This window comes from Christensenella tenuis (genome assembly GCF_014287795.1).
Lineage (GTDB): Bacteria > Bacillota > Clostridia > Christensenellales > Christensenellaceae > Christensenella > Christensenella tenuis.
Genome location: NZ_JACOON010000003.1, coordinates 230687 through 288357 on the forward strand (window position 1 = coordinate 230687; position 57671 = coordinate 288357).

52 protein-coding genes and 1 CRISPR repeat array (1 of these 53 cut by a window edge) are annotated in these 57671 nt (G+C 47.0%); of the genes, 10 read left to right on the forward strand and 42 right to left on the reverse strand.

The annotated features are described in order from the left end of the window. Positions 1-454: 454 nt before the first annotated feature. Entirely contained in the window at positions 455-1186 is a 732-nt protein-coding gene (locus H8S18_RS07020) for a YebC/PmpR family DNA-binding transcriptional regulator (RefSeq protein WP_186857604.1), read from the reverse strand. Between the two features lie 227 nt (positions 1187-1413). Here H8S18_RS07020 and H8S18_RS07025 point away from each other — a divergent pair, with 227 nt between their 5' ends. Then, positions 1414-4584 carry a transglycosylase domain-containing protein gene (locus H8S18_RS07025; protein WP_186857605.1) on the forward strand — a complete coding sequence of 1057 codons (3171 nt, stop codon included), beginning with the start codon at positions 1414-1416 and terminating at the stop codon, positions 4582-4584. A 549-nt stretch (positions 4585-5133) separates the two neighbouring features. Here the strand turns inward: H8S18_RS07025 and H8S18_RS07030 are convergent. The 11 genes from H8S18_RS07030 to H8S18_RS07080 form a co-directional block, all read right to left on the reverse strand. Next, entirely contained in the window at positions 5134-5670 is a 537-nt protein-coding gene (locus H8S18_RS07030) for a 2-oxoacid:acceptor oxidoreductase family protein (protein WP_186857606.1), read from the reverse strand. Between the two features lie 2 nt (positions 5671-5672). Continuing rightward, positions 5673-6410: a thiamine pyrophosphate-dependent enzyme gene (locus tag H8S18_RS07035; RefSeq protein WP_186857607.1), complete on the reverse strand. Its 738-nt coding sequence runs from the start codon at positions 6408-6410 to the stop codon at positions 5673-5675. Between the two features lies 1 nt (position 6411). Continuing rightward, entirely contained in the window at positions 6412-7473 is a 1062-nt protein-coding gene (locus H8S18_RS07040) for a 3-methyl-2-oxobutanoate dehydrogenase subunit VorB (RefSeq protein ID WP_186857608.1), read from the reverse strand. 35 nt (positions 7474-7508) lie between these two features. After that, a complete protein-coding gene (locus H8S18_RS07045) occupies positions 7509-7715 on the reverse strand; it encodes a 4Fe-4S dicluster domain-containing protein (RefSeq protein ID WP_186857609.1) in 207 nt (68 codons plus the stop codon). A 76-nt stretch (positions 7716-7791) separates the two neighbouring features. Next, positions 7792-8475, reverse strand: coding sequence for a hypothetical protein (locus tag H8S18_RS07050; protein WP_186857610.1), 684 nt, complete (start codon positions 8473-8475; stop codon positions 7792-7794). A 66-nt stretch (positions 8476-8541) separates the two neighbouring features. Further along, positions 8542-9795: a CdaR family protein gene (locus H8S18_RS07055; RefSeq protein ID WP_186857611.1), complete on the reverse strand. Its 1254-nt coding sequence runs from the start codon at positions 9793-9795 to the stop codon at positions 8542-8544. Further along, on the reverse strand, positions 9792-10649 hold the full coding sequence (cdaA, locus tag H8S18_RS07060) for a diadenylate cyclase CdaA (RefSeq protein ID WP_207721684.1): 858 nt from the start codon (positions 10647-10649) through the stop codon (positions 9792-9794). The genes H8S18_RS07055 and cdaA overlap by 4 nt, the downstream gene beginning before the upstream one ends. Before the next feature lie 17 nt (positions 10650-10666). Next, the gene (locus H8S18_RS07065; protein WP_207721686.1) at positions 10667-11197 is read right to left on the reverse strand and encodes a PP2C family protein-serine/threonine phosphatase; all 531 of its coding nucleotides are present in this window, start codon (positions 11195-11197) and stop codon (positions 10667-10669) included. Next, a complete protein-coding gene (locus tag H8S18_RS07070; protein WP_186857613.1) occupies positions 11122-11817 on the reverse strand; it encodes a PAS domain-containing protein in 696 nt (231 codons plus the stop codon). The genes H8S18_RS07065 and H8S18_RS07070 overlap by 76 nt, the downstream gene beginning before the upstream one ends. A 3-nt stretch (positions 11818-11820) precedes the next feature. Continuing rightward, positions 11821-12051, reverse strand: a complete 231-nt coding sequence (locus H8S18_RS07075; protein ID WP_186857614.1) for a hypothetical protein — start codon at positions 12049-12051, stop codon at positions 11821-11823. Positions 12052-12061: 10 nt separating this feature from the next. Beyond that, positions 12062-12271, reverse strand: coding sequence for a hypothetical protein (locus tag H8S18_RS07080; RefSeq protein WP_186857615.1), 210 nt, complete (start codon positions 12269-12271; stop codon positions 12062-12064). A gap of 172 nt (positions 12272-12443) precedes the next feature. Here H8S18_RS07080 and H8S18_RS07085 point away from each other — a divergent pair, with 172 nt between their 5' ends. The 5 genes from H8S18_RS07085 to trxA all read left to right on the forward strand — a co-directional run bounded on the left by H8S18_RS07085 (position 12444) and on the right by trxA (position 17065). Next, positions 12444-12704: a hypothetical protein gene (locus H8S18_RS07085; protein ID WP_186857616.1), complete on the forward strand. Its 261-nt coding sequence runs from the start codon at positions 12444-12446 to the stop codon at positions 12702-12704. Then, on the forward strand, positions 12701-12910 hold the full coding sequence (locus H8S18_RS07090; protein ID WP_186857617.1) for a hypothetical protein: 210 nt from the start codon (positions 12701-12703) through the stop codon (positions 12908-12910). Before H8S18_RS07085 ends, H8S18_RS07090 begins: the two co-directional genes overlap by 4 nt. A gap of 109 nt (positions 12911-13019) precedes the next feature. Then, on the forward strand, positions 13020-15275 hold the full coding sequence (locus tag H8S18_RS07095; RefSeq protein ID WP_186857618.1) for a glycosyltransferase family 2 protein: 2256 nt from the start codon (positions 13020-13022) through the stop codon (positions 15273-15275). A 457-nt stretch (positions 15276-15732) separates the two neighbouring features. After that, a complete protein-coding gene (locus H8S18_RS07100) occupies positions 15733-16662 on the forward strand; it encodes a GtrA family protein (protein WP_186857619.1) in 930 nt (309 codons plus the stop codon). A gap of 85 nt (positions 16663-16747) precedes the next feature. Next, positions 16748-17065 (forward strand): thioredoxin, encoded by a 318-nt coding sequence (gene trxA, locus H8S18_RS07105; RefSeq protein ID WP_186857620.1) that lies wholly within the window; start codon positions 16748-16750, stop codon positions 17063-17065. Between the two features lie 54 nt (positions 17066-17119). On the opposite strand, the gene H8S18_RS07110 is transcribed toward trxA, so the two are convergent. Together H8S18_RS07110 and H8S18_RS07115 are read right to left on the reverse strand one after the other, a co-directional pair. Next, positions 17120-17332 carry a cold-shock protein gene (locus tag H8S18_RS07110; protein WP_066520166.1) on the reverse strand — a complete coding sequence of 71 codons (213 nt, stop codon included), beginning with the start codon at positions 17330-17332 and terminating at the stop codon, positions 17120-17122. A gap of 636 nt (positions 17333-17968) precedes the next feature. Beyond that, the gene (locus H8S18_RS07115) at positions 17969-18124 is read right to left on the reverse strand and encodes a hypothetical protein (RefSeq protein ID WP_186857621.1); all 156 of its coding nucleotides are present in this window, start codon (positions 18122-18124) and stop codon (positions 17969-17971) included. Between the two features lie 244 nt (positions 18125-18368). Here H8S18_RS07115 and H8S18_RS07120 point away from each other — a divergent pair, with 244 nt between their 5' ends. Both H8S18_RS07120 and H8S18_RS07125 read left to right on the forward strand, forming a co-directional pair. Then, positions 18369-18869, forward strand: coding sequence for a DUF308 domain-containing protein (locus tag H8S18_RS07120; RefSeq protein WP_186857622.1), 501 nt, complete (start codon positions 18369-18371; stop codon positions 18867-18869). A 308-nt stretch (positions 18870-19177) separates the two neighbouring features. After that, the gene (locus H8S18_RS07125) at positions 19178-21319 is read left to right on the forward strand and encodes a PTS sugar transporter subunit IIC/EAL domain-containing protein (RefSeq protein WP_186857623.1); all 2142 of its coding nucleotides are present in this window, start codon (positions 19178-19180) and stop codon (positions 21317-21319) included. Between the two features lie 266 nt (positions 21320-21585). Beyond that, positions 21586-22941: direct repeats of the CRISPR family, unit length 32 nt; unit sequence ATTTCAATCCACGCTCCCACGAAGGGAGCGAC. A 153-nt stretch (positions 22942-23094) separates the two neighbouring features. Here the strand turns inward: H8S18_RS07125 and cas2 are convergent. The 12 genes from cas2 to H8S18_RS07185 form a co-directional block, all read right to left on the reverse strand. After that, positions 23095-23385, reverse strand: coding sequence for a CRISPR-associated endonuclease Cas2 (gene cas2, locus H8S18_RS07130; protein ID WP_186857624.1), 291 nt, complete (start codon positions 23383-23385; stop codon positions 23095-23097). 12 nt (positions 23386-23397) lie between these two features. Then, positions 23398-24426: a type I-C CRISPR-associated endonuclease Cas1c gene (gene cas1c, locus H8S18_RS07135; RefSeq protein WP_186857625.1), complete on the reverse strand. Its 1029-nt coding sequence runs from the start codon at positions 24424-24426 to the stop codon at positions 23398-23400. Beyond that, positions 24423-25082: a CRISPR-associated protein Cas4 gene (gene cas4, locus H8S18_RS07140; RefSeq protein WP_186857626.1), complete on the reverse strand. Its 660-nt coding sequence runs from the start codon at positions 25080-25082 to the stop codon at positions 24423-24425. The genes cas1c and cas4 overlap by 4 nt, the downstream gene beginning before the upstream one ends. Continuing rightward, entirely contained in the window at positions 25079-25912 is an 834-nt protein-coding gene (gene cas7c, locus H8S18_RS07145; RefSeq protein WP_186857627.1) for a type I-C CRISPR-associated protein Cas7/Csd2, read from the reverse strand. The genes cas4 and cas7c overlap by 4 nt, the downstream gene beginning before the upstream one ends. After that, the gene (gene cas8c / locus H8S18_RS07150) at positions 25893-27863 is read right to left on the reverse strand and encodes a type I-C CRISPR-associated protein Cas8c/Csd1 (RefSeq protein WP_186857628.1); all 1971 of its coding nucleotides are present in this window, start codon (positions 27861-27863) and stop codon (positions 25893-25895) included. Before cas8c ends, cas7c begins: the two co-directional genes overlap by 20 nt. Then, on the reverse strand, positions 27863-28630 hold the full coding sequence (gene cas5c / locus H8S18_RS07155; RefSeq protein WP_186857629.1) for a type I-C CRISPR-associated protein Cas5c: 768 nt from the start codon (positions 28628-28630) through the stop codon (positions 27863-27865). The genes cas8c and cas5c overlap by 1 nt, the downstream gene beginning before the upstream one ends. 14 nt (positions 28631-28644) lie before the next feature. Further along, positions 28645-30996 (reverse strand): CRISPR-associated helicase Cas3', encoded by a 2352-nt coding sequence (cas3, locus tag H8S18_RS07160; protein ID WP_186857630.1) that lies wholly within the window; start codon positions 30994-30996, stop codon positions 28645-28647. A gap of 298 nt (positions 30997-31294) precedes the next feature. Then, positions 31295-31519 (reverse strand): hypothetical protein, encoded by a 225-nt coding sequence (locus tag H8S18_RS07165; protein ID WP_186857631.1) that lies wholly within the window; start codon positions 31517-31519, stop codon positions 31295-31297. A gap of 387 nt (positions 31520-31906) precedes the next feature. Beyond that, a complete protein-coding gene (locus H8S18_RS07170) occupies positions 31907-32521 on the reverse strand; it encodes a cytidylate kinase-like family protein (RefSeq protein ID WP_186857632.1) in 615 nt (204 codons plus the stop codon). Then, positions 32493-33254 (reverse strand): GTP pyrophosphokinase, encoded by a 762-nt coding sequence (locus H8S18_RS07175; RefSeq protein WP_186857633.1) that lies wholly within the window; start codon positions 33252-33254, stop codon positions 32493-32495. The genes H8S18_RS07170 and H8S18_RS07175 overlap by 29 nt, the downstream gene beginning before the upstream one ends. A gap of 17 nt (positions 33255-33271) precedes the next feature. Beyond that, positions 33272-35104, reverse strand: a complete 1833-nt coding sequence (locus tag H8S18_RS07180) for an ABC transporter ATP-binding protein (protein ID WP_186857634.1) — start codon at positions 35102-35104, stop codon at positions 33272-33274. Beyond that, complete coding sequence (locus tag H8S18_RS07185) at positions 35104-36858, reverse strand: ABC transporter ATP-binding protein (RefSeq protein WP_186857635.1); 1755 nt, start codon at positions 36856-36858, stop codon at positions 35104-35106. Before H8S18_RS07185 ends, H8S18_RS07180 begins: the two co-directional genes overlap by 1 nt. A 135-nt stretch (positions 36859-36993) precedes the next feature. On the opposite strand from H8S18_RS07185, the gene H8S18_RS07190 reads away from it, so the two are divergent. Both H8S18_RS07190 and H8S18_RS07195 read left to right on the forward strand, forming a co-directional pair. Beyond that, positions 36994-37668 carry a response regulator transcription factor gene (locus H8S18_RS07190; RefSeq protein ID WP_186857636.1) on the forward strand — a complete coding sequence of 225 codons (675 nt, stop codon included), beginning with the start codon at positions 36994-36996 and terminating at the stop codon, positions 37666-37668. Further along, a complete protein-coding gene (locus H8S18_RS07195) occupies positions 37665-38732 on the forward strand; it encodes a HAMP domain-containing sensor histidine kinase (protein WP_186857637.1) in 1068 nt (355 codons plus the stop codon). The genes H8S18_RS07190 and H8S18_RS07195 overlap by 4 nt, the downstream gene beginning before the upstream one ends. Positions 38733-39155: 423 nt before the next feature. On the opposite strand, the gene H8S18_RS07200 is transcribed toward H8S18_RS07195, so the two are convergent. The 16 genes from H8S18_RS07200 to H8S18_RS07275 form a co-directional block, all read right to left on the reverse strand. Next, positions 39156-40673 (reverse strand): tyrosine-type recombinase/integrase, encoded by a 1518-nt coding sequence (locus H8S18_RS07200; RefSeq protein ID WP_186857638.1) that lies wholly within the window; start codon positions 40671-40673, stop codon positions 39156-39158. 79 nt (positions 40674-40752) lie between these two features. Continuing rightward, complete coding sequence (locus H8S18_RS07205; RefSeq protein WP_186857639.1) at positions 40753-40959, reverse strand: helix-turn-helix domain-containing protein; 207 nt, start codon at positions 40957-40959, stop codon at positions 40753-40755. Between the two features lie 460 nt (positions 40960-41419). Then, positions 41420-41830, reverse strand: coding sequence for a sigma-70 family RNA polymerase sigma factor (locus H8S18_RS07210; protein ID WP_186857640.1), 411 nt, complete (start codon positions 41828-41830; stop codon positions 41420-41422). A 240-nt stretch (positions 41831-42070) separates the two neighbouring features. Continuing rightward, positions 42071-42715 (reverse strand): hypothetical protein, encoded by a 645-nt coding sequence (locus tag H8S18_RS07215; protein ID WP_186857641.1) that lies wholly within the window; start codon positions 42713-42715, stop codon positions 42071-42073. 33 nt (positions 42716-42748) lie between these two features. Next, positions 42749-43429, reverse strand: coding sequence for a hypothetical protein (locus H8S18_RS07220; RefSeq protein ID WP_186857642.1), 681 nt, complete (start codon positions 43427-43429; stop codon positions 42749-42751). 11 nt (positions 43430-43440) lie between these two features. Beyond that, positions 43441-44334: an energy-coupling factor transporter transmembrane component T gene (locus tag H8S18_RS07225; protein ID WP_186857643.1), complete on the reverse strand. Its 894-nt coding sequence runs from the start codon at positions 44332-44334 to the stop codon at positions 43441-43443. 2 nt (positions 44335-44336) lie between these two features. Beyond that, positions 44337-45092: an ECF transporter S component gene (locus H8S18_RS07230; RefSeq protein ID WP_186857644.1), complete on the reverse strand. Its 756-nt coding sequence runs from the start codon at positions 45090-45092 to the stop codon at positions 44337-44339. A 1-nt stretch (position 45093) separates the two neighbouring features. Next, positions 45094-45951 (reverse strand): sugar phosphate isomerase/epimerase family protein, encoded by an 858-nt coding sequence (locus H8S18_RS07235; RefSeq protein WP_186857645.1) that lies wholly within the window; start codon positions 45949-45951, stop codon positions 45094-45096. Then, the gene (locus H8S18_RS07240) at positions 45927-47612 is read right to left on the reverse strand and encodes an ABC transporter ATP-binding protein (protein ID WP_186857646.1); all 1686 of its coding nucleotides are present in this window, start codon (positions 47610-47612) and stop codon (positions 45927-45929) included. Before H8S18_RS07240 ends, H8S18_RS07235 begins: the two co-directional genes overlap by 25 nt. Beyond that, on the reverse strand, positions 47585-48469 hold the full coding sequence (locus H8S18_RS07245) for an energy-coupling factor transporter transmembrane component T (protein WP_186857647.1): 885 nt from the start codon (positions 48467-48469) through the stop codon (positions 47585-47587). Before H8S18_RS07245 ends, H8S18_RS07240 begins: the two co-directional genes overlap by 28 nt. A gap of 71 nt (positions 48470-48540) precedes the next feature. After that, entirely contained in the window at positions 48541-49659 is a 1119-nt protein-coding gene (locus tag H8S18_RS07250) for a DUF4430 domain-containing protein (protein ID WP_186857648.1), read from the reverse strand. After that, positions 49619-49987, reverse strand: coding sequence for a homing endonuclease associated repeat-containing protein (locus H8S18_RS07255; protein WP_186857649.1), 369 nt, complete (start codon positions 49985-49987; stop codon positions 49619-49621). The genes H8S18_RS07250 and H8S18_RS07255 overlap by 41 nt, the downstream gene beginning before the upstream one ends. 60 nt (positions 49988-50047) lie before the next feature. Then, a complete protein-coding gene (locus H8S18_RS07260; RefSeq protein WP_186857650.1) occupies positions 50048-52441 on the reverse strand; it encodes a transglutaminase family protein in 2394 nt (797 codons plus the stop codon). Between the two features lie 13 nt (positions 52442-52454). Next, on the reverse strand, positions 52455-53630 hold the full coding sequence (locus H8S18_RS07265; protein ID WP_186857651.1) for a DUF58 domain-containing protein: 1176 nt from the start codon (positions 53628-53630) through the stop codon (positions 52455-52457). 33 nt (positions 53631-53663) lie between these two features. Beyond that, a complete protein-coding gene (locus H8S18_RS07270; protein WP_186857652.1) occupies positions 53664-55709 on the reverse strand; it encodes a hypothetical protein in 2046 nt (681 codons plus the stop codon). Between the two features lie 128 nt (positions 55710-55837). Continuing rightward, positions 55838-57671 carry the 3' portion of a cadherin-like beta sandwich domain-containing protein gene (locus H8S18_RS07275; protein WP_186857653.1) on the reverse strand. Its footprint extends 4013 nt past the window's final position, so only the last 1834 of its 5847 coding nucleotides appear in the window; its start codon lies off the right edge, out of view; the stop codon is at positions 55838-55840.

Below are 57671 nucleotides of genomic sequence, written 5' to 3' on the forward strand. Positions count from 1 at the left end.
CCTGCCACAAAGCACTTTTGCTGCGCTCCGCCGCCTCCTTTCATACTGCTTTTAGAAGTCCAGGTTGTTTTCTCATGGTTATAATCATTTATTCCAGATATACCATGCTATTCTAAAGTCGTTCTTTCAGTATTCGGACTGCGGCATACTTTCCCGGAATTTTTCGCTAATCCCGCAGAGGGATGGAAAGTAGGCTCTTAATGCCCCTTGACTGTCTTTTTAGATAATTCCCGCATTTCATAATTCAAAATAAATTCTTTCAATACCGCTTACGCTTTCATAAACAAAAACCTCCTAATATCCTGCCTTTATACAAGATATTAAGAGGTTCGGGCTGTACGTCATAACTCACCTGCCGCATAACGCATACCAAACGCCGCCTGCCGCGTGTACATCGCTATCTGCACTGTACTATGTGGAGTGATACAGTTGAAACCGCTCTACAACCGCTTTTTTACTCCCCGTCGGGCATATCTGCGTTGTGGTACACATTCTGCACGTCGTCGTTGTCCTCAAGCATATCCAGCATCTTTTCAAACTGCTTTTGCTGCTCTTCCGAAAGAGACGTCATGGTCTGCGGAACCATATCGATTTCTGCCGACAGGAATTCATAGCCCTGCCCTTCGAGCGCTTCACGTACCGCTGAAAAATCTTCAGGTGCCGTAGTGATTTCATAGGCGCCGTCTTCGGCCGAAAAATCTTCTGCTCCCGCTTCGAGCGCCGCTTCCATTATGCTGTCTTCGTCACCCGCTTCCGTATCGATAACAATAACGCCCTTTTTATCAAACATAAACGCTACGCTTCCATTGGTACCAAGCGAGCCGCCAAACTTATCGAACGCATGCCGCACTTCACCAACCGTCCTGTTTTTGTTATCCGTCATTGTTTCCACAATAACCGCGACGCCTCCAATACCATACCCTTCGTAAGTCAACTCCTCATAGTTGATACTCCCGAGTTCACCTGAAGCCTTTTTAATGGAACGGTTGATATTATCATTCGGCATATTATTTGCTTTTGCTTTCGCAATAACATCCCGCAACCGCGAATTACTCGCAGGATCCGGTCCGCCGAGCTTCACCGCCACCGCAAGCTCTCTGCCTATTTTTGTAAAAATTTTGCCGCGTGCTGCATCGGCCTTACCTTTCTTGTTTTTGATTGTTGACCATTTGGAATGCCCGGACATAAAATTCACCTCAAATATATTCTTATATATATGGGGAAGTCTCCCCTTTCGTTACCCTAATGATAGTACCATAACTTAGGTTTCTTGTAAATGTCACGCCGCCGCCAACTATGAATAATTTGTGAAAATCATTTCTTTAACCGCTGTTTTATGCTAAAATATCTCTATATATACGCAATATACGCATGGTCGGCATGCCTTGCCGTGCGATGGAGGTAACGAATCTTATGGCTCCCAAAAAAGAGTTTCAGGATAAAACAAAAGAATTGGGCGGCAAAGCCAAAAACGCAGTAAAATCCATTGGGAAGAAACTGGGGGAATTTGGCTCTAAAATAAAGAATGCCTTTGCGGTTGACGAAGAAAATGCAAAAGGCAAAACATCTGCCGCCAAAAAAGGTGTCCCTGAAAAAACTGTGGCAAAGGTGAAGCCTGCCCGTCCTGTTCGCCCTGGTTTCCCATCAGAACAAACTCCCGACGCAGAAAAAACGCAGTCGATCGAGATCCTGTCTGTTCCCAAAAAGCAAAAAACAAAAAACGCGGGGCCCGTGCGGCCAAGCCAGCAGACAGGAAAACCGGTACGGCCAAAGCAGGACAATAAAAAAGTACCGCAGGCAAAGCAGCAAGCTCCCAGAAAAACACCGGAATCCCCGACTGAAGAAACCGTTATTTTCACAGACGATATGACGAGGCAGTTTTCCCCCGACATGGTGAAAAGACCGCTGCATCCTCAAGGTAACAAGCCGGCTCCTGAAAAAGAACTAACACAGCCTGTTCCCGCTATGGGAAAACGGTCTATTTTTAAGCCGCGCGATAAAAAACCAAATTTTGCGCTTGGCGTAATCCTCACCACAATCAAGATGTCTTTTGTTGCCATTATTGTGGCCATAGCGATTGTATTCGGTTCCGTGATGGGCGTTGCAAACGCTTATCTTGGAACAACGCCTGAACTTGACGTTTCCAAAATAGAAAACCAAAGCCAAAATACAAAAATTTATGATTCCGAAGGAGTGGAACTTGCAACCTATACCGGTCTTGAAAACCGGGAATGGGCCAACCTTGAAGAAATCCCGAAGGATTTGCAAAACGCTGTAATTGCGGTAGAAGATATTCGGTTTTACCAACATAACGGCGTAGATTTCCGCCGTCTTTTGGGCGCGTTTGTATCCAATCTTTCCTCCAGCAAAACAGAAGGCGGAAGCACGATTACCCAACAGCTTGTGAAAAACGAACTTCTGACCAATGAACGGTCTTACAAGCGCAAGCTGCAGGAAGCATATCTTGCAACGGAGCTTGAAAAAACATACAGCAAGGATGAAATCCTGGAGGCCTATTTGAATGCAATTCCTCTCGGCGGCACTGTGTACGGCGTCAAGGCCGCAGCCAAGGATTATTTTGGCAAGGAGCTCTCCGATCTCAATCTCCGGGAAATGGTTTGTATCGCTGCCATTACGCAAAATCCTACAAAATATAGTCCGCGGCGCGCCACCTATACCAAAACCGATAATTTGCCCGGACTGATAAACCGTATGAATATTATTGCGGAACGCATGTATTGGAACGGCGATATTACCAAGGAACAATATGACGAAATTGTCACCCCGGCAGAAGAATACCTTGCCGCCAGTTGTCTTGAACAAAATGAGGACGGCACGTGGAGTCTTAAGGAAGATGCGGATATGGTCCTGAAGGACGGATATCTCGATATCTGGAAAGCGGAGATGAATATTCTTTCGGAATCACCTGTGAATTCCCTCTACCCTTATCCCCATTTTATTGAGTACATGATTTACGACGTCCAGAACTTTATGATGGACAAGGAAGGCCTGGAACATACGGCGGCGAACCGCCAAAAGGTTGACAAGGAACTGCGCACAGGCGGCTACCAGATTTACGCCACCATTGATACGAACATGCAGCAAACCGTACAGGATACCCTTGCCAATTGGGATAATTATCCCGACATGGACCCTATCGTTAAAACGGATACGGATGGGAATACTTATGAAGTCATCCAGCCGCAGGCAACTGCCGTCGTGGTGGAAAACTCAACCGGGAATTTGAAGGCGATCATCGGTTCGCGTACGACACCGGATAAAATGAAAACATTCAACCGTGCTTACGACGGAAACAAGCAGGTCGGTTCGTCCGCAAAACCGATTGCCGTGTACGGCCCCGCGTTCGAACTTGGTTATGGGTTGACTTCGTACGTACCCTATATCAAACAGGATATCAATGGATGGCTGGGCGATGATGGCCAGCCTACTTATCCGAAATGGCAGGGTGAATTATCCGAAGGTCCTATTACGATTGAAGATGCCATCGTTCATTCGCTCAATATTGCGGCGGCTCAGACGATCATGAACTACGTTACCGTTCCTACGTCTGTGGAATATCTCTATAAGCTGGGCGTATCCGAAGCCAGTCTGGAAGGAACGGCAACGGGTTCCGGCCTCGCAATGGGCGGCTCCAATATTACCCCCATCGAAATGGCAGGCGCATATGCTACAATTGCTTACGGCGGTGAATACAGGCAGCCCGTCTCCTTCACGAAGGTGCTCGATTCAAATAAAAATGTTGTAATCGATACTGAAACCGACCGTGAAGTGCATGAGGCCTTCAAGCCTTCCACTTGTTTCATGCTGACCGAAGCGCTTGAAGAAGCCGTTAAATCCGGCACGGGATATGAAGCACGTCTCGACAATATGACAACAGCCGGAAAAACGGGAACCAACGCAGACAATATGGGAGTGTATTTTGCAGGTTATACCCCTTACTATACTTCTACCTTATGGATCGGAAATGATGAAAATCTACAGGGCATGGGCGGTTCTTCCGTGCATACGAGCGCTCCTCTATGGAAAGCCTATATGCAGAAAATCCACGAAAATCTGGAAGATAAAGAGATCATGTCCGGCACCTATGAGGATTACGGCCTCATCGAAACCACCGTATGCAAATATTCGAACAAGAAGCCGGGCAGCAGTGCTTGTTCACCAGTCACTGCATTGATGCCGGCAGATAGTCCGCTTCTTAATGAAGAATGTGATGTTTGCGTATCTGTCTCAAGCGATCCAATCAAGATGTGCGGTGAATCTAATATGCGTTTTGTTGAGGGTAAATGTCCCGAAGATAAAGCGTGGAGTTATCCCGTTAGCTACCGCACCTTTGCGGAAGGTTCGCCTTATTATGGTTGGCGTTCCGGCGGCGGCCTTTCGGTAACGACAAACGAGGACGGCTCCCTTGCCGCCGATCCTACGCAGGATTGCAACCTCGAGCATATCCAGCTCCCAACCGCATCGCCCACTCCTGCGGTACCGGCTCCTTCGGTTCCCGTGGCCCCGGATCCCGACCCAGTGGAACCGGAACCCTCACCTACGCCCGTTCCTGAAGGCGAATAATTGATTTGTCATTGGAAATTGGAATGTGATAAAAAACCTTCTGCCATCAATAGAAAACGGCAGAAGGTTTTTTAGTATGCTTTTTCCATTCCCGGTTTTTAAATAAACGCGAGCTTCCCGCCAAATTTCCGGTATAACGTTGACCGGCCTTTCCCTTTCCGATACTCCATAGAATTCGGTATTCCCCATATGGCCTGGATATATCTCAATTCTCACTCCGTTCATTTACATAACCGCCTGAATTCTTTTTTTACCTGTCCCTGCCTCTTCTTCCTTATAATCCTACTGGCAAAAGTAAGGAAGAGCTTGCTATTTTTTTTCAGAACAGCAATCTCTGTCTCTTCTTCGTTCATAACTTGATTATTTCAATCCACAGGCGTTAACCCGCCAATTATTTACTTTTTGGCTGGTATACTCTACAACAGTTTAGCATATTATATTTTTTAAAAATAATGGTTTCTGTTCCTCGCTTAATCCTTTTGCAGCCATGCGGCTACTTCAGTATGCAAAAAAGAACCGCATCGCGGTTCCTTTTGCTCTTCCATATCTTTATTTTGCAGCTTGTGCTCCAAGCTCAAGCGCCTGTTCGTTCATTGGGATCAAATGTGCTTTCTTTTCCCCCATGATTTTTTCAAGGCATTCAATGATGGTCTTGTTTTGCACAACGTGAGCGCATGCATTGTATGCGCCCAACATCACCATGTTCGCCGCCTTAATACTTCCTGCCTGCTCAGCAAGTGAATTTGCCGGAACTTTGATTACTTTAATATCACTGCGCGTAGGCTCTATCTCTATCAGGTCGGAATCCAGCAGCAAAAGTCCGCCCGGCTTCAAATCTTTCTCATATTTCTCAAGCGACGGCCTGTTCATCACAATCAGGCAATCCGCCTCGACCACAACGGGCGAGCCTACTTCTTCGTCCGACACAACTACATTGCAGTTCGCCGTGCCGCCGCGCATTTCCGGCCCATAAGAGGGAAGCCACGATACGTTTTTCCCTTCGTTCATGCCCGCATATGCGATGATCTGTCCGGCGAGCAATACGCCCTGTCCGCCGAATCCCGCCAAAATAATCTGTTCTGTCATGATTATCTGCCCTCCTTTGTTACGCCCAGAGGATATTGCGGAATCATGTTATCTTCCAGCCATTTCAGCGCTTCCACCGGACTCAATCCCCAGTTTGTCGGGCAGGTGGACAGGATTTCCACAATGGAGAAGCCTTTCCCTTCCATCTGGTATTGAAATGCTTTCTTGATCGCCTTTTTTGTTTTTACAATATTCGGCACATTATGCACGGAAGTCCGCTCGATGTAATATGCTCCGTCGAGCGTGGCGAGCATTTCCGCCATCTTTACCGGCATCCCCTGCGTTTCCGCATTCCTTCCATAAGGTGAAGTTGTCGTAACCTGGCCGACAAGTGTCGTCGGCGCCATCTGTCCGCCCGTCATACCATAGATTGCATTATTAACAAAAATTGTCGTGATCTTTTCTCCGCGTGCGGCGGCGTGCACAATCTCCGCCGTGCCGATCGATGCAAGATCCCCGTCCCCCTGATAAGTAAATACGAGGTCGTCCGGGCAGGCGCGCTTAATCCCCGTCGCCACAGCCGGCGCGCGTCCATGGGCGGCCTCCATCATATCACAGTCAAAATAATTATACGCAAATACTGCGCAGCCGACCGGTGCAACGCCCACCGCTTTATCCTGCATTCCAAGTTCCTCAATGCATTCGGCAACCAACCGGTGTATAATGCCGTGCGTACATCCCGGGCAATAATGGAAGGGCACGTCTGTCAGCATTTTCGTCTTTTCAAATACCTTAGCCATCTTATTTGCCCTCCTTCAATTTTTCCAATGCGTCGACAACAGCCGCCGGAGTCGGCACAAAACCGCCTGTCGTGCCATAAAATTCTACCGGAACCTTTCCGTTCACCGAAAGCTTCACATCTTCGACCATCTGTCCCGTATTCATTTCTACGCACAGAATCCCTTTCACATGCTCCGCTGCCTGTGCAAACGCTTCCGCCGGGAAAGGCCAAAGGGTAATCGGCCGGATCACGCCAACCTTGATTCCCATCTCCCGTGCCTTTAGGGCAGCGTTTTTCGCAATACGTGCCGTCGTACCGAATGCCGCGATGATGTAATCTGCATCCTCCGTCATAAACTCCTGTACGCGCGTTTCCTTCTTTGTAATTTCCGCATATTTCTCCTGCAGCTGACGGTTTACCTCTTCCATCGCCTCCGCCTCGATATACAGAGAATTGACGACGCGGCGCGCATGGTTCTTATTCTTCCAGCCGTTTGCCGCCCACGTCTTTTCGGGCAGCTCGCGTCCTTCATGTTTTTTAAACTCTACCGGTTCCATCATCTGTCCGATCATACCGTCCCCAAGGATCATAACCGGAATCCGGTACTCATCTGCAATGTCAAAGGCCTCCGCTACAAGGTCAGCCGCTTCCTGTACGCCTGACGGCGCGAGTACTACCAGGTGGTAATCTCCGTGTCCGCCGCCCTTCGTCGCCTGGAAATAGTCTCCCTGCGAAGGAAGGATCCCGCCGAGGCCGGGGCCGGAGCGAATCATGTTTACAACGACACAAGGAAGCTGCGCACACGCAATGTAGCTGAGTCCTTCCTGCTTCAAGCTGATTCCCGGGGAAGAAGACGACGTCATTGCCCGGGCGCCTGCGCCCGCGGCTCCATACACCATGTTGATCGCCGATACTTCGCTTTCCGCCTGGATGAACGTTCCACCCACCTGAGGCATACGTTTGGACATATACTCAGGAATCTGATTCTGAGGCGTAATCGGATAACCGAAATAATGCGTGCATCCTGCTTTGATGGCCGCTTCGGCTATCGCCTCGTTTCCTTTCATTAATACCTTTGCCATATAAATCCACCTTATCCTAAAAATAAAATAATTTCTTATCTGTCTACTTCGAGCGCACAGTCCGGGCACATTCTCGCACATGACGCGCAGCCGATGCATTCCTCCATATGCTCGATGCCGATTGGGTGATACCCCTTCGCATTGAGGTGCGACTTATCGATCGCCAAAAGTTCCTTTGGGCACGCCCCGATGCACAGGCCGCATCCCTTGCACGTATCCTCATAAATTGTTAATTTTGCCATTGTTTCTCACCTTTTTTATGGTTATTTTTTCGTTTATGCTGCAAAAAAACGCTCAAAAACGCTTCCTTTTAGGATATCACTTTTCATGTATATCGTCAACAAGCCAGTCGGGAAAAGTATATATGGTAAGCGGTATCTCCGGGATATTCCCGCCCTGCGGCCGAAACCCGGCAAGTATTTCCGGTTTGCCCGCAATGTATAAAACCGGCACGCCTGTTTGGCGGCTTACCTCTTCGCAAATCTCCTGTCCGTATGCAAGATCCGCCGTCGTGGTTTCGCGGCCAAGATTGGTATTGTTAATCAGGCCGTCCACCTGAAGCCGGATGCGCCCGCTGATTTGCTCCATCATTTCAATGATTTCCGGAGCCGTCTGCTGCAAGGGCCTGCGCGCGTTGACGACATAATACAGCATCGTTTCATTCCTATGTGTGTTGAATTGTGCCAAAAGTCCGCCGAGTGCAGCCGCCCCAACCGGGTCGCCGCCCGCGTCAAATACTGCTGTTTCACTCTCAAACGCGGCCATCACCTCTGCGGACAGTACCGGAACATCTACGTTTGTATTGGCATACGGCGGCGCAATCAGGCGTATACCGTGGTCCGCAAGGAGCGTCTCACTCTCCGCGCTTCGGAAATACGGGTTTACAACATCCATATCCACCAAGGTAGTATTCCCGCGCTCTGCCAGCGCCAAAGCCGTATTAAGCGAGATTTCCGTTTTTCCACTGCCATAATTTCCAGCAAAAATATTAAATCTTTTCATTCTTTCCTCCTGCATGGCAAGGGCACCGTTACGGTGCCCTTGCTTGCCTTCAATTGAGTTTTATGTTCAGCTGATTGTTACCGTCACCGTCGCACTGGACGATACGGGCCTTACGCCAAGATCCGGTTCGTTTTCGAACTTCACCGGCACATTCTGATGAATTCCTTTCCCCAGCCCCGTAAGGTCCACGAAAGGATTCAGCATTGACGCTGAAAAAGAATCAAGCGCCCCCTGCGTACCATATACCGTAACATCAACGGCAGAAGGCGTAATCGCCACTTCCAGGTTATCATCCTCGAGGTTTTTTGCCTCAATCCGCATCGCCGAATATGTCTGGCTGAGTTCCGGCTGCGTAATCGTAAACTGCACCTGTACTTTAGCCGGTACAGTCGCAATCACGCCTTCGGGCAGTTTTACGTTTGCTTCGACAATCGTATCCCCTGCCGCATTGTCGAGAACGATCGGCTCAAGCGTGGCCGATTCCAGCAATTCAATATCCTCCAGCTTACCCGCAATATTCACATTCTGCGGCTCTACCGTCACATTGGTAATTTCATATCCTTCCGCAAGGCCAGACGTGGTATTCCGCACCGTTTCAAGGTCAATAGGCACCTCTTTTTGCGGATAGACGGGCAATTCCACAATAATAGAGCTGCTGCCCGTAAAATTATTGCTGGCGATCGGGTCGCCATTGTTTGCCACATATTCCACATTATAACTTGCCGTGGTCGGCTCCGTCATCTGTTCGACGTCAATCTTGCAAATTGCTTTGGCAACGCTGTCAACGTTGGAACGTGCTCCTATCACGTCAATTGTGGACGATTCGAGAACGGGCTCTCCGTAATAGAATCCTTCCTGCTCACCTGTAAGCTGCACATCAATGGGGACGCTCCGCGTTACGATTTCCTCCACATCGATCGTAACGGTTGACGGTTCTATACTCACAATCCTGCTTTGGCTGAGTGTAGTCGTCCTTTTTAGCTGCAGCGTATATGTGCCTGCCGAATCGATTTTCGATAGATCCACGGAAACCTGAATCATATTTTCATTCAGGTATTCTAAAGCGTTTGCAGGCGCTTCTGCCGTCACTGTCACCGCGCTCAAAATCTCTGTCAACGGCTTTGAGGAAGTGAGGCCTTTTTGCTTCAACTCGTCGGCTGCCGTATACGTCACCGGGATATCCCGGAAAATTTTTGTCTTGGTCGGATTTTCTTCGGCAATGACAAAACTCCACAAGACAAAAGCAAAAATAAGCGCAATCAGTTTCATCTTCCAATTTTGGACAAAAAGACGTTTTACGACCGCAACAAATTTGTTCATTTGTCATCACCCACCTTCCGTTTAAATTTAAAGGAAGGAATTTTGCCCTGATCTTTGTTTTCCGGCTGGGGCATATAAAGTTCCCCTAGAATTTCTTTCAGGGCTTTGGCATCAATATATCGTTTCAAAACGCCGTCATATGCAAAAGAAATAATTCCTTTTTCTTCCGAAACCACGATCACATATGCATCCGACACCTCTGAAATTCCAAGCGACGCCCGGTGGCGCGTGCCCAGTTCCTGCGCAACTTGCTTATTATCTGAAAGGGGCAGGAAACATCCCGCCGCAACGATACGGTCATCCCGCAGAATCATGGCTCCGTCGTGCAGGGGCGTATTGGGATAAAAAATATTTTCAATCAGTTCGCTTGAAATATCCGCATCCAGCATTGTCCCGGAATCGAGTACGTCCGCAAGTCCTGTTTTTCGCTCAAACACAAGAATCGCGCCTACCTTCTGCTTGGACATATTCAGGACTGCGCGGGAAATTTCCTCAATGATATGTTCGGCGTTCTGCACTTCAATTCGCGATTTAGTCGCAAAACTAAAGATCTTGCCGCGCCCGAGCGCTTCGAGCGCACGGCGTATTTCAGGTTGGAACAGGATCACGATCGCAACGGCGCCGGCGGAGATAACCGCATTCATCAGCCATGTGGTCGTTTGCAGGCCCAGCGCTACAAAAACACGTGCTAAAATGAGAATGACCCCAAGGCCAATCAGCACACGAATCGCCCGTGTTTTGGAAAACAGTTTAATCAGCCAATATAATATCAGCGCAACGATGATAATGTCTACCGCATCTACCCAGTTGAACGCCATCAGGCTATTTTTGAGCGGGCTCCAAAAATCCGTCAAACCAGAATCCCCCGTTGTTATTTCTTCACGCACAGCAGCATCGTGAGGTCATCCTCCGGCTTGCTGTGCAGTTCTTCCCGGACTTCACTGATGAACTGCCTGCTGCTGAAGTCCTCTTTTGCCAAAAGTTCAAACAGCCTGTCTTTCACTTTGGGATCGCTATGGATATTATCTACCCCGTCTGTATAGATCAGCATTCGCATCCCTTTTTTGAATTCAAAAAAACCATCCTTGAATTCTTCCTCCCCAAACCAGTCGCAAAGCGGATGGGAAGGCATGTATAATTCCTCAAAATTGCCTTCGTGGTAAACAACGGGCATCACTGAAAAACCGGCGTTGGAATAGGCTGCCCGGTTTGTTTTCAGGTCAATCACCGTAATAAAGGCCGTAATATAAATTGAATCGGAAAGGTTAAGGTCCAGATATTCCTTTTCCGCATATCCCAGGATTTCCGACGGCAGGAAGTTACCCGTCAGGCATGCAGCGCGCACGACGCGCGAGAAAAAGACCACCAGTACTGCGGCAGGAGTATTGCTGAATGAGGGCATGCAGCGCGCACGACGCGCGAGAAAAAGACCGCGAGCATTGCCGGCATCACGCCATGCCCGGATACGTCCGCCACATACATTACGAGTTTATCGTCATAGACAGTGCAATCATAAATATCCCCACCCACAGCCTCGCAGGGAAAAAAGCCCGCGGTAAGTTCATAGTCGCCGCCAACTTTTGGCAGCGCGCCTTCCACAAGCGCTTCCTGCAATTTCCGTGCAAGCTGCAGGTCCTTTTGCATTTTCGCATTTTGCATCAGGAGGTTCTGCTTGATATTATAATCGAGCGTGATATCCCGGAAGACCTCCACTGCCGCTATTGTTTTTCCTTCCTTATCTTTCAGGGGTGATACCGTCACCGAATACACCCTCCCGGACATCTTACGCGTGAGCCTTTGGGTTTCTCCGGACAGCATCACTTCGCGCGATAGGCAGCGTTCGCACCTCGTATCCTGTTGGAACGGCGTATAACACTCCATTCCCTCTTCGTATCCGAAACGCTCATCAAAAGCACTGTTTGTCATCAGAACCCGCCCATCCCTGCCGATGACGCGCACCATGTCGCTCATCGCATTGATGATTGAAGACATATATTCTGTGCTGTAACTTACATGGTTCAAAAATCAGTCTCCTTCAATTTCGTCCAGGAATTCCTGCAACTGCGTAATTGTAACGCCAATTTCATCGCAGGTCCTGTTTTGCCTTAAGAGTTCTCCGTCTGTCAGAGGTTTACCCAGCGCAATCCGTTCGGAGCTCATTTGGTTCAGCTTCTGGCGCTCCTTTGCAAACTCCCGCATCTTTTCGTCCAGTTCGTTCAGCGTTTCACGTTTTTTTTCTTCACTTTTTTCTTTCATCGTTCAATCCCTACTCATCCGCAAGTACCGCGGACAGAACCCCCGTCCTGTCAAATACACGAATCGCCTTTTTTTGCGTGCAATATACCGTTATTTTTTCTCCTGCAACGCTGCGTATATAAACCCGTCGTTGGGTAATTCCTTTTTTGCCTTGATAAACGACGATCACAGGTTTATCCTCACGCTGGGCAAACGCCAGCGTATGGTCGATAATATCCATTGTTTCCGCCTTTTGCCATCTGTCTCCAGATACCCATGTTTATTATAATAGTAACATAAACCCCCTGCTTTGTTAACAAAATTTCCGTAAATTTTTTGTGTCCATGCTTTATTGAACCTCCCCGCCATGCTATAATGGATTCAAGGTATTTGCAATGGATATGATACTATGGATGAATTATCAGACAATCGGCACAATCGCTTTTTTTGCAGGCGTCGTGCTTCTTTTGATTGAACTGCTGCGGCATGGTCTTTCAAAGCTGAGCGTTTTTTCATATGCCTGTTTTGTTCTAAGCAGTGTTTTCTTATCGAGCAGTATTCTCATGGGCGCCATTGCGATAGCCGGATTGTCCGTTTTATTTGGGATCCTGCTTAAATACTACCGCCGGGAGCGCCGGCGTCTTAACGATAATGATGATGGAGATCAATCATGAAAATATGTCCCCTTTGCCATACAAAATTTGAAGATTCGGCCGAATATTGCCCCAAATGCAAAGCGCAGCTCGAAGACTTTGAGGAAGCCGAAAAAGAAGAACAAAAAAAAGTCCCGAAGTCGTTCTGGATTGCCCTGTTCGGAACATTCGCCTTTATCGGCGGAATGATCCTGCTTTATAAATTAGTTTACAGTGCATTTATATAAACTGTTCCTCCTTCCCGGCGTTTTGCCCGAGTGCATGCCGTGGCACAGGAGGTTCTGTTTTCCAGTTGCAGCATTGAGAAATATTTTAAATCTACTCCGGAGGAACTACATGTCAAAACTTTCTAATTTACGCAGTGTTACCAAGCGGTTAAGCAAACAAAAATGGAACCGCGCCTTTGCCATCATCAGGGATTATGGCTTAGGTTATTTTTTTTATAAGGTTCGTGAAAAGATGACCTATGGCAACGCCGCCGCGATGCAAAGTAAAGACGTCATCATTAACGAATCGTTTGTAAAGGATCCCGGGCACGCAAAGGGATTTTGTGCAGAGCAAACTGTCACATTCATGACGCAGCCACGGTTCCAGAACTTTTGGCGCATTGATGTCCTGACGCAAAACCCGCATGGCAACGCTTCCCTTGCGTTAACTGTCACAAAGGCGGACGGCACCGTATTGCTTGAAACAAAAACAGACCGCGTGGCCCACAATGGATATACTTCTTTTCGTTTCCTGCCGGTGGTTAACGTCCTTCAGGTTCCCTGTTATTTTAAATTCACTTCCGATATGCAGTCAAGCGGTGTGCTCGTAAACCGCAAAAAAAGCAAGCACGGCTTTACGGTTGAGGGCGGCGGCTGCGTCGGGTGCAGGATTTATATGAATCACGACGCGGTATACCTGCATTGGATGAAGAATAACGATCCCACCGGGGCGGAACTGGCCAAACAACGGGCACACGTATTTCCTTACATGCCCAAAATCAGCATCCTCGTTCCGCTTTATAATACCCCGGAAATTTTTTTGCGGCAGATGCTTGACTCCGTAACTGCCCAAACCTATTCGAATTGGGAGCTTTGCCTCGCGGATGGCAGCACCACTGCTCAAAATCTCGGGGAAATCGCCGCTTCCTATGAAGACAGCCGTATCGTATACCGCAAGCTGGAAAAAAACGAAGGGATTTCCGGCAATTCCAATGAGGCGATCAAAATGGCTACCGGCGAATATATCGCTCTGCTTGACCATGACGATACGCTGGCGCCGCACGCCCTTTATTCCAATGTCCTTATGCTGAATAAAAACCGTGACTACGACTTTATTTATTCTGATGAAGATAAACTCACAGAAGACGGCGAAGAACGTTTCGCGCCTTTTTTCAAACCGGATTTTTCACCCGATATGTTCAATGCATTCAATTATATTACGCACTTTGTGGTCATCAAAAAATCCCTTTTGGATCAAGTCGGTTCTTTCCGGGCCGAATTTAACGGTGCGCAGGATTACGATTTATTCCTGCGCCTGACCGAAAAAGCAAAAAAAATCGGGCATATTCCAGATATTTTATATCATTGGCGTGTGTCCGCAGGCTCCACAGCGCTGGATTCCGGTGCAAAAAGTTATACGGTCGAAGCCGGGCGCAGGGCGCTCGAAGCATCTTTTAAGCGCAAAGGGCTTACCACCGCCCACGTAAAGGACAGCCAGCTTGACAACTATTACATCACAAGCTATGATTTGCCCACGCCTCATCCTTTGGTTTCGATTATCATTCCAAACAAGGATGAAAGAAAAACGCTCCAGCGCTGCATTGATTCTATCCTGTCGCAATCTACGTATGACCGATATGAAATTATTGTCGTGGAGAACAACAGTACCAGAAAAGAAATTTTTGCATATTATAAAAAACTACAGGAAGATCCCCGGATCCGTGTCATTGAGTGGAATCATCCCTTCAACTATTCCGCGCTCAATAACTTTGCTGCGCAGGAAGCCAGAGGAGAGCTTTTGTTGTTTCTCAACAATGATGTCTCTGTCATTTCTCCCGATTGGCTTGAGCAGATGGCCATGCATGCCATGCGTCCTGAAATCGGCCAGGTCGGCGCCAAACTCTATTATCCCAGCGACCTGATCCAGCACGGGGGCATCATCCTGAAAATTGGCCCGGTTGCCGGTCATTCACACAGGCATTTAAGCCGGTATGACGTCGGATCGTTCGCCCGGATGATCATTCCTCATAACGTATCGGGTGTAACCGCGGCATGCGCAATGATGAGGGCGGAAGTATTCCATGAGGTAGGCGGCTTTGACGAACAATTTGTCGTTGCGTACAACGACGTGGACCTTTCCCTGAAAATCCGCGAAAAGGGATACTTAATCGTATGGACCCCGTTTGCCGAATTATATCACTATGAATCCCAAACGCGCGGTTACGAGGATACGCCCGAGCAAATAGAACGTTCCCGGAAAGAGCAAAAAAAATGGCTTGCGAAGTGGGATGAAAAATATCCCTACGATCCATTTTATAATCCGAACCTTGCAAACAATGCAGAGGATTATTCCGTTAATCCCGGAAAAAGAAAATACGGGATATAGTTTTCCGGCTGGGTTATTAAAACCGCTTTTCTTAAAACACCGGTATCGGGCAGGATACCGGTGTTTTTCAATTGATCCCTGTTTTTCCGCATCCTGTTTTGGCAGCATTATGAAAAGGTATTCCGTAACAAGGCTTGACGCGCGCAATAAATTTACAGCAGCATGCTCAGGAAAAATCTGCTTTTCCCGCACCCGTTCTTTAGAAAGGCCGCGCTCTATTATTCATCCGCGCAGCCTCTGGTGGCCGCACAAGGCCGAACCCGCCTCATGCAAAAGCATACCAGTAAAAAGTTCTCGGGAAATTCACCTGCAAAAACGCTGAATATCTCTCGATTGGAAGCAAGAGACGGCAATGAAAAATTACAGTGCTTTTCTATAAGTTCATCTCCCATCCAGACCCGAATTTTTTCCAGCGCTCATTGCATGAACGTACGTTCAGTGATAGAATAATACCATTATGAATTACGAGAATTGTAATGTCCTGCTGTTCGGGCAAAACGAAAATTTAGAACAGGAATTGAAGCAGGCCGGCATGATTGTTACCGGCTTCCCTGATAGGGGGTTGTGTGAGAGCCTGAAGAATGCTTATGCAAATTCAAGAGCGAACTTTTTTCTTACCCTGCGGGCAGACGATGGCTTTACGTCAGCCGATGTCCTGAAGGTTGCGGACGCCTTGATTGCAGATCCGGCAAAGGTCTATTTGGGTGAACGCGTATTGCCTGAAAAAAAATCCCTTCCTCAGAATATTTATGGCTTTCTATCCGGAATCGAGGCAAGGGATATTACGACCTCGCTCTATGGAATGTCCCGCGAGTCCCTTGGGCTCATATCCTGCATCAAGGGAAAAGATAAGGCCTTTTTTCAAAACCTTCCCCTTATGGCGCGGTCTAAAAATATTGCGGTGGAAGGCGTCTGCGTAAAGTCGCCTGCGGGTACGGCGCCCGGATGGGGCATTCTCCTTTCCTCCACAAAATTGTATCAGGTATTTATTAAGTTCAGTATTGCCGCTTTTATTGCCTATCTTGTGGATATCGGCACGTTTTATATATTCCAGAAATTATTTTCCGGTATGGATGACGAGTTTAAAATTTTAACCGCAACCGTACTGTCGCGTATCTTATGTTCGATTGCAACCTATCTTTTGAACCGCGGAGCCGTATTCAATTCCAATGCAAAATCCACAGGTGCCGTGGTGCGTTTTGTCATTCTTGCAGTCGGGCAGCTTGTCGCTTCCTGGCTGCTCGTATGGGGCATTGGTTCTCTCCTTGGCGGCGGCGATGCAGTCAATACGATGCTTAAGGTCATTGTGGATCTTGTTATTTTCCTTGCAAGTTTCACAATCCAGCGGGATTGGGTATTCAAGGAAAGCAAGGGTCTGCTGAAATAACCTTGTATATGCGTATAAATTAGATGTTTCGCATATTCCGAGACTGTTTAATAATAAGCTAGAATATTAACGAGGAGTAGATCAAATGAATATTAAACACATTAACGAAGCTCAGTTTGATGCCGAAGTCATTCAGCAAAAAGGAATCGTATTGGTTGATTTTTATGCCGACTGGTGTGGGCCGTGCCAGATGCTCGGGCCAATTTTGGAAGAAGTTTCCGACGCGCTTGGCGACCGTGTGAAAATTGTAAAGGTCAACGTCGATGAAGCGCAGGGGCTTGCCCAGCAATATGGCGTTATGTCAATTCCGACCGTTTACTTGTTTGACGGCGGTGCAAAAATGTCTAAATTTGTAGGCGTAAAATCCAAGGATGAAATTATCGACTTTATCGAGCACGCATAAAACTGCAACAAAAAACACTCCCATGCTGGGAGTGTTTTTTTGATTCATGCTTTCTTATACGGGGCAAACGTTGACCGCACGGATCTTGCTCGAGTCGCGCGTATCCTGCTCTGTGTCATACGTTACTTTCTGACCTTCGGAAAGTGTCTTATATCCATCAGTCTGGATCGCCGAGAAATGTACAAATACATCATCGCCGCCATTGTCATCCGAGATAAAGCCAAATCCTTTTTCTGCATTGAACCATTTTACCGTACCGCTGTTCATCAACCAGTACCTCCTAATAATAATAACCCACGTACGGGCGATTGCTGAACACCTAAGCTTTAGTGCTCCGGTATAACAAGCTGAAACCCGGCCATGAAACAAAAAACACATATTTTGCAAAGCATCTATCGTAATAAATGACTTGCAAAATATGTGAAATCATTAATACTACATTCGAACTGCTAAATTGAATATAGCATGAAATAGATTAATTTGTCAAGCATTCTCTGCCATTTCTAGAAATTTTTGACAAAGCTGGTAAAAGCCGTCATTGCCTGCTGGACAGGCGGTTTTCTGGCTAAGGCGTTTCCCGTCCCTCACCAAGAAAACATAATAAAACGTTCTCCGGTGCCGGATCGCAAAATCCGGTTTCGAAAGCCGTTTCCGCTCCGGGCAATTCACTGCAAAGGCCAAGCTATAAAGTCTTTATTTTGTTTCAAATTTATGCGTTACTTTTGTGGAGCCATCCAGTTTCTTTTTTCTATTGCCCTTTCATTCCTTTTGTTTCCATCCGTGTATTTGCTCAATGTGTGCGTCATTTTTTTATTTCTACAGCGTTTTTTGAACCAATTCCATCCCTATACTGCGTTTGCTTTTAAGCTTGGTCGGCTTTTTTGTTCCTTCAGTTCTCCCGCCTTAATTTTGGAATCCAATTTGTCCAACTTTTCCGCTGCTTTTTTGTTCGTTTGCGGCGTCTTCCCGCAGGCGGTTGATTCTTTCTTCGTTATACATAGTTAATTCCTCCATTCTTTTGTCTCCGGATGATTTTTGTTCCGGTTCTTGTTCCTTCATACTTACCTCGCTGTTTTCCCATAAACAGGCGTATATTCTTATTTTTTCGGTAAACCCCGTTTTTTCGCTTTATAAAAGGGTTTCTCCTGTTATGTCCCGATCGCATGAAAATTCAGTGACCTGCCCCTCCTCCCTTTGCATTCCGCATTCCAGAAGATTAAAGATTTCATGAAACGGTTTACGCTAAACTGGAAACGGTTAATCATAGGATGCAAATCATTTGAATGAAATGGAGGATTTCAAAATGAAACAAAATAATATTTTAAATCTGATTCTGGGCATCATCCTTTTTATTGTCGGTATTGCCCTGTTGGCGAACCCTGTCGGCGGAATGGAGGTCATCATACTGATTCTGGGAATTATTATGATTGCTTATGGCGTCATTACCATTATCTCCAACTACAGTAAGCGTATGGAAAATTCCGGTGTATTCGGCGCATATACGATCCCCGTTATTGCTGCTATCCTCGGAATCCTGCTAATCATTTTCCGCGGCCCCACAGCCGGTATTGTCCTGCCCCTGATCATTGGCATCTGGATGATTGTAAATGGCGTCATCACCCTGATCAGCGCCCCGAACAGCAGCATGGCATCCAAAATTTTAGCTATCATCACCGTCATTCTTGGTATTATTGTGCTGATCTGTATGGCGGCAGGCGCTAATTTCCTCGGGACACTGCTTGGCATTTTCCTAATTATTTTTGGAATCATCACCGTGGTTCAATGGTTCTCCGGCAAAAAATAAGTATTTCTACCCGGTACTGAATACGGCCAGAAAGGGCGGCATACTTTTTGAAGTGTACCGCCTTTTCTTTTCATTGCTTTGTTCAAATAACATAAGCATCATAAGTCTTTTCTTTTTGAGCAAATAAAACCATCAGTCGGGCTTTTGCGGTATAAACGGCAAAAAGTTTCCCCCGTTTGGCAGCGCATGGAATTGTCTTCTTCACTTCAAATAAGATATCCGGTAAATATGTATTAAAACAGCTCATGTAATATGGTTTTATGCTATAATATAAAATACTACATATTGAGTATAGGTTGGGCGCTATAGTGTTTCACACGGTCGCAAAATTTTTTCGCGGATTTCTGGATGCTATTGAAAACAGCAAGATATCCCGTGCAATCCGCAAAGGCCTGATAACCGCAATACCGATCCTTATGATTGGATCGGTCGCGCTTATTTTGTTGAGTCTGCCAATTGACGCCTATCAGGACTTTCTTACTTCATCTGCCGGGGCAGTTTTTCATCAGATATTGAGCCTCGTCCACAGCGCTGCGTTCGACTTTCTGGCAATCGTTTTCCTGATTACGATCAGTTATAGTTATGCGCAGTTATACAGCAATAAAATGTCGATGAGGATTGGCGTGCCCATCCTTTCCCTTTGCTGTTTTATGATTATGTCCGGCACAGGCACGGAAAGTTTTTCCATATCGAATTTTGGTGTAAACGGGCTTTTTATCGCAATTCTCACAGCGATTTTTTCCAGCGTGCTTTTTATCAAACTGGCCTCTGTCCCGAAATTGACCCCACAAATTTATGCGGATGGAACGGATCACGATTTCAACGCCGTATTTTCCATGATCGTCCCCGGGGCTCTCGTGCTTTTGATCTTTGCTTCCTTCAACTATGTGCTGGTCAATGTTTTGGGAGCAGGGAACCTATCTGATTTTCTGGCCGATACGATGATAACTCTTTTTATGGATCTTGGAAAAGGCCTGCTTTCAGGAATACTCTTCGTCTTTTTCTTGGGAACCTTCTGGTTTTTCGGGATACATGGCGGGAATGTTATGGACAATGTTTCCCAGCAGTTTTTCGCGGGCAATGTGGATATCAATACCGCAAACATCTCCGCGGGACTTCCACCCACGGAAATATTGAGCAAAACCTTTTTTGACGTGTTTGTGTTCATGGGCGGCTGCGGAACCATTCTTTGTCTCGTGATAGCAGTCTTCTTATTTTCCCGTAGGCGGAGCATCAAAGATATTGCCAGAATGGGAATCGGACCAACCCTATTCAATATCAACGAATTTGTCATCTTTGGTTTACCGGTGGTGCTGAACCCTGTTTTTTTCATTCCTTTTGTCGTAACGCCTATCGTGATCACGGCTGTTTCCTATTTCGCCGTTTATCTCGGGCTTGTTCCTTATGTGACGCAAGCTGTGGAATGGACGACTCCGGCGATTTTAAGCGGATATGTGGCAACGGGTTCTGTTGCCGGAAGCCTGCTGCAGATTATAAATATTGCAATCGGCGTATTGATCTATCGTCCATTCATCAGGTTGTACGAAAAGAAACAGGTTGTTAATATGAAAAAGGATATCCGGGAGTTAGCCGATATTCTCGCCAGTTCAGAAAAGGAAAACAGACCGCCTTGGCTTCTGGACCGCAACGATCACCTTGGATCTGTCGCAAAAATGTTGGCGGCGGACTTGCGCCACGCTGTCAAAAAACATAAATTAATACTTTATTATCAGCCCCAGGTGAGAAGTACCGGGGAATGCTTCGGTGTGGAGGCTCTGCTTCGCTGGGAACATGAAATCGCAGGTTTTGTCGCGCCGCCGCTTATGATAGAGCTTGCCCGGGAAGCAAATTTCCTTGCTGAACTGGAACAGGAAATCTTAGAAATGGCCTGCACGGACCTGTGCGTATTTTATGAAAAACTGGGCGCAAAATTCGAGCTTTCCCTCAATGTGACTCCCGATATGTTAAAATCCAAAAATTTTTATGGCGTACTACAGGATATCATGCAGAAAAACCGGCTCGATCCACGCAGCCTATGGATCGAAGTAACCGAGCAGGCCGTGCTTTCCGATACGCCCGAACTGGTCCAGACGATTGAACGGCTGCGTCAGGCGGGTTATAACCTCTCGCTTGACGATTTTGGCATGGGGCATACATCGCTGCTTTATTTGCAGAACAATCAGTTTGACCAAGTAAAGCTCGATGGGTCGATTGTCCGGGATATGCTGCAAAACAAAAGGTCGTGCGATATCATTTCCTCTATTGTCAGCCTGGGAAAATCGCTTCATTTTTCCGTATTGGCGGAATATGTCGAAGTGCCGGAACAGCGCGATAAGTTGCTGGCTCTCGGTTGCAATGAGTTTCAGGGATACCTCTTCAGCAGGCCGCTTCCGCAGGATGAATTAATCAGCCTGGTCAAAAGGTGGCGGGAGCGGCTGAAAAAAGCTTAATTATTTGATAACATTTTTTAATTAATAAAACATTGTATCTTTTTACCGAAACCACTGTTACGATTGAAGGCCGGTTTGCGCCCCCTGCGAAGGGAGCGACACCAGTCCATCGGGCTTTACGAGACCGTGAAGCAATTTCAATCCACGCTCCCACGAAGGGAGCGACCAAAGAGTACACCGTTTCCGGCACGCTTATGGTATTTCAATCCACGCCCCCTGCGAAGGGAGCGACTTAGATACCTCCATGCCGCTTGCAACGAACGCCTATTTCAATCCACGCTCCCACGAAGGGAGCGACACCCCACAACTCCCGATACATTACTTGTCCTTGTATTTCAATCCACGCTCCCACGAAGGGAGCGACTAGAGGGGCTAACCTAACCGCCCATGTCGGCTACATTTCAATCCACGCTCTCACGAAGGGAGCGACAATCAAGGAACACCGGGAAAAACGAAGCATTAATGCATTTCAATCCACGCTCCCACGAAGGGAGCGACTCAATAATTTGCCGGGCGGCGATTACACAGTTACCATTTCAATCCACGCTCCCACGAAGGGAGCGACGCGCCGCGCGGCCTTTTCGTCGCCCTCCACCTGATATTTCAATCCACGCTCCCACGAAGGGAGCGACGCCCCGAGCACCGGCGATCCGGTAGATGTTAAGGTATTTCAATCCACGCTCCCACGAAGGGAGCGACGGCATATAACCTATATTTTTCCGACGAAGAAATATTTCAATCCACGCTCCCACGAAGGGAGCGACGCCCTGTCCCGCCTTTCATGTACCTACCATGTACCTATTTCAATCCACGCTCCCACGAAGGGAGCGACCATCTTGGGCTTGAGGGGGACGGAGCCGTGCAGATATTTCAATCCACGCTCCCACGAAGGGAGCGACGAGAATAATTCTTGCAGAAGATCAGCGGCATACTGTATTTCAATCCACGCTCCCACGAAGGGAGCGACTCCTGACTATCGGGCAATCCCGGTCTGCCAATATTTCAATCCACGCTCCCACGAAGGGAGCGACGAAGAATTGTTTGCAGAGGAATTTCCTGAATTCATTTCAATCCACGCTCCCACGAAGGGAGCGACATCATTGCAATTGCTACATCGGTAGGCATCATAATTTCAATCCACGCTCCCACGAAGGGAGCGACTTTTTTGAGCGAAGAGGATGGCCTTTGACATATATTTCAATCCACGCTCCCACGAAGGGAGCGACTAAATTCCTGCTCGTTGGCTCGGATATACTCAAGATTTCAATCCACGCTCCCACGAAGGGAGCGACCAAGCCAAGCCGGGAGGGACAAAGTCTTTTTGACATTTCAATCCACGCTCCCACGAAGGGAGCGACGACCTGTTCCCCGGAATGCAGGCGCATACGCAGATTTCAATCCACGCTCCCACGAAGGGAGCGACGCAGCGATTGCAATAGATCACGCGGATAAAAAGAATTTCAATCCACGCTCCCACGAAGGGAGCGACGCACCAAGCAGCATTGTCCCGCGCCGCTTCCAGGCATTTCAATCCACGCTCCCACGAAGGGAGCGACCTTATCGCACCGTAGGCACGGTAACTAAAATAGAATTTCAATCCACGCTCCCACGAAGGGAGCGACCGCAAGATATGCTCAAAAAAAAGATTGAATAAGCCTATCTTGCGTCTGGCAAATTATCAGTTCCTTGATAATGCCCATTTTGTCTTTCAAAAATTCGTATTTAAGGTGCGAACATTCCAGGCATTTTATGTCTGCCTTGGGTTCGCACCCACCCTATAGGATTAAATCTCCTTCCAAGTCGATGCTGGGTTTAGCCCCCACATGAATAACTTTCTCGGAATAATGATTGCCAAGGTTATAAAACCGAAGGCTATCTGTCTCTGTATTTATCATGCCCTTTAACTCGTTTTGCAATTTGAGGAACTGGCTCCAGTCAATATTGCACTCGAAAACAGAATTTTGTACCCGCTGCCCATAAGACAGGCATTTCCTGGCAACACGGGCAAGCCGTCTCCTTCCGGCAGCTGTATCTGTCGAAACGTCATACGTCAATAAAACAAGCATTTATCTTTTCCTTTACTTCCATAAAAATGGCGGATAGCCATCCAGATCCCCTCTTATGGCCCGTGCCAGCAGCAACGCCTGGCAATAGGGAACCAGGCCCCATTCAACTTTCTCTTTCAAAAATGGATGTGTGATTTCTTCTTTTTTGCGGTTTTGCCAGGCCGACAGAAATCTTTTGCGGGCAGAGATAGACAAATAAACTGCGCCCGAACTTTGAAACTCAAAATCCGCTTCGTTTATTTCTCCTCTGTTTATGAGAGACAAAACAAACCGGTCCGCATAGTGGGGACGCAGTTCTTCCATTAAATCCAGGGCAAGGGACGCTCTCCCCGGCCTGTCTGCGTGCAAGAATCCCACATAGCTGTCCAGGCCAACAACTTCAAGTGCATGCCTGCATTCGCTGGCCAAAAGCGTATAAGCAAAGGACAACATTGCGTTAACTGCGTCGGTAGGCGGACGCCGGTTTCGATTCCTTAATGCAAAAAATTTTTTGTTCTGCAAAATCAATTCATCAAACGCCAAAAAATAGCGGTGCGCCGCATTCCCCTCAATAGCACGAAGTTTTTCTTCGTTATCAATCTCCAGGACTTGTTTCAGTTGACTGCTGATAAATTCACTTTGCTTTTTCAACAGTTCTGCATCAAGCCTTAAGGAATAATCTCTTACGCCACGTTCCATCACCCATTTTTGATTATGGAGCTTTCCAAAAATGAAACTTCTTGCATAGTTTACCGCACGAGTATCGTCGGCGATGCGGTACTGCTCTCTCCGCAACAATACATTACCGCTGGATTCGCCATGAAAGGTTCCTAAATACTTTCCATACTCGTTCAGGAAACTGACCGATATCTTCCTCTTCACACATTCCCCTAAAAGCTGCGGCGTCGCTCCAAAATAATTAAAGAGAACTATTTGCTCTAAATTCAGCAGTGGTACACGCAGCGCAACTTCACCGTCTATATAGACGCAAACATTGTCTGCATCAAGGTTCACCCTTGAATCTGGTTGAACGACAAAAAGAACATTCAGCAGCTTCCTCATTCAATATGCGCCTCCATATATTTCTTTGCGGAATTTCCGGACTTTTGGCTTAATCCAGGCAGACAAATATCTTTTATACTGCAGCTTTGACAATGCTTTTTCTTTACCGCCTCCGGCGTATGTTTTCTTGAAAACAGCTCGTGCATTGCTTGTACGGTTTTGTCCAATTCCCCTCGCAATACCGGTGTAAATGAAACTATTTCCCTTTTGCGGGGCTCGCCGTAGAATAAAGCGCCTTCTTCAATTTTTGTACACAGCATTTCTTCAAGGCAAACCGCCTGGGCGCAAAGCTGCAGCCTGTCGCAGTCGTCCAATTTGGTTTTTCCGCGTTTATATTCCACAGGATAGGGCAGCCACAAACCAGGATATCCCCTTAAGGATATCCCATTTTTTGATTTGCGGAATTCTACGACATCGCATTCGCCTGAAACGCCAAGCTCTGCAGAGCGGACTTTCAAGGCACGGAAGATGATGAGGCCGCCGCGCTTTTCAACGTCATTGCCTCCGTGTGCTTTTGTATGCATGATCCTGCCGCCGGCAGTGAGATAGTTTTCGCTCCACTGTTCTTCCACGTGGATCAAGGCCCACTGCCGGGGGCAAAAAGCGTAATGTTGTATGCCGGAGAGCAGCAAATAGTCTTCTTCCCTGTAAGTCATCCTTCTATTATTTCCGGGCTTAGCCCATCGAGATCGCAGATCGTAACCTTGCCATCAGAATCAACTTTTACGCTGTTATGAACCTTGGCAGATGAATACTGCCCGGATTTGCTGTTGTGCACGAACCATACGACCTCAAGCACCTGCATTGAGCCGCTGGGGCGGGCTGACGACTCATCTCCCTCAAACAAAGAAGCAAGGGCATTTTTAACAGCAAGCGCGTCTTCCTCCGAAAAACCGGTTTTCTGGGCAAGCTGGGGACTAATACTACCATAGGTAACGTATACGGCATTGCTCACACGGTGCTTCATACCCATTGTATCGGATGATTTCTTTCCGTCCTGCGTTGTTTCACTGTTCACAGATTTGGTGATTTGGATAGATTCGACAACAACCGGTTCCGTGCTGAAAGCAGACTGTATGCTTACCGGACCTCTTATGCCCAGCGAAACCTCCGCGGTATCCTTCCCTTTTTTAAATGCGAAAACCTGTCCAAAAGAGCGGACGTCCATCCATTTTTCGCATACCTTTTGCGCCACGATCTCTTTGGATTTCTGTTCCTCTTTGCTCAATGTGGAAAGAAAGGAATTAAAACGGTCCGAGAGGGATTTTTTGCCGTCGGTATTGCTCTCGTCCATTTGAACAAAAATCTCGTTCCCGGAATTCTGCAGTTGGTTGCGGATTTTTCGCTTCAGGCAAACGTCCGACACTTCCCCCAGCCCATCGCTGTTTGTGCGGGGCCTGTTTCCTCCAAGCGGATCGCCATTTGGATTAGCGTTTTTTACCGTGAATATAAGTGCAAAGTCGATTTTATTCTGTAATACTGCCATTGTCATTTTCCTCCAAATTCTCTGTTTGATTGTTTTTTGATAATGCACGATATTGTGCAGAATAGCCAAGCAGATACAGCGCAGACAACGCCTCGTTATTATCCGTGAACTCTTCCAGCTTTTCGTCGATCTCTGTAATAATCGGCAGGAAAAAATTTTTATAAAGTGAGTATCTCTGGTTGATGTAAGGCTGCAATTGCTGACTTAACATGAGTTTTGTAGTAAGCGGTTTTACAGCATAACTGCTCATAAGCCTGACCGCGTTGGTTGCGCGTTCGCCTTGCCTGCCTTTGGAGCGCAAAGCGTCCTCTTCGATCCGGTCTGCCACTGCAAGCCATCTGCCATATAAATAGCTGCGGTCTTTTTTAAGTTCGTCAAGTTCCAATGGTAATTCCTCCTTATAATGTTGTTTATGGTATTTCCGTATTAATGCACAGGTGATATTTAATGCGCGCGTCCATTCATTGTCGCTGTTTTCCCATTTCGCATCCGTGAATGACATAGGATGTGAAGTTCTGTTTGCCGCCATTCGAACCATGCTTTCAGGCAGCGAACAGTTGCCGAACATACATTCCAAAAGCTGCTTGCGGACTTTCTTTTTCAGGGTATTATATCCGGCGTCGTTTCCGCCCCGCGGCTTCCCGTACACAGCGAAAAGAATGTCGTCATAAGATGGCGCCCCTATATAGCGGATCATCGCGCTTTTGCCATTTTCGCCTTTTTCTTTTTTCCATGCGCTAAGAAAATAAGAAGTGTCACTATGCCAGTTGATAATATTCTCAAGATAGGTGTGTTCCGGCATTTCTTGGTAAAACACCAAACCCATCCTGCCCGTTGTCGCGGCGTCAAACACCGCAATACAAATCGTACGCGCATGCTGCTTCAGGTCTTCCGCCCTTCTATATCCCTGCAAAACATTCTTGAGCTTTACAGTATAGTCCGCATAAACGGCCTTTGTGCCTGCGTCCGATAAAATATCAGCGTCCGTTCTGGTTGCCTCCATGCTGCCGAAGAGGTTAAACGTGTTGTCCTGCGCCTTTTCCTTCACTTCGGTGTCGCTGTCAACGGCCCAGGTTACAACAACCTGCGAATCGACCATGTAGCCGTAATTGGCAATCAACCAGCGGAGCATTTGGTGCATCTTCTGCGACTGCGCATAATCAACGATCACCGCGTCATCCTGCGATGAAAACCGCCCGCGAAAGGTAAAGCCGTTCGTATCATTGCAGGAAAGCAGTTTTGCATTACCTGTCATCGCGTTTATGTTCTTCGGATGTTGGGTTGCCACAGCATCAACAGCACAGCCGCTCAGGTAATCGAACAAAGAATTGTTTCCTTTCGTTCTACTGCGCACATGGGCGATCCATGCAGTTCGAATCTCCTTGTCTTCCCAAACATGGGAAGCTCGGGCGCCCATTTGTACGACAAATCGAACGCCGATTTTCCTGATTTTATCATAGTCAATAGAGGATACGTCCCGGCTCTCCGCCCCGGATTGATATTCACTGTCTTTGAAAATATCATTTTCAATTAAATCAGCAATAATGGTTCCACCGGAAATATATGCATAGATGGCATTCAGCGCAACATTCCCGCCTTTCCATTCGGCAAGCTGCGCAAGATAATTTTTGCTGCCTTTGTCTTTGATTCCCCCCACATAGTCCAGTTGGTCGCAGAGCGGATGAGGCAGCGGATTCTTTATATCATTGGCGCGTCCCGCAGAGCCCTCCGTACAGGGAATAATAATTGTCGTCTCCTTACTGTCACGGCTCGCGCGGACGAAGCCTCCGTCCCGGTCGAGATAAACACAAATTTCAGACTTGAACGTCGTATGAAAAATTGGCATCAGCGTTTTCCTGTCGTTGACGTTTCCGTCGGCGTCTGTTACAGGAATGCCAACCGCATTCTCGCACTTATCATACGTTTCAATCAAATTTTGAAACACTCCCACTACTCGTCACTCCCCTCTTGATCAACAGGCGCCATATTCTCTCCGATCACAAACCGTTTCACCTGCTGATTTTCAAATACAGTGCGGCGCTTCAAGGAACTGTCGTCCGGCGGCGGGAAAAGAATGATCCCATCCTGCATCACGCAGTTCCAAAAGCGGATATCAAAATTCCGGGCAAGCGTTCCATCCGCGTTTCTGGATTTGTTTTCATCCGGATAATCGATCCCGTGGAACATAAATCCAAAACTCAATTCATTATAATCGTCATAAAAACCTTCGCCGCTCCCAAACTCGCACGGCCTTATATACCCTTGGCATTCCCTTGTCCCCAAAAAAATATCGCGCCTGCCACCTTTTTCAATGCTGCGCCTGGCAATGTTATGATGCTTATTTTCATTGCGGTCGCTTTGCAATTCCGGGCGGTTCTCATTCCATTCGAAATGGGCGAGTACCTGATACCGTACGTCTTTCAGGTAGGTATAGTAAGCCAAATCATTGCCCCCGCTCATTTTGATCGGGCGTATCCCCTTGCCCTCGGTCTGGATTTTATTTACGATCCTGACAGCGTCGATCACCCAAATAAACGTCGGTTTCCAATAGATGGATTCCACAATTCCCTTGATTGCCTGATAGGTCGGTACCTGATAAGAAAATTTCTCGCCGCCAACACGAGTCACCGGGTCTGAGAACAGCGCGTATTTTGCATACGCTTCAAACTCGATTGAGTTTCTTTTTTTTACAATCTTACTCACCACATCGTCTTTCATTCGTTTCCTCCTTGCTAAACAATAAGATTGTCCTGAATTATGTCTGAAACCGCGCCTGTATCTTGTGAATAATAATTTTCGTCAAGAAGCAGTATGCCCGTTTCTTCATCCAATGGTGATAACGCGTGTCTTTCCAAAAGCTTTTTTAGTTCATACTCATACAGGGGAACACTGAATCTCTGCAGTTTCTTTAAAATTTGTACTTTTTCCCTGGTAAAAACGCTTCGGGGCTGATTTCTGTATTCATCGATCAGCTTTTTTGCACCGCCGTACCGGGCAACGACCGACGTTGTATTTTTGTCCAGCACACTGAATTCCGCGTCCGCAGACCGGAAGGCCTGCGTTATAAAGTGGGAAAACTGCCTGCCGGTTCTGTTCCGATAATTTCCCTTTCCGTCCTTGTTGTGTGACAACATAGCATAAATGCTTCCAGCCTGGCCTACCGGGTAATCCATCCGCCTATCCTGGCCGTTAAAATATTGGTCGTAAAATTCAGACATCGCCTCTTCATCCAGTAAATCAACACCCGGTTCCTTACTTTGGATGATTCGCTGCGTTATTTCTTGTCCCATCCTGATATCCGGCAGCCTGTCAAGGCTCTCGCCTTTTAACGGGAATACATAAACTTTTTTGGGTTCAGCGCTCTCCCCGTTTCTATTGCATCTTCCTGCGGCCTGGGCAATAGAATCCAATCCTGCCATACTGCGAATGACGCATGAAAACGAAATATCGACCCCCGCCTCAATCAATTGGGTAGAAATACAGATTACTTTTGTGCCGCCATTGAGATGTGCCCGCATTTTTCGAATAATTTCCATACGGTGCGCCGCACACATAGAGGTGCTTAGGTGCAGGACTTCAAAGCCAACGGCCCGGTTCTTTATTGTGTCAAACAGTTCCAGCGCGGCATTCCTGGTATTTACAATAACAAGGCAATTCCCATTCTCACCTGCCTTATCCATAGTAAAATCCGCCGTGGAAAAAATGTCACGCTCAGGTTCAGCCGCAATGTTCACGCGTTTCATATGCTTGAATTCATTGGCGCAATCAATAAGCCTTGGATGTGCCGCAAGCAAAAGATTGCTTCGCTGCGTAGATGCAAGGGCAGGCTGCGTCGCGGAACAAAGGAGAACCGTAGCGTTTAGTATTTTTGACAGGAACGAGACGATTTCATTAAAACAGTGGATCGCTTTTATGGGCATGGATTGTATTTCATCAAAAATAATGACTGAGTCTGCCATGGAGGCAAATTTGCGCAGCTTGCCGCTCTTTGAAGACATCACCGATTCCAGAAATTGTACCATTGTAGTTATGATAATAGGGCTGTCCCATCGCGACGCCATTCGCTTGCGTGTCTCGGAAGCGCCATCATCTTCCGGCTCAAGGGTATTTGAGTGATGTTCAAAAATAACGCCGCTGTCTTCCTCCACCTCCAAAATATCACGAATGGATTTTGCCGTCTGTTCTATGATGGAAAGGTAGGGAATGACATAAATAATCCGTTTCTTTTTTTGCTTTTTGCAGTGATGCAGCGCAAACCGTAAAGAGGACAAGGTTTTTCCACCCCCGGTCGGCACCAGGAGCTGATAAATCCCAGTTTCATGATCTGCGGCAGCTTTGCATTGATCAGATATGGATTTTCTGATTTTTGCAATATCCGTACCGCTTGAAAACGAAGCAATATTTCGTTCGAATATTTCTGTTAGCGGAGCCCAGTCGGTATTGGAATACAAAAATTCCTCATTCACATCAAACAAATATGCATCGAGCCTGTCTGCATCAACCAAACAGGAGTAAAGATACTTCACGGCTAAGCCCAGGGCAAAAGCAGCTGAATCAGGGCTTCTATAGGCGTTTTGAATGTGATCCAACAGGGCGCGAATCTCGCAAACCGCTTTTTCAAACAGGAGTTGCAGCTTTGCTTTCTCGGAATCTGTAATTTTATTTTTGATCTCATGGTAGGAATATTTGGCGTCGTCAGCGTTTTGCAGTTTGTCGAAATAATCGGTTGTCCCATCCGGCGCAATGCCGTCCGCAAGACGATTATGATGCGCAGTGATACAAAAGGCCATCATTTCCTTGAGCAGCAAAGCCTCTGGCGCACCATGATCGATAAAGATTTCATCTGCCAAAAATGCCCCTTGCCATGCATGGATAACACTGCCGCGCTCTCCGCTTCCGCCCTTTATATAGCTTTGAAATGCGTCGGAAAGTTTCCCCAAGTCGTGAAGATACGCAATGAGTCCGGAAGTATTGGGGCAGTGCGAAATTGCAGTGGAAATATCAGCTACATGTTTCGCATGTTCAAACATGCTTTGCGTTTTGTCACGAGAATTCTTTCTTGCGAGCTCCGTACCATACACCATTCAATCCTCCTTGCATTATATTTACATCCGTGCAGGTTTGCATCGCGCATGATTAGAATCACAGCTTCTCTAAAGTATATTGATTATTATTGGACTATCTTATAACGTTGAATGAAAAACATAGTAGACTCATTACCTTTCATTATAATGTGGTACATAAAACATTACAAGTGTTCCCTCCGACGAAAATTTACGAAAAGTTTTTTAGACTTACCATCAAAAAGCGCTTATACTGCAAAGCCTGGAGTTCTTCCAAAATACTATGAGTAAACTGTTTCCTTGCCAAACCGGTGTCCATTCAAATCGCAACGACCTTCACACTGTTTTTCCGCAGGAGCGTTTTATCATGGGGTGGAGCCGTAGCGGTTTCGCGCGAAGCAGTCGAGCCGCCATCCGGCCACCACGACAAACAGGCCCTTTGCGCTGGCCTTGACCATCCGCTGGCAATCCGGCCGGTTACCCGTTTGGTTGGAAAGTACCCGTTCGATATATGTCCAAGAATATTGATATCCTGCTTTTCCATGAATCACTCGTCTCGTTCTTTAAGGTCTGGTGAAGCCCTTTAATCTATCTTGCGCTGAACATTTTCCCAGGTCTTCGATCACTATATCGACGCAGCGAAAATAATTGTCTGTTTCGATCATATTGCCTACATTCATTCCGTCTTCTTCGACGCCAATAGTATTCGTTTCAAAATATACCGCGTCTGGTCATGGAAAGGCCTGCCGGCTTCCATATTCGGCAGCACTATTTATGCCATAAAATATAACCGGTATTTACGTTACAGTGGCGTTAAACGCATTGAAAAAAGGACTCGCTTGAATTGATTTACACGGCCGGTACTATAAGTTCTCTGCTTACTGTAAAATAACAGGCACGGCTGAGGCCGTGCCTGTTATTTTACAGTAATTTATTCCGGTATATCTGCAAGCAGGCTTCCCAATACGGCCACACAGCCGTCTATACCTAATTCTGAAGAATTTAATACAATGTCATAATTTGTAAAATCATTCCATCTTTTTGTGGTATTTGCGTAGTAATACCGTTCACGCCTACGGTTAAACCGTTTCATTATGCTTTCCACTTCATGTTCCGGGATAGCGTAGTCTTCTACAATTCGGTTTCTTTTATCTTTTTCCGTTGCCCAGATAAAAACTTTTACGACCCCTCTACGCTCTTTTAACGCTTCAGAGGCGCAATGTCCAAGAAAAATGGCAGGTCCCTCTCCCGACATCTTTCTTATTTCATCTTGTTCAGCAAGGAAAATATGTCCTTCTTTTGACACCATATCCGGATTTGCAGAGGTTGCTTGACTGAGTGCATAAATCGTATATAAAAGGCTGTTTGGAACATTTTCCTCATATCGTTCTATATTTTCAATAGAAAAGTTATATTTTTTTGAAACAGCCTTGAGTATTTCATGGCCATAGCACGGCACGCCGGTTATGCTTGCCAGCTTTCGCGCAATTTTCGTTCCTCCGCTTCCATATTCGCGCTCAATCGTTATGTAGTGATATTTTCTCATAATGAAACGCCTCCTTTTCGCCGTCCCGCGCAATGCCGCATTTTTTTCTCAGTTCTGCCATGCGCCTGTCAAGTTCCGCGCTCATTTCAGCGCATTCGTAAAGCTCAGACAAATTCCCCTGCGGTATTCCGTTCTTTTTCTTATAATTGATTTGATGTTCAAGACTTGCCCAAAAGTCCATTGCAATCGTTCGAAGCTGTACTTCCACTTTCATCATCCGCTTTTCGTGCGCAAGAAAGATAGGTGTTGAAACAATCAAGTGCAGGCTCCTGTAACCATTCTTCTTGGGAGACGCAATGTAGTCCCGCTTTTCTATCAGGGTAACATCGTCGTGTTTCAGCAGCGCCTCTTCCAGCATATACACATCATCAAGAAAAGAACATATTACGCGTATACCTGCAATATCATTCAGATTGTCTTCCACACTAGAAACGTCAATGGGAAAATCCTTTCTCAGCAGTTTATCTACAATGCTTTGCGGCGATTTGAGCCTTGTCTTAATATTGCTGATTGGTTCCCTATCGAATTGCAGTGAAAATTCCTCGTTCATTACATTGAATTTGGTTTCCATTTCCATCAACGCGCAGCGGTAATAGGTCATCATTTCCATAAACGCCTGTCCTCTTCTGAGGAACATTCCAACAAATTCGTTCCTGTTTTTTTGTGTGAAAAATTCACCTCCGGCTTGCATCAGCTTTTCTATTTCTTTATCCATGATATTATCTTTGTCCATGTTCAAATATTCCTCCGTCAGGCAGCTTGGTCAAATTGGCTGTTATACAGTTCTGCATAAAAACCTCCTTGTTTCATCAATGCGTCATGCGTTCCGCTCTCTATAATATCTCCGTCTTTTAGTACAAGGATAAGGTCAGCATTCTTAATCGTAGACAAGCGGTGAGCGATAACGAATGAAGTACGGTTTTTCATAAGAGCATCCATCGCACTCTGTATCTGTTGTTCTGTTCTCGTATCAACCGAGCTTGTCGCTTCATCCAATATCAGCATTGGTTTGTCCGCAATCATCGCCCGCGCTATGGTAAGCTGTTGCTTTTGTCCTTGCGACAAATTTAACTGGTCATTTAATACCGTATCATATCCGTACGGCAGAGTGCGTATAAAATGGTCGAGTCCAACTGCCCTGCACGCTTCCTCCATCTTCTCATCCGATACGTTTTCCGTGCAGTAGATAAGATTTTCCCGCACAGTTCCCTCGAACAGCCATGTATCTTGCAGTACCATGCAAAACTGCTTGTGTACCTCCTCCCGCGTCATTTCACGTATCGGCACTCCATCTATGCGGATTTCCCCGCTTTTTATCTCATAGAACCGCATCAGCAGGTTTACCATGGTTGTTTTCCCCGCGCCGGTCGGCCCTACTACGGCAATCTTCTGCCCCGGGCTGACCTGGGCGGAAAAATCATGGATAATTGTTTTTTCATCTGTATATCCAAATTTCACATGCTCAAACTCCACATATCCTTTTGTCTGTTCCAGTTTTTGGTTCTTTTCGTTTTCATCCTGCATCTCTTCCGCTTCCAGGAATTCAAAGACGCGTTCTCCTGCGGCGGCGGCCGATTGCAGAGATTGCATCGCCTGCGCCATCTGTGAAAGGGGCTGGGTAAAATACCGTACATACATCATAAACGCGACGATTACTTCAAAACCAATTTTGCCGTCCATCGTCAGCAATGCTCCCACCACACACACAGCTACATAACCAAGGTTTCCAATAAAGTACATAAGCGGCTGCATAAGCCCTGACAGGCATTGAGCTTTAAATGCACTGTCCTTTAATCTTCCGTTTAATTTATCGAAAACTTTCTGCGCGTTCTCTTCTCCGTTGTATGCCTTTACCACCGTATGGCCTGTATATATTTCTTCTACATGTCCATTGATTTCCCCAAGATGTTTTTGCTGGCGGTCAAAATATTTTTGTGACCGCCTCATAATCAGCATCATTAGAAGAAAGCCGATTAAAGTCGCAATGACTGCTGTCGCCGCCATAATAACATTCGTCAGCAACATCATAATAAGAGAGCCCGCAAATAGTGTAACTGCCGAAACCAACATACCCACGCTTTGATTCAGCGATTGTGAAATCATGTCTACATCGTTTGTAACGCGCGAAAGCACATCCCCGGTAGAGGTCCCATGGAAATATCCCATTGGAAGGCGGTTGATTTTTCTGGAGATATCGCTACGCATCTGTTTGGATACCCCTTGGGAGACCGTTGCCATAATCCAGTGCTGTCCAGTCGACAACCCAAAACTGCACAGATACAATATAACAAGGGTGATGCCGATCGATGCAACCGCAGCCAAATCAATTCCCGTCGTAATCCCATCGGTAATTACTTTAGTCATCTCCGACAGTTTGTCCGGTCCAATCAGCGTCATTATAGTGCCCCCGATTGCGAAGATAATTGCCAACACAAGCGGCACGTAATATTTTTTAGAGTATTTTATCAGTTTTTTCCATGTTCCTGTAAAATTTTTTGCTTTTTCGGACGACCCTCTCATCATTCCGGAGCCGGGGGCCCCGCTATTCTGTGGCCTGTTGCTACCATATTCATTTTTTCCCATTATGCCAATTCCTCCTTTGAAAGCTGTGAAAGAGCTATCTGTTTATACACTTCGCAGTTCTTCATCAATTCGTCGTGCGTACCCATCCCGGCGATTTTTCCTTCGTCAAGTACAATAATTTTATCTGCATCACGAATCGTTCCGATGCGCTGCGCCACAATAATGCGCGTTGATCCGCCGCACTCTTTATCCAGTGCTTTGCGCACGTCGCGGTCTGTTTTATAGTCCAGCGCGGAAAAGGAATCGTCAAAGATAAAGATTTCCGGCCGGCGGCAAACCGCGCGGGCAATGGAAAGCCTCTGTTTCTGTCCTCCGGACAGGTTGGCGCCTCCTTGTGCTATATATCCGTCATATCCGTCTTCCATTTTTTCTACAAAATCGTTGGCCTGTGCCGTATATACAGCGTCAATCACATCGGAAGGCTGGGCCGTCTTTCCGTTATCCCCATAGTTCACGTTGCTTTGTACTGTACCGGAAAATAATGTAGCTTTTTGGGATACATAACCAATTTTATTCCGCAGCGCTTTTTGCGAATATTCCCTTACATCTATCCCATCTACCAATACTTTACCTTTTGTGGCATCATAGAATCTCGGAATCAGATTGATAGCCGTGCTTTTTCCGCATCCGGTAGAGCCTATCAGCGCAACGGTTTCCCCTTTATGCGCTGTAAAAGAGATATTGGAAAGCACGTCGTCCGCTGCGTCCGGATAACGGAAACTGACGTCGCGGAACTCGACCTCTCCCACCATTCCGTTGTCTGATTTCGTTACTGTTCCATCCTCAATTGTAGGCTCCGTATTCAGCACTTCGTTGATTCGCTTCGCCGACACCGAGGCGCGCGGCAACAGGATAAATATCATTACAAGCATCATAAACGACATAACGACCTGCATCGCATATTGGGAAAACACCACCATATCTGAAAATAGCGTCATCTTTTCCACCGCTCCGGCGTTTTGAATCAAGTACGCGCCAATCCAATAAACGGCAAGCCCAAGCCCGCTCATTACAAGCTGGATTCCCGGCATCATAAACGACATAGCCCGAGACGAAAAGAGCTGGGTTTTGGTCAGGTTATTGTTCGCCGTTTCAAATTTTTTCTCCTGATAATCTTCGGCATTATATGCACGGACAACATTAAGGCCCGTCAGGTTTTCACGCGTTACGCGGTTGATATCATCCGTTAGAATTTGCATCTTCTTGAATTTTGGCATTGCCACCAGTATGCATATCCCTACAATGACAACCAACGCGACTACAGCCATCCCAGTTGAAAAGGTCCATTGCCAGCTTTTTCCTGAAATCTTTACAATTGCCCACACCGCCATAATAGGAGCTTTCAGGAGCATTTGCATTCCCAGTACAACCAGCATTTGCACCTGCATAACATCGTTCGTCGACCGTGTAATCAGGCTGGCGTTAGAAAAACGTCCGATTTCTTCCATGGAAAACGACTGGACTTTCTGGAATAATTCTCCGCGAATATTCGCTGAAAAGTTAGCCGCTACCTTCGATGCGCAGATTGCCGTTCCTATTGAAGCCGCAAGGCTTCCAAGCGCGCATGCAAGCATCATCCCTCCTGCGGACAGAATTTCTGACATTGCGCTGCCCTCCGTCTGGACAAGCATTGTAATTTCCGACATATAACTTGGCATTGTCAACTCGAGCCATACCTGTATCACAATTAAAACGAGAGCAAGTCCTACCAGACCCCACTCGGTTGCAGTGAATTTCCTAAATAATTTAAGCATATAAGGGCATACTCCTCTCATCAATTATTTTGACTCTATTTTAGAAACGGAACATAAACTGAAACTAAACTTGATGTATCTTGCGAATTTCGATAAGATAAAGTCATATATTTCATTCAGATAAGGTGGTTTTTTATGTTTCATATCCTCGTTGTGGACGACGATAAAAATACGCGGAAATTTTTTCAGGCTTTACTTGAATCAGAGGGATACACCGTATCGCTTGCCGAAAACGGAGAAGATGCAATGGAAGCAATGGAAAAAACGCATGTTGACCTTGTTGTACTGGATGTTATGATGCCCCGTATGGACGGTTATGAATTTACAGAAACGCTGCGCGAACTTCAAAACGATTTACCTATTTTGATGGTTTCCGCAAAACAGCTTCCCGCAGACCGAAAGCAGGGCTTTCTTTCCGGAACAGACGACTATATCACAAAACCTGTAGATGAAGAAGAGATGTTGCTGCGCATCAAGGCTTTGCTGCGGCGCTCCAAAATTGTAAGCGAGAAAAAAATTGTAGTCGGAGACGTTATCCTCGATTATACCGCTATGACTGTAACAGGCCACGGACAGACGCTTGAACTTCCGCAAAAAGAATTCTTGCTCTTATATAAGCTTCTCTCCTATCCCGGTCAGATATTTACCCGTATCCAGCTCATGGATGAAATCTGGGGGGTAGAAAGCAACACCGGTTGGGAGACCGTGACCGTCCATATAGGGCGATTGCGCAAACGCTTCGAGGATTGGCCGGAATTTGAAATTATATCGGTTCGTGGACTTGGATACAAGGCGGTGAAAAACGTATGAAAAAGAAAAAAAGACCCTCTCGCGTGCTATTCACCCTGCTATTTGTACTGGCCGTATTTGTCGTGCTTGTCATCACGATGTTCATTGTTGGGGTAATGATATTTTGGTTGGTAAGCGCAGGCGTCCTGCCTACCGATTCCCCGGAGAGCGCTTTACCAAATATACTGATACTTATTTTTGTCATTGCGAGTATCGTTGTCGGAACTTTTGTCTCTTTTCTTATAAGCAGGATTTCCCTGCGTCCCCTAAATCGGCTGATTGATGGCATGAACCAGCTTGCTTCCGGCAATTACACGACGCGTCTTTATTTTGGAGAATCCAGAACCGGAAAAGATTTGGCTGAGAGCTTTAACACGCTTGCAGTAGAGCTTCAAAATACAGAACTCCTGCGTTCTGATTTTGTAAACAGCTTTTCTCACGAATTCAAAACCCCTATCGTGTCGATTCTTGGCTTCGCCCGTCTTTTGAACCATAAGGCTATTTCTGGCGAACAAGCAAAGGAATATCTTGCCATTATAGAAGAAGAGGCCCGCCGTCTCTCCATTATGGCTACCAACGTGATGGATATGACAAAAATTGAAAACCAGAATATCCTAACCGACGTTACCAAGTTTAATCTTTCGGAGCAGCTCCGCACCTGTGTGCTTTTGCTCGAAAAAAAATGGTCGAAGAGAGAATTGTGCCTGAATCTTGATTTTGATGAATTTATGATTTCTGCAAACGAGGAAATGCTGAAATCAGTCTGGATAAATCTGCTTGATAACGCCATTAAGTTTACGCCCCAAGGCGGCAATATTTCGATTATAATTGATAGCAGCCTTGCAGATCTTATCACGGTAACGATTCAAAATACTGGTCCGGGCATTCCAGAGGCCGATAAGAAACGAATTTTCACTAAATTTTATCAGAGCGATACATCCCGTTCGGGCGATGGCATCGGCGTCGGCCTTGCTATCGCAAAAAAGGTAATAGACCTTCACCACGGGACCATTTCCGTAGAATGCGCAGACGGTTTGACCTCTTTTGCAGTAACGCTTTTGAAGCATATAAAATTAGAAAATTAGGCTGGGAAATCCCATGTGTTTTATCCTTAAACGGTTCACAGGGGGAATGTCGGGGAAATTTTGGGTATTATATTATTATAACCGTGCCGCGGCAGGGCGCACTCTCTATATTTGATGTACATAAGCTATATCAATCAATAAAAGGGTGTGCCCGAAAGGATAGCGCCCGCTTCGCGTTTCGCTTACGTTTGCATGAACCTTCGAAGGTTCGAATCTTCTGCATAAAAAAACCATTCCATGCGCTTTGCGCATAAAATGGTTTTTGGTGTGCCCGAAAGGATTCGAACCTTCGGCCTCAGGAGTCGGAGTCCTGCGCTCTATTTGTATTTCTATCTCCCAAATACCGCTTTGTTAAGCCATTTTCTTCGGTTTGTGTTCTCCTAAAATGCAATTTTTCTAACATTTTTCTAACACGGCAACACTTCATGCGCTCAATAGATCATTCAATGTATCCTCGGTTATACCCTCTTCAATAGTTTTACACATCATGGTAAAATCTTCAGTTGCAACATTATCATAGATATCGTCTTCCTCCAAATGAAGCCACTCTTTTACAGTTTCGAGCGTTTCTCCTTGTTTCAGCAAATCAAGTGCGCATTGTCTGAGAGCTTCCTTTTTACGCCCTTCACTATTTTCACCCAGAACGCCACCATTGATCTGATGCTCAAGGCTATCCGCCATTGTCGCTTTATCCTCGTAATCAACATGGGCATATATCTTTGCTGTAATGCCAAAATCACTATGCCCCAACCACTCTTGTAGTTGTCGCATGTTGAACCCTGCACGCAGTAAAAGTGTTGCACAAGTGTGCCTAAGATCGTGAAATCTGATTTTCCGCAAATGGTGTTTTTTTAAGAACTTAGGAAACATACTGTTCACATAATCCGGACAAATCAATGTGCCATCCACATTGACACACACATATCCGTCCCAAGTATAATCATATCCTTTTCCGAAAAACTTTTTGTTTTCTTTTTGTATTCTTTTAAGGCGTAACAGATATTGCCTGACTGATAAACTCATTGGGAGGGATCGGCTACTTCTTTTCGTTTTTAATTTTGATGATGCTTTTACTTGCCTACGGCCGTCACACCCTTTTATTTGCGTGACTTTATTTCTTATCGTAATCATATTCGCGTTAAAATCAACCGCATCCCATTTTAACCCTAATGCCTCTGAACGGCGTAATCCAAAGAAACTACACAGATATACCACTGTTTCGAGCTTATTTCCCGCAACCGTTTGAAGTAACTTTTTGAGTTCTGGCAAGCTATAATAATTTGCTGAATAAGGAATAGTCTGGGGCTTTTGCACTTCGTCAGTAACATTTTCAAAAATCACTTTCTTTTTGACTGCATAGGCCAATGTGCCTCTAATCACGACATAGTGCTTCGCAAGCGTATTCTCAGACAGTTTGCTTTCTTTCCGCTTGAATTTAAAATAATTTCGGATATCCTCACTCGTAAGCTCACTAATTTTTTTGCCCAATTTTGTGAAATAGGGTTTTAGATGAACCCGGGTAATAGACTCATACGCCATAACTGTCGCGTCAACATCTCCTTCATCAGATTTATAATCCATCCATATTTGCACCCAATCCAAAAAGTCGCCATCTTCGTAATGTTCGCCGCTTGAGTCCGGACGTAATACCAATATGTGATTTGTACGCAGGTAATTTCCATAGTCCTCATTCAGATTCGCGATGACCGCATCCGGCCCCTGTTTTTTAATTTCTTTCCGGATAATTTTTATGAATTCTTCTTCAATATTTCCCTCCGATAAGTTACATATACTTGTCAGAAGCGCCTCTGCTCTTTTTTTATTCCCTCTTTCCTTGAGAGTCGTATTGATCCAAGGCTGCTTGACTCTTTTTCCTCTACCATCGACCATATTCAGGATCACATAATACTCATTATTCTTAATATATAGGCTGCCTGTCATTTTATCCTCCTTTCAAAACAAGCAGTCCAGAAATATAACTATCTTCATTTTATATCAGGACTGCTGGCAGGCAAAATTTTCATTCATTTCTCTTTACATATTCAATAACTCCGATTTTAGGAATTTTATACTCTTTCCCTACTTTTTTATTGTATATCTCTTGATTCTTCAGCAACTTGTATGCGTAAGTGCGCCCAATATTCAGCATTTCCTGTAATTGGGATACAGTAACAATATCTGGATAATTGCGGAACATATTTTTTTCATTGATGTTTGCTGGTGACATTTTATCACCCCCTGAAGAATAAAATGAGCAGTGGGATTTAGATACATGGTTTTCTCTTCCCACTGCTCATCTCATATATTCAATTCGCTATTATTCGACACTACTCCCCATAGCGGAAAGGCAACCACTTGAACCGGCTTTGGCAAAGCCGTCATTGGGATCACACCACCCTGCTTCCGGCAGGGGCGCACTCTGGAACCTGATCTCGACTATGCGCAAGTATCATTATGTGCTGTATCAGTCTTGGCACGTTTCCTGCCGCGGAAACTCCCGGACGTTGACTTTCCCGCTCATACCTAATATGGTTTGGCAGTCCTCGCGTGTGCGTCCTTTGCTCGTGATACAACAAACGTATTCAAGCGATTGGATATGAGCCTTTTACTCTATCGGCTATTTATCAAGGTGCTTGAAAATAACTCCCTCTACTATCAGGAGAAAAATCATCCGAAAAATGACACCTTTACAATAATTTTTTCAGGTTTTTTAACGCTCTTTTGAGCGACTGTACGACTGTATTGGGTTTCACCCCTTCCTGCCTCGCGATCTCCGCTGCAGTAAGATGCAGAAAATATCTCGCGTACAGCCTGTTTGCCTGCTTACCCGGCAGCTCCAGCAACGCCGAATAAAGCGTTGTTCGGTTGAGCTTATGCATCAGAAGCTCTTCCGGTGATAGCGGCGGATAAAGAGCCGCTTTTTCAATACCATCGTCGCGGTCGAGAGAATAATATGCCTTGTGATACCGTATTTTGGCATTTTGCGCCCATACTTCACGCAGCGCATCGTCCATATCCTCCGCCACTTCATCCGACACAAAAACCCAAATGTCATGACTATAATAGGGATAGTATTTCCTCAAATTGATCCTTTTCATACCGATACCTCCATTTTGTAGTTTGTTTTTAAAGCATCTGTTCAAAATGGAGGTATGGAGGCGCCCTCGCCTTATAAAAAAGTACACAAAAAACATCTTCGCTATTTGAGAGCGCAAAGATGCTAAAATTTATGTATCTTTTTTTAAGTTATAACAATGATTCCAGTTTACTTCAGCGCTATATTTATGCGATATGCTATAGATGTACCTTATTAAATAAACATATTCTTTCTCTTACCTCTATTCTACAGGCACGGTTGCATATTGACAAAATTCCAGTATTTCTTCATCTGTATAAATTGATTTAATATACGCTTGATAAGCCCTGCCTTCGCTTACCCAATGTATGGAATAGCCATCAGATTTCCCTGTTTCGAAGTCTGCCCACTCTAAGAAAACATATTTGATTCCGTTATATTCGATCTCGCGTTCGCTTATCGCCCCACGCCCATAAAGACCATTCATCGCAACTTCCGGCTTCATTTCTCGGAACCATGTAAAGTTTGCATATTCAATCTGATTTTGGTTAACATAACAGTATGAAATATATGTTTTTTTTACTTGTATTTCTTCGAAATAAAGATTTTCCGGTACAGTTGCCGGTTTATATAGCTCGGATATCGACGCCAAATCAAAGTCATCATTTTTATTATTATTTTTGGCTTCCTTGATTGCGGCAATCAACATTTCATCACTATCGAAATAAGCAAGAGGCAGCAATCCTCCTCCCGTTTCCGGTTGGGATTCTTCCGAATACAGCGGCTGCGATTGAGAAGCAGTGGGATTAGATGAACTAACGCTGACTGATGGCTGTGGTGAACATGCTGTCAGCAACAGTAGCAGTAGTAATGCAAAAACACATAAAAGAACTTTGACAAATTTCATAGGTGTGGCCTCCTTATGGTGAATAGCAAATATTTATTCTACAGGCACAGTCTCTATCTGGCAAAACGCAAGGATTTCCTCATCTGTCCAGCCTGCCGGAATTGATGCGCCATAAGCCTTGTTATCATTGACCCAATGTATGGAATAGCCATCAGATTTCCCTGTTTCGAAGTCTGCCCACTCTAAGAAAACATATTTGATTCCGTTATATTCGATCTCGCGTTCGCTTATCGCCCCACGCCCATAAAGACCATTCATCGCCACCTCCGGCTTCATTTCTCGGAACCAATTAAAATTTGCATAATCAGTTTGTTCTTCATTAATGTAACTATAAAAAATATACGTCTTTTTAACAACTATGTTTTTAAACGACAAATCGTCTGGTATTGTCGCGGGCTTGTATAGCTCGGATATCGACGCCAAATCAAGGTCATCATTTTTGCTTGTATTATTTTTGGCTTCCTTGATTGCGGCAATCAACATTTCATCACTATCGAAATAAGCAGGAGGCATCAATCCTCCTCCTGTTTCCGGAGATGGAACTTCTGTGTCTTGTAAAGTTTTGGGGGAATCGGCTGTACTAATTAGACTACTGCTTGAAATTGGAGACACAGAAGTGCATCCTGCCAACAGTAAAGAAGCAAGAAAAATATATAAAGCGATTTTTATAGGTTTCATAAGCATTTTTTCCTCAATAGCTTCCGACTCCCGCATTTCTTTTTATCCTATACGTTTTCACAGCCTGCTTTTCTCTGCCGTGCAAAGCGTCTCTCCCCCATTATCTGCACCAGCATGGGCAGCAGGCAAAGAAGCGCATAGGCCGCATAGAATATGCCGGAAAGGGGCGTGATACGGTTCAGGATGATCTCCGGGTCATACAGAATGCACGTCTGGTCGAGCAGTATGCCCATCAGGAGAATGGCGGCGCAGCCGAACAGCACGAGCACGAAGCTCCTGTCCCGGTAGTCGAAGCGGTAAATGGAAAAGGCGGTGCGCCCCCGCAGGGTATAGCCCCGGCTTTTCATGGAGTCCGACGTGCCGATCATGCTCTCCATCGTCCATGTGATCACGATAGACGCGATGCGCATACCGTTTCGCATGCGGCGCAGGAGGCCCCCCTGCCCCGCTCCGCGTCCGATCGCCCGCTGGGCGGCGCCGATCTTCCGCGCACGTTCCTTCACGCGCGGCACCATGCGCAGCAGGATAGATAAAAACAGAGACAAACGGGGCGAAACGCGCCCGAAAAGATACACCACCTTGTCGCTCGAAACGACGGCGTTCATGCAGGAAAACCACATCAGCACCGACGCCGCCCGCGTTCCGATGACAAAGCCGGAGACAAGGGCCTCGAGGGTGAGCTGGTTGCCGATGAAATTGACGGCGAGGTTCGTGACCCCGAAGTGGTTGTAGCCCGAATAAAAAAGGGCGAACAGCACGATGAGCGGAATGAGCGCAAGGTTGAAGCAGACCGCCCTTTTCCCGTTCAGCTTGACCGAATAGGCAAAGGAGCAGGCATAGCCGATGGCAAGGAACACCGGCTGGTCGAACGAAATTGCCGAAGCGATGACGATACCAAAAAAGATGAAATTGACCGCCGGGTGCCATGAGTCGAAGCGCATGTTTACGCCTCCAGCATGCCGTATTTCCGCTTCACGCGGTCCAGCTTTTCAAACATCGGTTTTGAGACCAGAAGCAGGGTGAGCACCGTGGCCGAGGTGTGCACCGCGTTCACGGGCAGGCCCGAAAGATAGATGGCCGCCGCGCTTTCCGGCGTGATGACCGAGCTCATGGTAAACAGCGCGCAGGTGTCGAGCAGCGGCCCCACCACACACATCGTGACTACGCCCCCGAACACGCACAGCGGAAGCTTTTCCCTGCGCAGCAGGCCTTTCTGGTAAAACAACCCGGCAAGGAAGCCCGCCATACCGAACGCGAACATCTGCCACGGCGTCCACGCGCCCTGCCCGAAAATAAAATTGGAAACAAAGCCGGATACCGCACCCGTGAGGAAGCCCGCCTCCGCCCCGAACGCGATTCCTGTAATGATAATGACCGCGGTCATGGGCTTGAAATGGGGAAGCCAGATGAAAATAGCACGTGAGGCAACAGCGATGCCACACATCACGGCAAGGATGACGAGCTCCCGCGCCTGCGGTCTGCGCTTTTCAAACACGAGAAAAAAGGGGATCATCGTATAGATAATGATAAGCAGGCTCACGATATAAAAATTCCGGTCTCCGTAGCGCCAGCCAAACCATATCGTAAAAGGGATAGCGATCAGAATGATAAAAAATGAGAGTACCGTACGCCGCGAAAACTTTCGCTTTTCCGGCTGCTCCTCCCGTTTCTTTTTTCCGAGCGTGATATATTCTTCCATGTTAACCCTCCATCCTTTCTCCCAATATCCGTCCACAGCTTTTCCTTGCCCGCGCAAGGTATTTCTCCGGCGGTATGGGCGGCTCTTCATATTCATAATCCGGCTCGTTGAGCTTATCCCAGTCCACGGGCCAGCACGCCTCGAGCATCAGCGATCCGTCGAAATCCGTCTGCTCCACCGCCGCGAGGAACGCGGCCCAATCCACCGTCCCCTCATAGGGAAGCAGGTGCTCGTCCCGCCGTCCGCCGTTGTCATGCACATGCAGGGCAAATACCCGGTCTGAAAAATGCGAAAGCAGACTGAAATCGTTCGGCGCGGTCACATGATTATGCCCGGTATCAAAGCAGATACCGACAAACGGGTTTTCCCGCAGGGCGTCCACAATATGCACGAGCGCTTCGTTGTCCGCAAGGTTCTCGACGGCAAGGCGTATGCCGCTTTGTTCACACCGCTCCGCAATGCGCCGCATGCGCGCGAGGTATATGCTCCAGTTTCCGTTTTCGGGCACGTATTTCCCGAACGGGTGCAGCACCGCCGTCTTGATTCCCGCGTCCGCCGCCTGCGCCGCGCTCTGCGCATAGCGCGCGCACAGCGCATCTCCCTCTTCTCCGGGAAACCACAGAGCGTCGCACCCGAAATAGGGAAGATGCGTGTGCTCGAGGAAAAGCCCCGCCCGCTCCGCGAGCCGGAAATGCTCCTCCTTGCGCCCGTCCGTTCCGGCAAACGTATCGTCCCACCATGTGCAGATGGTCTGAAAGCCCGCCTCCGCGATGAGCGCGAGCTTTCGCTCAAACGGCAGAGTGAACCCGAACCACGTATACGTTCCGCACCGCTTCAGTTTTGTTTGTTGATCCGGCATAGCTCGATCACGTCCCCGTTCGTCACCGCATTTTTGAACATATGGCGGCTCATGCGGTTCGCCGCCGTTGTATAAAAGCTGTTCTGCGAAAAAAAGCGCGCGGGCGTGTTCGTCGTCACCACGCCGCCGTCGAAAAACATGGAAACGCTGTCCGCATACTGCGCGCAGAATTCCACGTCGTGCGACACCATGAGGACCGTCGCTCCCTTTGCTTTCAGCCTGTCTAAAATTTCCGCCAGCTTTTGCTTGTAAAAGTTATCGATGCCCTTTGTGGGCTCGTCGAGAAGCAGGATACGCGGCCTGCACAGCAGCACCTTCGCAAGCGCCGCCCGCTGCTGCTCTCCGCCCGAAAGATCGTAGGGGTGGGAGGAAAGCAGCCCCATTACCTCACAGTCCCGCGCCACCCCGTTGATGAGCTCCTCTTTTTCTCCGATGCTCCCCGGAACGTCCGCGAGCATCTCTACAAGGTCCTCCTCCACCGTTTTTTTGACGAACAGGCTCTGCGGGTCCTGCGGCAGCATGGCAAGGTTGCCGCGGAACAGCTCTTCCGCCTTATATTTTTCGATCCGCTTTCCATCGATCATCACCTTGCCCCGGTAGGGCCTGCATATCCCGCACACCGTTTTCAGCATGGTGGATTTTCCCGTGCCGTTCCCACCTACCACGGCGAACAGAGTTCCCTTCGGCACGGAAAGGCTTGTGCCGCGCAGCACGTCCGGCGCGTCCTTTTCATAGCGGAACCACACCTCTTTGAGCGCAACGGCGGCGTCCTTTGCCTCCGGCTCCTCTGTCTCCCCGGGATCGGGCAGGCTGTCCTGCCTGATCTTCGTGTCTTTCAGTTCCTCCGAGAGCCACCTGCGCCCCTCGCGTACCGTGAGCGGGCAATCAAGGCTGCTCCCCACACCGTAAAAAATGCGCATGGGCGACGGGAGCGCGGCCGCCATGTCGCTTTGTTCCGCATGCAGCCGCTGCCCGATGCGGCGGGGCGTGTCCTCCGCCAAAACTTTCCCGTTTTCCATCACGATCACCCGGTCCGCACTGGGGAACACCTCCTCCAGCCGGTGCTCGGACAGAATGACCGTCGTTCCGAGCTCGAGGTTTATTTTGCGCACCGTATTGAGGAAATCCGCTGCGGCAATGGGGTCGAGCTGGCTCGTCGGCTCGTCGAGGATGAGCGCGTCCGGCTGCATCGCCATGATGGACGCGAGGTTCAAAAGCTGCTTCTGCCCGCCCGAAAGCTCTGCCACATTCCGGTGAAACCACGTTCCGATGCCGAAATAGTTCGCCATTTCCGCCACGCGCAGGCGCATGGTCTTCTGGTCGCACCCGAGGCTCTCCAGCCCGAACGCCAGCTCGTGCCACACCTTATCTGTCACGATCTGACTGTCCGGGTCCTGCATGACATACCCGATGCGCGCGCTCTGCTCGCGCAGGCTCACAGTATCGAGCAGCTGCCCGTCAAATAAAATACGGCCCGTGCGCTTCCCATGTGGGGTCAGCACGGTTTTCAGGTGCCGCATCAGCGTCGTTTTGCCGCTTCCGCTCTTTCCGCACAGGGTGACGTATTCCCCCTTTTCAATGCTGATGCTCACGCCGGAAAGCGCCTCTTTTTTCGCCTCCGGGTAAGTAAACGTCAAATCCTCGACCGCAAAATGCGCCATGTGATACCCTCCCCTATTTGAATCGCGGCGGGAACCGCCAAAAATATCCCGTAGAAAACCGACCCGAGCGCCGTTGCCGGGCCCTGCGCCCAGAAAATACCGGGCAGGAACACTGCCTCCGTTCCGCCCCGCAGCATACATGCGGCGAGCCCCGCCGCACACACCGCGAGCAGCGTCAGGACCACTCCGTCCCGGCGGGAAAGCCGATAGATGGAAAAATTCGTCCGCGGCCCGCTGCCGTATCCCCGGCTCTTCATGGAGTCCGCCGTGACCGCCGCGCCCTCGAGCGACCACGACGTGAGCACGGACAGAACCGCCATGCCGCTTTCAAGCCGCTCCCGCTTCGTTCCGTTTTCCGCCGATTTCCCGATACACCGCCGCGCCCCGCCGATAACCCGTATTTTTTCCTCATAATGTGGTACAAAGCGCAGCACCATACACAGAACCAGCGAAAGCGCAGGAACAAATTTCCCGAACAGGTAGGTGAACTTATCGCTCGTCATGATCTCATTATAACACGCGAACCACAGAATGACCGTCAGGAACATCCCACCCGTCGCAAGCCCGTACAAAAGCGCTTCCAGCGTGAACGGCCTCCCCCACATCCACATGAACAGCACCGTCTCCCCATACGGGTTGAACAGCGGGTTCAGAAGCGATACTGTTGCCACCAACACCAGCATACCCAGCAAAAGGCGCACGCCGCGCCGTCCCTTGAAGAGAAAATAGCTCGTACAGGACAGCCCGACGGACAGAAGCAAAAAAGCGGGATGCACAAAAAACATTCCGAACAGGATCGCGCCCGCAAAAAATATGAAATTGACCGCCGGATGATATCCCCCGAAGCCCTGCTCCATTTTTAACCTCCTAATTATCCTACTCACTCCATTATTTATAACTATTTCTATTGATATATAGGGAGTAGTCATTAGTATTCACATGCATAACTCCATACGATAGCGTCGCCGGATTTTACAGCATAGGAAGAGCATCCATAGTTTGGAGACCATCCATTCACTTCATATTGCCAACCGGACTGTTTCCCGCAGTCAAATTCATAAAGATTGTTGATTCCCTCAACATAGTAGCTATCATATAATGGAACCCATGCGTACTCAAGCTGGATATCAGCATTTTCGCACACGCGAACAAGGATATCAAACACCGTTTCCCCCTCTTCGAATTCAATCGAAGTCGCATTGAGAATTGTACCGTCTTGCGGGACATATTTGTTTTTTCCTTCTTTCAGATCATCCATATTTTCAAGTATTTCATCGCAGCGAATTATAATGGAGCATACGTTGTCATTGGATGAGTCGTCGCTATATTGTTGTCCTAATGCAGCTTTCGATGCTTCTTCCCGTTCTTCTAAAATTTGATTTAGCTGCTCATTTGTGAAGCATAAGGGTTTTGCCTGTCCGGCCGCAATTGCTTTCCGGATGATAAAATCATTCAACTCTGCAGCAGAAAGATTTATAACAGACGAAGGCTGACTATCAGCATAGAAAGAAGTTCCCTGTCCAGCTGATATTTTCATTCCTTTGGCAGCTATCTCATTTTCATAAACATATACGTTTGCACTGCCAGCCGGCGCACTCACAGAGAAAACTCCGGATAAGGCGGATATATCCACTTTAAGTTCCGTGAGTTTTATAGTAAATGCACTGTCCGCATTTACAAAAATCTCACCGTGCATTAACTCTACGGCTAATTCGTCTCCGCTAACATACAGCGCCTCGGTATTTTGGCCAAGACTAACCGTTCCTCCTCCGAGAATAAGGTCTACCGACGATCCGTTTGTGGTCTCTATAAGATCTCCTTCCCGCAACTTCATTCCGTCTTCAAGCGAGTAGGCTACCCCGCCTCGTTGGATACTTACACTGCCGATCACATTCTCGGCCATTACCGCATCGGTTCCTATTCCAAAACCAAACCAACCCTGTAAATTACCTGCAAGCATAATTGCTGCAATCACAATTATGGCAGCCACAACTATCATGATGATATTAAAAATTCTTTTTCGTTTTCTTTTTTTCACATTTTCCATGTTTCTTCTTTTCCTTTGAAGGCTTTAACCCTGCCGCTCTTAACGCAGACGGCCAATTTTTAAATCTCAACCGCAAAAATATATGGTAGGCTGGAAATATCTCTCGGCGTGTTGGATTTCTTCCAAGCTCTTCTGCACGATCACGTAAAATTTGCAAGAGCGCTTCATCGCTCATCCTATTATATAATGGCATATAGCGGTGAACACATGCGCTCCTGTAACGGCAATATTGTTCCGCACGTTTTTGATCCATATTGCGGAACGCCCCTAAGGTTTCCATTTTTTTCCATTTCTCGGCTTCCAGCCTGCATGCTTCAAATAAATCCATCTTTTAACTTTCTCTCCAGTATAGAAAATTTCTCCTCTAAACCGATATTTTACGTATTGTTTACCGCTTTTCATGTGCGGATTTTATTTCCGCAGCAAGCTTTAGAAAACCGCATATTTTTAGCCTCTTTAGCCCAACGAAGCGTTCGCGGAGCAATAAATATACTTCTTCTATAAAGTCCTCCATTTCTTTTCGGCTTTCTTGGCTCATCTCATGTGCAGAATACGTTGCCTCTTCATAAACGGCAAAAACTTGTGCTATCCGTTTCTCCGACACCCCATCGACTGGCTTCAGTTCACGGCGCAGCTGCTCAAGCAACCAAACGCCGCCATCCTTTAGACCTAACGTTGAAAGAGCATCCATCGCACAAATGAACATTGCTGTTATTGCTTCATTGTTTTTCTCATTAAGACACGCTTCTACTTTTTTCTTAAACTGCATTTGTCTTTTCTTCCAATAGCGCCACAGGAAAAATATAGCTGCTGCAGCAAACACAATAATCAAAATGATAAGCAGCAGGTTCCCAGCTACCGCTTTCTCACCGTCTACCTGATTGGGTATTTCCTCTTGATTTTCAACCGTATTATTCTCTGGGCTTGCAGCAGGAGTCGATTCGGGTCGTGTTCCCGGAACACCCTCAAGTGAATCTGCTTCTTCCATCAGTCCGAAATAAGGCGGCGTTACCTCCACAGGTATCCAGCCTACCCCACTTTGATACACCTCTACCCATGCATGAGCATGCGTACCATCTATCTGAAAAACTGAATGATCGGCAGCGCTCTGCACATCCTGTGGAGTTATTAAATAACCTTCAACATAACGTGCCGGAATCCCACAAGCGCGAAACATTAAAGTGGCAGCCGTCGCGTAGTGTACGGAATACCCTTCTTTATCCAAAAACAGAAAATCGTAGGCAAAATCACCGCTCCCTGCTTGTGAAGGCTCTGTTGAATATTCGGTTTGCTCAGTTAAATACTGAATGATCGCCTGTTTAACATTTGCATAATTCGCTTCTTCCTGAGTTGGCAATACATCACTTAAATATTGTTCTATCCATCGCGTTGTATCCTCGGGGAGCTGCGTATATTGATCATAAATATATTCCGCGTAATTACTTTCCACTGTTAAGAAGGCTTCCGTAGAAAGTTTTGTTTCAGCGTCATCGCCATATAATTCCCGCATGATATCAGGATAGCGTTTGACTATATTGGGCAAAGAAAGATATTCATATTGCCTCTGCCCCCGAAAACCTGTACTTACCAGCGCTGTATCTCCGATGATGTCGGCAGGCATCAATTCTCCGCCTGCCATATATAACTCATATGGCGCGTAAATGTTGCGGCTGCTCGCTCCCACATTATTCACATGGATTCCAAATGCCTGATCATAGGAGGCTTTCCCTGTAACTGCTGCGGCATCTGCCAATTGCTTTTGCCCATAAAAATTATCACGATGCAGCCAGTAAAAAATGTCGGCATACTCATATAGGCTTTTTGAATCGCTTTCACTCCACCCATGCCCATTATAAACACTTCCCACATATCCGCGCAGCCAAAGAGATTCCGGCTTCTCCATCGTGACCTCGAGTGCTGTCTCGTCCGACGGCTCAAATGCCTGTAAATTAGTAAAATCGCCATCGGGCATGCCCAGCGTAGGTTCTACCCCATAGCGTATCTGGTCGACCGTTCTAATCAAGCTTTCCCGTGTATTCTTAAGTGGACTATTTTCATAAGACGGTACTGTCAGAAAGACAACAATCGCCGATAATGCAAATACGCCTGCGGCAATCGCAGCTACAGATCGATAGGCGGTTGTAAAACCGCCGTAAAAATTTTGTCTGTTCCCATAAGCTTGGGCAAGTAAAAGGAACTGTGCAAGCACAAGCAAAAGCAGCCATATAACGGCAATTTCTATTTTTAAGAAAACATAGATAAAAATGATTCCCGCAGTAATTGCCAAGGAAACCGCCGCATCGTGCGTATAAGCAAGATACCCACTCAATAGTGACAGCAATAGACTGACCGGGATAAAAAACAATGTCGCGGACAACTCATAGCCGCTCTGATCAACAGAAATATCATAAATTGGATAAATACGGCCGAAGCTTTGGCCAAGCACCTCTCCAATGCGGTTGGCTGTCAGACATAATCCATTCAGTACGTCCGTCTGCAAAATCAGACAGAAACCAACCAGCCAAAGCGCTAAAACAATCAGTCCCAAACGCCGCAAACTGCGCTTCCTCAGTACAAACGTAAAAATGATGCAGCCAACAATCCCGATCGGAATCAATATCTCAAGCATAGCAGATGGTGCAAATGCCCAGTATAGCATCCCGCCTATTCCAAGGAAAAACAAGATGGCAAGTATGCTGCCTTGTACGACAGCGCCTATTGAAATTTGCTGCGCTTCCGGCGCAGGAAGCAGGGAAAAATGTAATGATTTCGTTTGTTTCATAGCCATACTTATATTAGATTGCAAGCGCAAATAATTCCTTTTCATAATTCTCGGGAGAGCAAAAATGCAGACTGATATTCCCGGAAGCATCAGTCAGCGCAGTGATGGAATCATCTTCAGTACATATGATCCCGGTCGCAAAAGCGCCATTTGAAAATTCCTCAAAATGTGCGGGGAGAAACGATGAAACATACATGATATGTTCAAATTTATTTTCTTCATACGATTCTCTGAAACAACTTATCGCATCTGCGCCATCAGTTATGCAGCGTGCACGCAGCATTTTATCCGCGATCCCGGCTAACTCGTCCAAGTTCGTCACACGCGTATGGAAAAATTTCCCGGCATCGTGATCTTGCCAGCCTACTTCGTAAGTAATATCTTCTTCTGTCATCGCTTGACACAGTGACATCATAATTTCATTCAACGCGTCTTTAACGTCCGCCTGCCTGCCTGCCGTTGCGGGTTGGCTTGTTTCAAACAGCACCAAAAAAGAATGGCGTACCGGCAGTCCTGCTTCTTTGATCAGAAGTTCATCGAATTTTCCTGATAATTTCCAATGAATCCTGCGAATACTGTCTCCCGGATGATATTCCCGTATGGCAAAAGTCTCGCTCGGGTCGAAGCCCGGTCTTTCCTGCGAATACTCATCCGCCTCTATATCTTTTGCCAAGTGTGCCATTACGGTTAGCTGCGGGGCAAAAGTTACAGGCAACACGGTTGTTTCCGCCATCTGTCCGTGAGGTGCTTGAACTGGAACTAAACCAAAAATATCATATGCACAAAGCTCCTCCACACTCACACGGATGCATCCGCAATGGCTGCTTGCCAAAACAAACGGAACATCGCATTTCGTTTTGGCGCCAATCGGGAACAGCACCTCTTGCTGTAGTTCTTCTCCAGTAGAAAGATTCTCACAATGCAACCGGCAGCGAATCGGCGCAACCGGCAATCTCCGACCGTTTTTCCCTTTGATGCGGCATACGATTTGCTGCCCTTTTTCTCCCATTTGCGGGAGCTCGAGGCCTGCAAATATTTTTCGCGCAGCAATCTGATTCATTCCAATCGCAATAACGGGTACTGCCACAGTTAAGATAAAAAGCATCAGGGCGAGCGATTCATCTGAAAAAACCAAAAATAGAAACGCCCCCGCCAGACATAGTCCCCATACTACTCGTGATTTAAGCATCGTCTTATCCTTTCATACCGCAGATATCCGCAATCAAAGCCCGATATCGCTGCCTCTCATTAATGAAAACATCATTTTGCATGTGTCTCCGTCCTTTGGAAATTCATTTGACAGTCCACTGATCGGCGTGCCGTTCAGCGTGAACATCCAGCCCGATCCGGTCGTAAAATCGAATTCCCCGAGACTGTTATAATCGTAGTTTCCCGTCCAGAAGTTCGGGTCTTCCTGTATTGCCTGTTCTATCATCTGTCTCTCCGACGTTCCGATCATATCCTGTGACCAACCAGACAACATCCCCTTTTTTATAATAGCTTCAATATACATAGCATAGTTGGACTCGCCTTTCATGCTTACCTGATAACCATGCTGCTCCAAAAGCCTGCGGACGGCGGTGCCCAGCGAATCCCCTTCATAGATATCGACATATCCTGCCGCAATACCGGAAAGCCCGATTACCGAGGCGTCTACCGATACATAAATCGATCCAATCGGTTCCCCAGTGCTTGGCTGCGGAATATAATAAACCTCATAACGGTATGTGATTTCATAAAGTTCGTCCGTTACCAATACGAGTTCTACCAGATTATATCCTTCATCCAGATTAACCGTATAGCAATACAGCCCCATAATATCTTCCCGCATAAGTACATAAGTCCTGCTCGTGACGGTACTTGTGTGGTATACTTTTACTTTATGGGTCGAGATCGCATAACTGTCGCCCGTCGTATCGATCGTTGTTGGCGATACCCTGAAATCCAAAGTGGGATCATGCGTCGTCGATACCGCCGGAAGGTTGGCGTTAGGCTTTGTACCAGCTAATACTTCATCCGGAGTCGGCCCCCCGGGTCTCTTGTTGACGATATAGCTTACTTCCGCAGACTGCGTTTCATTATTCTCACTATTCGCCCCTCTTGCCACAATCGTAATCCCATTCATTGCGGCAATCGGCAAATTTAGAGTAATATTGTCGTGATCTCCTCCAGACAAAGACTTTACAAGTGTGCCCTGCAAATAGATATCCATCTTTACGCCAGAAACAGGCTCGCCCGTTTCAATATTTTCTACGCGCGTTGAGAAAGTGATCGTATCCTCATAATGCGTATAACCGGTTTCATAGCGCATCTCCTCCAACTCCGGGCTGTATACACGAATCGCCGTCTTTCGGTAAATGACCGTCTGACTGATCTCTGTATCATTCCAGCCCGCCGCTTTTGCTCGATATGTAATCTTATTCTCTCCCTGATTCAGCGTTGCATGATATTGTCCGTCCTCTCCCAACGGAACAAGACTACCGTTCGCATAAACCTGTACATTCGCTTCGGCAGGACTGGGATTAACATAAAAACTAATAGCGGGATTATCATATTCCGCTTTTAAATTATCTTCAAATGTAATATCAAGCGGATCCTGCAAAAGAACCATGGCCGGATTGGTTGCCCGTTCAAATGTCTTGGTTTCTCCATTCGGCAGACGATAAGTCACCTGCACGGTAAGCCAATTTTCGCCCGAAACCAAATTTAACCAACCCTCATCCGCATTTCCGCCATAGTGCGACACCGGCTGTCCATTGTCGAGAATCACTATATTCTCGACTTCCAGTTCCGGATAGATATGTGTGATTCGATAATAACATCTTGGATCGCTTGGATAATATGGCTGCTGCAAATCAACGATATCCACAAAAAAATAGTTGACGTTACTGGGTAGCGTAAAGCTTTCCGATCCGGGCGTACTACCCGTTCCGGCTGCTCCTCCCCCATTTCCGCTTTCGGTATTTTCACCGGCAATCGCACCGGAATTTAAACTGTCACTAATCGTTTCAGCTGAAAACTCTTCTTCATTTGTTTCTTGACTTTCTGCTTCCGTGACATCGGAATCAAGATCAAGCAAATCCTCGTCTATCTGAATCGCAGAGGCGCTCGTCAGAGGAATGCTCTGCGTTTCTTTTTTTTCTGTAATCGGATTTTCAGGCGCAATCGTGTTTTGTGCCTGCACAGTGAATAAACAGCCGGCAAACAAACATATTCCAAGCGCGACCGCAATGATTCTGCTTAATACCGACCATACAGATTTCTTCATTTAAAACCTCTTTGTTAAAAACACGTTGTTTTATTTTCAGTAGGGATTGCGGATATTAGCCCGTTTTTAAGCGGGCTAATATCCAAACTGCAATCAGTTAACAATCCTTTTTTTATATAACGTTGCTATTATGCGCTCTTTTTCGACCGCATTTTCCTGTAAATGAGAATTCCTGCTACGATAACCGCAGCGGCGATCCCCGTAATCCAAAGGATAAGCGAGAGATTCCCTCCTGCAGTTCCTTTCTGCGCTTCGCCTACCGCTCCGCTTTCACCGCCGATCTCCTTTTGCCCGCCGACGTTGATTTCATCCTGCCCAGCGGCAGCGCCGGCTCCGTCTGTTCCAAGAATGGGCGGCAACACTGCTAACGTTTCATCAACGCCGCTTACCAACGCTTCGATTTCAGGTTGGTTTTCCTCGCTGTCGCTTCCTGTGCGGTTCCGATTCACGATATTTGTCTCAAGTGTTCCGCTGCCGCCATTCGATTCTGGCGTTGCCGGATCAATAACGCCGCCCGGCTCCGTTTCATCCGGATTCGTTGGGTTTACCGGGTTTGTCGGAAGATATGCATAGGAAAGTACATGCGTCGAAAACTTCCCAGTGCGAAATACGACCTTACCGCCGTCCGAAGAAGCCTGATCTTTCAGCGTATAAACGCTTCCTCCGTGTATATTCAGCATATAGAATGAGCGCCCTTTTGCCTGATGCTCGGTCGGCACATCCAACTCCACTGTTACTGATGCTCCATCCAACAGTTCTCTGATGATGGTTTTATCACAACCCTCTATCTCCTTATTGACCTTGATATCCAAAACATATCCCGTAGAACGAAGCTTGTTTTGCTGCAACGCTGCATTTGCTAAAAATTCTTCCGTTCCCGGAATCCTCTCCAGCACCGTGCTTTCCATAATAATATGGATCTTCGCGCCGTTTTCCACTGCTTTCATTTCATCGATATTCAGCGAAACTGCGTCGAGCAGCTCCGCCTCATTGCTCGCAAGAACAGCATCTCCCGTAGAAGTTACAATGATTTGGCTGGCGTCTTTCGTCACCTGCGATGCAGGCAGCCTGTTTTTCGAGGCAAGCGTCAGCATATCATATCGCTTTTCAGCATCCAGCAGTACCTGATAGTTCGAGACCGCTTTCCGAATCACAGGATCGGTAGCGTTATATGCTATACGCGCTTTTTGAATCCGTACCAAAGAAGCGCTGTCAAACTCTACCGTTCCTATCTGATCGATCAAATCCATCACGGCGTTTACGGAATCCCCCTGTTCGCTGCTCAGTACGACGATTGGCAATGTAACCGAAGGCCGCGGCAGTTTTTCAAAGGTCGAGTTCGGATTCGAGTCAATGTAGTCGTTCGGCGTTTCATCATTATACAGCGCATACGGGAAAAGGACGTCGATCGTCGTCTGGCCTTCCTGCAAAACTGTATCCTTTACCGTAACATAGTCGCTTATATCCCGCTCCATTCCATTGCTGTATTTCGCGGTCACCTTGATCCCGGTCATGTCGAACTCTTCTCCCGGCAGATATACCGTACGATCCGGCTCCTTTGTGATCTCGATTCCTTCGACTTTTTGCCCGATCGCCATAATGTAGCCTCTGTCCGTCTTCATATAAAGCGTACCGTACTTATCTACCTGCAGCGATGAAAGATTGTATTGCGCATGATGGCCTTTCGGCGTGAAAAGCCGGGGAGCCGCTTCGACTCCTGCAATACTGGTGGTCAAAACCGGCTGCGTGATGCCCGGTTTGTCGATTATATAGCTGATACTTCCCGGGCTGACATTTTCTGTAAAATAGACATATACGAAGCCCGTTTCTTCCTGCCCTGTCTGCGGATTTAAGTGCGGAACATCCAGATAAGCCGTGCTGATAAGTCCGCTGCTCTGCGGATAGCCCTGTGTCTTTACTGCATAAATGGGCTGCGCGGTCTCAATGTCGAGCACCAAAATA

Excerpts from the sequence above, each read along its gene's own strand:
- H8S18_RS07270 (WP_186857652.1), bottom strand. The coding sequence starts at position 55,709 with ATGAAGAAATCTGTATGGTCGGTATTAAGCAGAATCATTGCGGTCGCG.
- cas5c (WP_186857629.1), bottom strand. The coding sequence starts at position 28,630 with ATGAAAGACGATGTGGTGAGTAAGATTGTAAAAAAAAGAAACTCAATC.
- H8S18_RS07215 (WP_186857641.1), bottom strand. The coding sequence starts at position 42,715 with ATGAAATTTGTCAAAGTTCTTTTATGTGTTTTTGCATTACTACTGCTA.
- H8S18_RS07075 (WP_186857614.1), bottom strand. The coding sequence starts at position 12,051 with ATGAAAGAAAAAAGTGAAGAAAAAAAACGTGAAACGCTGAACGAACTG.
- H8S18_RS07190 (WP_186857636.1), top strand. The coding sequence starts at position 36,994 with ATGTTTCATATCCTCGTTGTGGACGACGATAAAAATACGCGGAAATTT.
- H8S18_RS07230 (WP_186857644.1), bottom strand. The coding sequence starts at position 45,092 with ATGGAAGAATATATCACGCTCGGAAAAAAGAAACGGGAGGAGCAGCCG.
- cas2 (WP_186857624.1), bottom strand. The coding sequence starts at position 23,385 with ATGCTTGTTTTATTGACGTATGACGTTTCGACAGATACAGCTGCCGGA.
- H8S18_RS07115 (WP_186857621.1), bottom strand. The coding sequence starts at position 18,124 with ATGAAGGAACAAGAACCGGAACAAAAATCATCCGGAGACAAAAGAATG.
- H8S18_RS07030 (WP_186857606.1), bottom strand. The coding sequence starts at position 5,670 with ATGACAGAACAGATTATTTTGGCGGGATTCGGCGGACAGGGCGTATTG.
- H8S18_RS07180 (WP_186857634.1), bottom strand. The coding sequence starts at position 35,104 with ATGGGAAAAAATGAATATGGTAGCAACAGGCCACAGAATAGCGGGGCC.
- H8S18_RS07175 (WP_186857633.1), bottom strand. The coding sequence starts at position 33,254 with ATGGACAAAGATAATATCATGGATAAAGAAATAGAAAAGCTGATGCAA.
- cas4 (WP_186857626.1), bottom strand. The coding sequence starts at position 25,082 with ATGACTTACAGGGAAGAAGACTATTTGCTGCTCTCCGGCATACAACAT.
- H8S18_RS07250 (WP_186857648.1), bottom strand. The coding sequence starts at position 49,659 with ATGGAAAATGTGAAAAAAAGAAAACGAAAAAGAATTTTTAATATCATC.
- H8S18_RS07265 (WP_186857651.1), bottom strand. The coding sequence starts at position 53,630 with ATGCTTAAATCACGAGTAGTATGGGGACTATGTCTGGCGGGGGCGTTT.
- H8S18_RS07165 (WP_186857631.1), bottom strand. The coding sequence starts at position 31,519 with ATGGAAAAGCAGGATATCAATATTCTTGGACATATATCGAACGGGTAC.
- H8S18_RS07240 (WP_186857646.1), bottom strand. The coding sequence starts at position 47,612 with ATGGCGCATTTTGCGGTCGAGGATTTGACGTTTACTTACCCGGAGGCG.
- H8S18_RS07050 (WP_186857610.1), bottom strand. The coding sequence starts at position 8,475 with ATGAAAAGATTTAATATTTTTGCTGGAAATTATGGCAGTGGAAAAACG.
- H8S18_RS07225 (WP_186857643.1), bottom strand. The coding sequence starts at position 44,334 with ATGCGCTTCGACTCATGGCACCCGGCGGTCAATTTCATCTTTTTTGGT.
- H8S18_RS07235 (WP_186857645.1), bottom strand. The coding sequence starts at position 45,951 with ATGCCGGATCAACAAACAAAACTGAAGCGGTGCGGAACGTATACGTGG.
- H8S18_RS07080 (WP_186857615.1), bottom strand. The coding sequence starts at position 12,271 with ATGGATATTATCGACCATACGCTGGCGTTTGCCCAGCGTGAGGATAAA.
- H8S18_RS07205 (WP_186857639.1), bottom strand. The coding sequence starts at position 40,959 with ATGTCACCAGCAAACATCAATGAAAAAAATATGTTCCGCAATTATCCA.
- H8S18_RS07195 (WP_186857637.1), top strand. The coding sequence starts at position 37,665 with ATGAAAAAGAAAAAAAGACCCTCTCGCGTGCTATTCACCCTGCTATTT.
- H8S18_RS07035 (WP_186857607.1), bottom strand. The coding sequence starts at position 6,410 with ATGGCTAAGGTATTTGAAAAGACGAAAATGCTGACAGACGTGCCCTTC.
- H8S18_RS07185 (WP_186857635.1), bottom strand. The coding sequence starts at position 36,858 with ATGCTTAAATTATTTAGGAAATTCACTGCAACCGAGTGGGGTCTGGTA.
- H8S18_RS07090 (WP_186857617.1), top strand. The coding sequence starts at position 12,701 with ATGAAAATATGTCCCCTTTGCCATACAAAATTTGAAGATTCGGCCGAA.
- trxA (WP_186857620.1), top strand. The coding sequence starts at position 16,748 with ATGAATATTAAACACATTAACGAAGCTCAGTTTGATGCCGAAGTCATT.
- cas1c (WP_186857625.1), bottom strand. The coding sequence starts at position 24,426 with ATGAGGAAGCTGCTGAATGTTCTTTTTGTCGTTCAACCAGATTCAAGG.
- H8S18_RS07210 (WP_186857640.1), bottom strand. The coding sequence starts at position 41,830 with ATGAAAAGGATCAATTTGAGGAAATACTATCCCTATTATAGTCATGAC.
- H8S18_RS07065 (WP_207721686.1), bottom strand. The coding sequence starts at position 11,197 with ATGCCCTCATTCAGCAATACTCCTGCCGCAGTACTGGTGGTCTTTTTC.
- H8S18_RS07170 (WP_186857632.1), bottom strand. The coding sequence starts at position 32,521 with ATGAGAAAATATCACTACATAACGATTGAGCGCGAATATGGAAGCGGA.
- H8S18_RS07255 (WP_186857649.1), bottom strand. The coding sequence starts at position 49,987 with ATGGATTTATTTGAAGCATGCAGGCTGGAAGCCGAGAAATGGAAAAAA.
- H8S18_RS07100 (WP_186857619.1), top strand. The coding sequence starts at position 15,733 with ATGAATTACGAGAATTGTAATGTCCTGCTGTTCGGGCAAAACGAAAAT.
- H8S18_RS07085 (WP_186857616.1), top strand. The coding sequence starts at position 12,444 with ATGAATTATCAGACAATCGGCACAATCGCTTTTTTTGCAGGCGTCGTG.
- H8S18_RS07200 (WP_186857638.1), bottom strand. The coding sequence starts at position 40,673 with ATGACAGGCAGCCTATATATTAAGAATAATGAGTATTATGTGATCCTG.
- H8S18_RS07095 (WP_186857618.1), top strand. The coding sequence starts at position 13,020 with ATGTCAAAACTTTCTAATTTACGCAGTGTTACCAAGCGGTTAAGCAAA.
- H8S18_RS07045 (WP_186857609.1), bottom strand. The coding sequence starts at position 7,715 with ATGGCAAAATTAACAATTTATGAGGATACGTGCAAGGGATGCGGCCTG.
- H8S18_RS07025 (WP_186857605.1), top strand. The coding sequence starts at position 1,414 with ATGGCTCCCAAAAAAGAGTTTCAGGATAAAACAAAAGAATTGGGCGGC.
- H8S18_RS07120 (WP_186857622.1), top strand. The coding sequence starts at position 18,369 with ATGAAACAAAATAATATTTTAAATCTGATTCTGGGCATCATCCTTTTT.
- cas7c (WP_186857627.1), bottom strand. The coding sequence starts at position 25,912 with ATGGCAGTATTACAGAATAAAATCGACTTTGCACTTATATTCACGGTA.
- cas3 (WP_186857630.1), bottom strand. The coding sequence starts at position 30,996 with ATGGTGTATGGTACGGAGCTCGCAAGAAAGAATTCTCGTGACAAAACG.
- H8S18_RS07110 (WP_066520166.1), bottom strand. The coding sequence starts at position 17,332 with ATGAACAGCGGTACGGTAAAATGGTTCAATGCAGAAAAAGGATTTGGC.
- H8S18_RS07020 (WP_186857604.1), bottom strand. The coding sequence starts at position 1,186 with ATGTCCGGGCATTCCAAATGGTCAACAATCAAAAACAAGAAAGGTAAG.
- H8S18_RS07245 (WP_186857647.1), bottom strand. The coding sequence starts at position 48,469 with ATGGAGCAGGGCTTCGGGGGATATCATCCGGCGGTCAATTTCATATTT.
- H8S18_RS07220 (WP_186857642.1), bottom strand. The coding sequence starts at position 43,429 with ATGCGGGAGTCGGAAGCTATTGAGGAAAAAATGCTTATGAAACCTATA.
- H8S18_RS07040 (WP_186857608.1), bottom strand. The coding sequence starts at position 7,473 with ATGGCAAAGGTATTAATGAAAGGAAACGAGGCGATAGCCGAAGCGGCC.
- H8S18_RS07260 (WP_186857650.1), bottom strand. The coding sequence starts at position 52,441 with ATGAAACAAACGAAATCATTACATTTTTCCCTGCTTCCTGCGCCGGAA.
- H8S18_RS07055 (WP_186857611.1), bottom strand. The coding sequence starts at position 9,795 with ATGAACAAATTTGTTGCGGTCGTAAAACGTCTTTTTGTCCAAAATTGG.